The organism is Fictibacillus sp. KU28468, assembly GCF_026153615.1.
GTDB lineage: Bacteria > Bacillota > Bacilli > Bacillales > Fictibacillaceae > Fictibacillus_C > Fictibacillus_C marinisediminis.
In genome coordinates this window covers 1,835,790-1,891,477 of sequence record NZ_CP110666.1, presented here as the reverse complement: position 1 = coordinate 1,891,477, position 55,688 = coordinate 1,835,790, and the positions used below count along the sequence as shown (strand labels likewise).

66 protein-coding genes, 1 tRNA gene and 1 riboswitch (2 of these 68 cut by a window edge) are annotated in these 55,688 nt (G+C 44.2%); of the genes, 12 read left to right on the top strand and 55 right to left on the bottom strand.

Annotation, left to right across the window (positions count from 1 at the left end; translation table 11 throughout):
* From OKX00_RS09790 to OKX00_RS09700, 19 genes are all read right to left on the bottom strand, one after another.
* Nucleotides 1–776: the 5' portion of a polyprenyl synthetase family protein gene (locus OKX00_RS09790; protein WP_265410244.1), read on the bottom strand. Its footprint begins 103 nt before the window's first position; the window shows 776 of its 879 coding nt (coding positions 1–776); its start codon is at nt 774–776; its stop codon lies off the left edge, out of view.
* Nucleotide 777: 1 nt separating this feature from the next.
* Nucleotides 778–1,014, bottom strand: a complete 237-nt coding sequence (locus OKX00_RS09785) for an exodeoxyribonuclease VII small subunit (RefSeq protein ID WP_053357932.1) — start codon at nt 1,012–1,014, stop codon at nt 778–780.
* Nucleotides 1,007–2,356 carry an exodeoxyribonuclease VII large subunit gene (gene xseA / locus OKX00_RS09780; protein ID WP_265410243.1) on the bottom strand — a complete coding sequence of 450 codons (1,350 nt, stop codon included), beginning with the start codon at nt 2,354–2,356 and terminating at the stop codon, nt 1,007–1,009. The genes OKX00_RS09785 and xseA overlap by 8 nt, the downstream gene beginning before the upstream one ends.
* Before the next feature lie 48 nt (nt 2,357–2,404).
* Nucleotides 2,405–2,800: a transcription antitermination factor NusB gene (gene nusB / locus OKX00_RS09775; RefSeq protein WP_062235088.1), complete on the bottom strand. Its 396-nt coding sequence runs from the start codon at nt 2,798–2,800 to the stop codon at nt 2,405–2,407.
* Nucleotides 2,801–2,907: 107 nt separating this feature from the next.
* Nucleotides 2,908–3,312, bottom strand: a complete 405-nt coding sequence (locus OKX00_RS09770) for an Asp23/Gls24 family envelope stress response protein (RefSeq protein ID WP_053358532.1) — start codon at nt 3,310–3,312, stop codon at nt 2,908–2,910.
* Between the two features lie 20 nt (nt 3,313–3,332).
* Nucleotides 3,333–4,694, bottom strand: coding sequence for an acetyl-CoA carboxylase biotin carboxylase subunit (accC, locus tag OKX00_RS09765; protein ID WP_265410242.1), 1,362 nt, complete (start codon nt 4,692–4,694; stop codon nt 3,333–3,335).
* 14 nt (nt 4,695–4,708) lie between these two features.
* On the bottom strand, nt 4,709–5,197 hold the full coding sequence (gene accB / locus OKX00_RS09760; protein ID WP_265410241.1) for an acetyl-CoA carboxylase biotin carboxyl carrier protein: 489 nt from the start codon (nt 5,195–5,197) through the stop codon (nt 4,709–4,711).
* Nucleotides 5,198–5,465: 268 nt separating this feature from the next.
* Nucleotides 5,466–6,014: a SpoIIIAH-like family protein gene (locus tag OKX00_RS09755; protein ID WP_062235081.1), complete on the bottom strand. Its 549-nt coding sequence runs from the start codon at nt 6,012–6,014 to the stop codon at nt 5,466–5,468.
* A gap of 3 nt (nt 6,015–6,017) precedes the next feature.
* Nucleotides 6,018–6,671, bottom strand: a complete 654-nt coding sequence (gene spoIIIAG / locus OKX00_RS09750; protein WP_265410240.1) for a stage III sporulation protein AG — start codon at nt 6,669–6,671, stop codon at nt 6,018–6,020.
* On the bottom strand, nt 6,661–7,299 hold the full coding sequence (gene spoIIIAF, locus OKX00_RS09745) for a stage III sporulation protein AF (RefSeq protein ID WP_265410239.1): 639 nt from the start codon (nt 7,297–7,299) through the stop codon (nt 6,661–6,663). Before spoIIIAF ends, spoIIIAG begins: the two co-directional genes overlap by 11 nt.
* A gap of 12 nt (nt 7,300–7,311) precedes the next feature.
* Complete coding sequence (gene spoIIIAE, locus OKX00_RS09740; protein WP_265410238.1) at nt 7,312–8,514, bottom strand: stage III sporulation protein AE; 1,203 nt, start codon at nt 8,512–8,514, stop codon at nt 7,312–7,314.
* Nucleotides 8,515–8,520: 6 nt separating this feature from the next.
* Nucleotides 8,521–8,910, bottom strand: coding sequence for a stage III sporulation protein AD (spoIIIAD, locus tag OKX00_RS09735; protein WP_082683440.1), 390 nt, complete (start codon nt 8,908–8,910; stop codon nt 8,521–8,523).
* Nucleotides 8,911–8,928: 18 nt separating this feature from the next.
* Nucleotides 8,929–9,132, bottom strand: coding sequence for a stage III sporulation protein AC (gene spoIIIAC / locus OKX00_RS09730; RefSeq protein WP_053357922.1), 204 nt, complete (start codon nt 9,130–9,132; stop codon nt 8,929–8,931).
* A 17-nt stretch (nt 9,133–9,149) separates the two neighbouring features.
* Nucleotides 9,150–9,662 carry a stage III sporulation protein SpoIIIAB gene (spoIIIAB, locus tag OKX00_RS09725; RefSeq protein WP_265410237.1) on the bottom strand — a complete coding sequence of 171 codons (513 nt, stop codon included), beginning with the start codon at nt 9,660–9,662 and terminating at the stop codon, nt 9,150–9,152.
* Entirely contained in the window at nt 9,659–10,603 is a 945-nt protein-coding gene (gene spoIIIAA, locus OKX00_RS09720; protein WP_265410236.1) for a stage III sporulation protein AA, read from the bottom strand. The genes spoIIIAB and spoIIIAA overlap by 4 nt, the downstream gene beginning before the upstream one ends.
* 123 nt (nt 10,604–10,726) lie before the next feature.
* Nucleotides 10,727–11,284: an elongation factor P gene (gene efp / locus OKX00_RS09715; protein WP_053357919.1), complete on the bottom strand. Its 558-nt coding sequence runs from the start codon at nt 11,282–11,284 to the stop codon at nt 10,727–10,729.
* 20 nt (nt 11,285–11,304) lie between these two features.
* The gene (locus tag OKX00_RS09710; RefSeq protein WP_265410235.1) at nt 11,305–12,378 is read right to left on the bottom strand and encodes a M24 family metallopeptidase; all 1,074 of its coding nucleotides are present in this window, start codon (nt 12,376–12,378) and stop codon (nt 11,305–11,307) included.
* Nucleotides 12,379–12,404: 26 nt separating this feature from the next.
* Complete coding sequence (gene aroQ, locus OKX00_RS09705) at nt 12,405–12,839, bottom strand: type II 3-dehydroquinate dehydratase (RefSeq protein ID WP_265410234.1); 435 nt, start codon at nt 12,837–12,839, stop codon at nt 12,405–12,407.
* A gap of 67 nt (nt 12,840–12,906) precedes the next feature.
* The gene (locus OKX00_RS09700; protein WP_062235058.1) at nt 12,907–13,407 is read right to left on the bottom strand and encodes a YqhR family membrane protein; all 501 of its coding nucleotides are present in this window, start codon (nt 13,405–13,407) and stop codon (nt 12,907–12,909) included.
* A 190-nt stretch (nt 13,408–13,597) separates the two neighbouring features.
* Here OKX00_RS09700 and OKX00_RS09695 point away from each other — a divergent pair, with 190 nt between their 5' ends.
* Both OKX00_RS09695 and OKX00_RS09690 read left to right on the top strand, forming a co-directional pair.
* Nucleotides 13,598–14,548: a DUF1385 domain-containing protein gene (locus tag OKX00_RS09695; RefSeq protein WP_053357915.1), complete on the top strand. Its 951-nt coding sequence runs from the start codon at nt 13,598–13,600 to the stop codon at nt 14,546–14,548.
* 12 nt (nt 14,549–14,560) lie between these two features.
* A complete protein-coding gene (locus OKX00_RS09690) occupies nt 14,561–14,920 on the top strand; it encodes an SA1362 family protein (RefSeq protein ID WP_234293245.1) in 360 nt (119 codons plus the stop codon).
* On the opposite strand, the gene OKX00_RS09685 is transcribed toward OKX00_RS09690, so the two are convergent.
* The 4 genes from OKX00_RS09685 to OKX00_RS09670 form a co-directional block, all read right to left on the bottom strand.
* A complete protein-coding gene (locus OKX00_RS09685; RefSeq protein ID WP_322114358.1) occupies nt 14,917–15,843 on the bottom strand; it encodes a patatin-like phospholipase family protein in 927 nt (308 codons plus the stop codon). The genes OKX00_RS09690 and OKX00_RS09685 overlap by 4 nt on opposite strands.
* Nucleotides 15,844–15,920: 77 nt before the next feature.
* Nucleotides 15,921–16,349 (bottom strand): transcriptional regulator MntR, encoded by a 429-nt coding sequence (gene mntR, locus OKX00_RS09680; RefSeq protein ID WP_091004697.1) that lies wholly within the window; start codon nt 16,347–16,349, stop codon nt 15,921–15,923.
* Nucleotides 16,350–16,623: 274 nt separating this feature from the next.
* Nucleotides 16,624–19,182 (bottom strand): vitamin B12-dependent ribonucleotide reductase, encoded by a 2,559-nt coding sequence (locus tag OKX00_RS09675; RefSeq protein ID WP_053357912.1) that lies wholly within the window; start codon nt 19,180–19,182, stop codon nt 16,624–16,626.
* Nucleotides 19,183–19,518: 336 nt separating this feature from the next.
* A complete protein-coding gene (locus OKX00_RS09670; protein ID WP_062235045.1) occupies nt 19,519–20,355 on the bottom strand; it encodes a lipoate--protein ligase family protein in 837 nt (278 codons plus the stop codon).
* A 153-nt stretch (nt 20,356–20,508) separates the two neighbouring features.
* Here OKX00_RS09670 and OKX00_RS09665 point away from each other — a divergent pair, with 153 nt between their 5' ends.
* Nucleotides 20,509–20,886: a rhodanese-like domain-containing protein gene (locus tag OKX00_RS09665; protein ID WP_053357910.1), complete on the top strand. Its 378-nt coding sequence runs from the start codon at nt 20,509–20,511 to the stop codon at nt 20,884–20,886.
* A 45-nt stretch (nt 20,887–20,931) separates the two neighbouring features.
* On the opposite strand, the gene gcvPB is transcribed toward OKX00_RS09665, so the two are convergent.
* Genes gcvPB through gcvT form a run of 3 tightly spaced genes read right to left on the bottom strand, consistent with a single transcriptional unit; the run spans nt 20,932 to nt 24,852 of the window.
* Nucleotides 20,932–22,389: an aminomethyl-transferring glycine dehydrogenase subunit GcvPB gene (gene gcvPB, locus OKX00_RS09660; RefSeq protein WP_062235042.1), complete on the bottom strand. Its 1,458-nt coding sequence runs from the start codon at nt 22,387–22,389 to the stop codon at nt 20,932–20,934.
* The gene (gcvPA, locus tag OKX00_RS09655; RefSeq protein WP_265410233.1) at nt 22,389–23,729 is read right to left on the bottom strand and encodes an aminomethyl-transferring glycine dehydrogenase subunit GcvPA; all 1,341 of its coding nucleotides are present in this window, start codon (nt 23,727–23,729) and stop codon (nt 22,389–22,391) included. The genes gcvPB and gcvPA overlap by 1 nt, the downstream gene beginning before the upstream one ends.
* Before the next feature lie 25 nt (nt 23,730–23,754).
* Nucleotides 23,755–24,852, bottom strand: coding sequence for a glycine cleavage system aminomethyltransferase GcvT (gene gcvT, locus OKX00_RS09650; RefSeq protein ID WP_265410232.1), 1,098 nt, complete (start codon nt 24,850–24,852; stop codon nt 23,755–23,757).
* A gap of 214 nt (nt 24,853–25,066) precedes the next feature.
* Nucleotides 25,067–25,152, bottom strand: a riboswitch (glycine riboswitch).
* A 167-nt stretch (nt 25,153–25,319) separates the two neighbouring features.
* On the opposite strand from gcvT, the gene OKX00_RS09645 reads away from it, so the two are divergent.
* Together OKX00_RS09645 and OKX00_RS09640 are read left to right on the top strand one after the other, a co-directional pair.
* Nucleotides 25,320–27,017, top strand: a complete 1,698-nt coding sequence (locus OKX00_RS09645) for a DEAD/DEAH box helicase (protein WP_062235036.1) — start codon at nt 25,320–25,322, stop codon at nt 27,015–27,017.
* Nucleotides 26,986–27,783 carry a YqhG family protein gene (locus OKX00_RS09640; RefSeq protein WP_062235032.1) on the top strand — a complete coding sequence of 266 codons (798 nt, stop codon included), beginning with the start codon at nt 26,986–26,988 and terminating at the stop codon, nt 27,781–27,783. Before OKX00_RS09645 ends, OKX00_RS09640 begins: the two co-directional genes overlap by 32 nt.
* A gap of 36 nt (nt 27,784–27,819) precedes the next feature.
* Here OKX00_RS09640 and moaA read toward each other — a convergent pair whose 3' ends face one another.
* The 10 genes from moaA to comGA form a co-directional block, all read right to left on the bottom strand.
* Entirely contained in the window at nt 27,820–28,836 is a 1,017-nt protein-coding gene (gene moaA / locus OKX00_RS09635; protein ID WP_322114357.1) for a GTP 3',8-cyclase MoaA, read from the bottom strand.
* Between the two features lie 85 nt (nt 28,837–28,921).
* Complete coding sequence (locus OKX00_RS09630) at nt 28,922–29,098, bottom strand: YqzE family protein (RefSeq protein ID WP_082683439.1); 177 nt, start codon at nt 29,096–29,098, stop codon at nt 28,922–28,924.
* A 17-nt stretch (nt 29,099–29,115) separates the two neighbouring features.
* Nucleotides 29,116–29,643, bottom strand: coding sequence for a shikimate kinase (locus tag OKX00_RS09625; RefSeq protein WP_265410231.1), 528 nt, complete (start codon nt 29,641–29,643; stop codon nt 29,116–29,118).
* Nucleotides 29,640–30,014: a competence type IV pilus minor pilin ComGG gene (gene comGG, locus OKX00_RS09620; protein ID WP_265410230.1), complete on the bottom strand. Its 375-nt coding sequence runs from the start codon at nt 30,012–30,014 to the stop codon at nt 29,640–29,642. Before comGG ends, OKX00_RS09625 begins: the two co-directional genes overlap by 4 nt.
* Nucleotides 30,011–30,448 (bottom strand): competence type IV pilus minor pilin ComGF, encoded by a 438-nt coding sequence (gene comGF / locus OKX00_RS09615; protein WP_053357901.1) that lies wholly within the window; start codon nt 30,446–30,448, stop codon nt 30,011–30,013. The genes comGG and comGF overlap by 4 nt, the downstream gene beginning before the upstream one ends.
* Nucleotides 30,445–30,762: a hypothetical protein gene (locus OKX00_RS09610; protein ID WP_091004685.1), complete on the bottom strand. Its 318-nt coding sequence runs from the start codon at nt 30,760–30,762 to the stop codon at nt 30,445–30,447. Before OKX00_RS09610 ends, comGF begins: the two co-directional genes overlap by 4 nt.
* Complete coding sequence (gene comGD, locus OKX00_RS09605) at nt 30,746–31,192, bottom strand: competence type IV pilus minor pilin ComGD (RefSeq protein ID WP_062235018.1); 447 nt, start codon at nt 31,190–31,192, stop codon at nt 30,746–30,748. Before comGD ends, OKX00_RS09610 begins: the two co-directional genes overlap by 17 nt.
* A complete protein-coding gene (gene comGC / locus OKX00_RS09600; protein ID WP_053357898.1) occupies nt 31,176–31,481 on the bottom strand; it encodes a competence type IV pilus major pilin ComGC in 306 nt (101 codons plus the stop codon). The genes comGD and comGC overlap by 17 nt, the downstream gene beginning before the upstream one ends.
* Before the next feature lie 15 nt (nt 31,482–31,496).
* Nucleotides 31,497–32,534 carry a competence type IV pilus assembly protein ComGB gene (gene comGB / locus OKX00_RS09595; protein WP_265410229.1) on the bottom strand — a complete coding sequence of 346 codons (1,038 nt, stop codon included), beginning with the start codon at nt 32,532–32,534 and terminating at the stop codon, nt 31,497–31,499.
* Nucleotides 32,531–33,595 (bottom strand): competence type IV pilus ATPase ComGA, encoded by a 1,065-nt coding sequence (gene comGA / locus OKX00_RS09590; RefSeq protein ID WP_265410228.1) that lies wholly within the window; start codon nt 33,593–33,595, stop codon nt 32,531–32,533. Before comGA ends, comGB begins: the two co-directional genes overlap by 4 nt.
* 123 nt (nt 33,596–33,718) lie before the next feature.
* Here comGA and OKX00_RS09585 point away from each other — a divergent pair.
* Nucleotides 33,719–33,793, top strand: a tRNA-Gln gene (locus OKX00_RS09585).
* Nucleotides 33,794–33,928: 135 nt separating this feature from the next.
* Complete coding sequence (locus OKX00_RS09580) at nt 33,929–34,174, top strand: DUF2626 domain-containing protein (protein WP_062235012.1); 246 nt, start codon at nt 33,929–33,931, stop codon at nt 34,172–34,174.
* 25 nt (nt 34,175–34,199) lie between these two features.
* Here the strand turns inward: OKX00_RS09580 and OKX00_RS09575 are convergent, their stop codons facing one another.
* Complete coding sequence (locus tag OKX00_RS09575; RefSeq protein ID WP_053357894.1) at nt 34,200–35,279, bottom strand: class I SAM-dependent methyltransferase; 1,080 nt, start codon at nt 35,277–35,279, stop codon at nt 34,200–34,202.
* Nucleotide 35,280: 1 nt separating this feature from the next.
* Nucleotides 35,281–35,910, bottom strand: coding sequence for an MBL fold metallo-hydrolase (locus OKX00_RS09570; RefSeq protein ID WP_265410227.1), 630 nt, complete (start codon nt 35,908–35,910; stop codon nt 35,281–35,283).
* A gap of 72 nt (nt 35,911–35,982) precedes the next feature.
* Here OKX00_RS09570 and OKX00_RS09565 point away from each other — a divergent pair, with 72 nt between their 5' ends.
* Together OKX00_RS09565 and OKX00_RS09560 are read left to right on the top strand one after the other, a co-directional pair.
* A complete protein-coding gene (locus tag OKX00_RS09565) occupies nt 35,983–36,465 on the top strand; it encodes a hypothetical protein (protein WP_265410226.1) in 483 nt (160 codons plus the stop codon).
* Nucleotides 36,466–36,592: 127 nt separating this feature from the next.
* Nucleotides 36,593–36,775, top strand: a complete 183-nt coding sequence (locus OKX00_RS09560) for a DUF2759 domain-containing protein (RefSeq protein WP_053357891.1) — start codon at nt 36,593–36,595, stop codon at nt 36,773–36,775.
* A gap of 48 nt (nt 36,776–36,823) precedes the next feature.
* On the opposite strand, the gene OKX00_RS09555 is transcribed toward OKX00_RS09560, so the two are convergent.
* From OKX00_RS09555 to OKX00_RS09535, 5 genes are all read right to left on the bottom strand, one after another.
* Nucleotides 36,824–37,132 carry an MTH1187 family thiamine-binding protein gene (locus OKX00_RS09555; protein ID WP_053357890.1) on the bottom strand — a complete coding sequence of 103 codons (309 nt, stop codon included), beginning with the start codon at nt 37,130–37,132 and terminating at the stop codon, nt 36,824–36,826.
* 154 nt (nt 37,133–37,286) lie between these two features.
* Nucleotides 37,287–38,477, bottom strand: coding sequence for a M14 family metallopeptidase (locus OKX00_RS09550; RefSeq protein WP_265410225.1), 1,191 nt, complete (start codon nt 38,475–38,477; stop codon nt 37,287–37,289).
* A gap of 114 nt (nt 38,478–38,591) precedes the next feature.
* Complete coding sequence (locus OKX00_RS09545; RefSeq protein WP_265410224.1) at nt 38,592–39,569, bottom strand: ROK family glucokinase; 978 nt, start codon at nt 39,567–39,569, stop codon at nt 38,592–38,594.
* Between the two features lie 27 nt (nt 39,570–39,596).
* Entirely contained in the window at nt 39,597–39,788 is a 192-nt protein-coding gene (locus OKX00_RS09540) for a YqgQ family protein (protein ID WP_053357887.1), read from the bottom strand.
* Nucleotides 39,789–39,884: 96 nt separating this feature from the next.
* Nucleotides 39,885–40,925 carry a M42 family metallopeptidase gene (locus OKX00_RS09535; RefSeq protein ID WP_062234998.1) on the bottom strand — a complete coding sequence of 347 codons (1,041 nt, stop codon included), beginning with the start codon at nt 40,923–40,925 and terminating at the stop codon, nt 39,885–39,887.
* A 137-nt stretch (nt 40,926–41,062) separates the two neighbouring features.
* Between OKX00_RS09535 and OKX00_RS09530 the strand changes: the two genes are divergently transcribed.
* Nucleotides 41,063–41,929 carry a serpin family protein gene (locus OKX00_RS09530; protein ID WP_091004663.1) on the top strand — a complete coding sequence of 289 codons (867 nt, stop codon included), beginning with the start codon at nt 41,063–41,065 and terminating at the stop codon, nt 41,927–41,929.
* On the opposite strand, the gene OKX00_RS09525 is transcribed toward OKX00_RS09530, so the two are convergent.
* The 10 genes from OKX00_RS09525 to OKX00_RS09480 all read right to left on the bottom strand — a co-directional run bounded on the left by OKX00_RS09525 (nt 41,910) and on the right by OKX00_RS09480 (nt 53,247).
* A complete protein-coding gene (locus tag OKX00_RS09525; protein WP_416054317.1) occupies nt 41,910–42,653 on the bottom strand; it encodes an HAD family hydrolase in 744 nt (247 codons plus the stop codon). The two genes, OKX00_RS09530 and OKX00_RS09525, sit on opposite strands and share 20 nt — an antisense overlap.
* 28 nt (nt 42,654–42,681) lie before the next feature.
* The gene (locus OKX00_RS09520; RefSeq protein WP_156316364.1) at nt 42,682–42,858 is read right to left on the bottom strand and encodes a hypothetical protein; all 177 of its coding nucleotides are present in this window, start codon (nt 42,856–42,858) and stop codon (nt 42,682–42,684) included.
* A gap of 44 nt (nt 42,859–42,902) precedes the next feature.
* Nucleotides 42,903–43,520 (bottom strand): molybdenum cofactor guanylyltransferase, encoded by a 618-nt coding sequence (locus OKX00_RS09515; RefSeq protein ID WP_265410223.1) that lies wholly within the window; start codon nt 43,518–43,520, stop codon nt 42,903–42,905.
* The gene (locus OKX00_RS09510) at nt 43,511–44,302 is read right to left on the bottom strand and encodes a DUF92 domain-containing protein (RefSeq protein ID WP_265410222.1); all 792 of its coding nucleotides are present in this window, start codon (nt 44,300–44,302) and stop codon (nt 43,511–43,513) included. Before OKX00_RS09510 ends, OKX00_RS09515 begins: the two co-directional genes overlap by 10 nt.
* The gene (locus OKX00_RS09505; RefSeq protein ID WP_265410221.1) at nt 44,302–44,871 is read right to left on the bottom strand and encodes a 5-formyltetrahydrofolate cyclo-ligase; all 570 of its coding nucleotides are present in this window, start codon (nt 44,869–44,871) and stop codon (nt 44,302–44,304) included. Before OKX00_RS09505 ends, OKX00_RS09510 begins: the two co-directional genes overlap by 1 nt.
* A gap of 250 nt (nt 44,872–45,121) precedes the next feature.
* On the bottom strand, nt 45,122–45,271 hold the full coding sequence (rpmG, locus tag OKX00_RS09500; protein ID WP_007202187.1) for a 50S ribosomal protein L33: 150 nt from the start codon (nt 45,269–45,271) through the stop codon (nt 45,122–45,124).
* Between the two features lie 119 nt (nt 45,272–45,390).
* Nucleotides 45,391–47,358, bottom strand: a complete 1,968-nt coding sequence (locus OKX00_RS09495; protein WP_265410220.1) for a glycoside hydrolase family 15 protein — start codon at nt 47,356–47,358, stop codon at nt 45,391–45,393.
* Nucleotides 47,359–47,364: 6 nt separating this feature from the next.
* Nucleotides 47,365–49,776, bottom strand: a complete 2,412-nt coding sequence (locus OKX00_RS09490) for a sugar phosphate nucleotidyltransferase (RefSeq protein ID WP_265410219.1) — start codon at nt 49,774–49,776, stop codon at nt 47,365–47,367.
* Between the two features lie 14 nt (nt 49,777–49,790).
* Entirely contained in the window at nt 49,791–52,568 is a 2,778-nt protein-coding gene (locus tag OKX00_RS09485) for a 1,4-alpha-glucan branching protein domain-containing protein (protein ID WP_265410218.1), read from the bottom strand.
* Nucleotides 52,569–52,581: 13 nt separating this feature from the next.
* Nucleotides 52,582–53,247 carry a DUF4912 domain-containing protein gene (locus OKX00_RS09480; protein WP_265410217.1) on the bottom strand — a complete coding sequence of 222 codons (666 nt, stop codon included), beginning with the start codon at nt 53,245–53,247 and terminating at the stop codon, nt 52,582–52,584.
* A gap of 396 nt (nt 53,248–53,643) precedes the next feature.
* On the opposite strand from OKX00_RS09480, the gene OKX00_RS09475 reads away from it, so the two are divergent.
* Together OKX00_RS09475 and OKX00_RS09470 are read left to right on the top strand one after the other, a co-directional pair.
* Complete coding sequence (locus OKX00_RS09475; RefSeq protein WP_053357876.1) at nt 53,644–53,838, top strand: hypothetical protein; 195 nt, start codon at nt 53,644–53,646, stop codon at nt 53,836–53,838.
* 22 nt (nt 53,839–53,860) lie between these two features.
* Nucleotides 53,861–54,322: a hypothetical protein gene (locus tag OKX00_RS09470; RefSeq protein ID WP_199805076.1), complete on the top strand. Its 462-nt coding sequence runs from the start codon at nt 53,861–53,863 to the stop codon at nt 54,320–54,322.
* 62 nt (nt 54,323–54,384) lie between these two features.
* Here OKX00_RS09470 and phoU read toward each other — a convergent pair whose 3' ends face one another.
* Both phoU and pstB read right to left on the bottom strand, forming a co-directional pair.
* Nucleotides 54,385–55,044, bottom strand: a complete 660-nt coding sequence (gene phoU / locus OKX00_RS09465) for a phosphate signaling complex protein PhoU (RefSeq protein ID WP_062234963.1) — start codon at nt 55,042–55,044, stop codon at nt 54,385–54,387.
* A 21-nt stretch (nt 55,045–55,065) separates the two neighbouring features.
* A protein-coding gene (gene pstB / locus OKX00_RS09460; protein ID WP_062234960.1) for a phosphate ABC transporter ATP-binding protein PstB crosses the window boundary here: on the bottom strand, nt 55,066–55,688 show its 3' portion. Its footprint extends 157 nt past the window's final position; the window shows 623 of its 780 coding nt (coding positions 158–780); its start codon lies beyond the right edge, outside the window; the stop codon is at nt 55,066–55,068.

Below are 55,688 nucleotides of genomic sequence, written 5' to 3'. Positions count from 1 at the left end.
AGCTGTTCCTTGGCTCCCTCAAGAGTCAGAAGTTTTGGATAGGTGCTTTTATAGTTATGTTCATCGCTTCCGGCTTGTTTGCCCATGAGCTGGGAATCGCCGGTCACATCAAGAATATCATCCTGTATCTGGAAAGCGATTCCCAGATGCCGGCTGAACACTCCGAGGTGCTCGAATTCTTCAGCATCCGCATCTGCCAGTACAGCGCCAAAAAGAACAGATGCTTCAAGCAATCGCCCAGTTTTCCTTTCATGGATCGATTGCAGTTCCTCAATCGTCAGTTCCTGATTTTCTGATTCCATATCCACAGCTTGTCCGGCCACCATTCCCTCTGCCCCGGATGCTTCGGACAGAATGGTAAGAAGGGCCACTTTCTGTTCGGGGGTATACGTGCTGCTGCCAGCAATCATCTGAAAACTGAACGTTAACAGTGCATCCCCTGCCAGTATGGCTGTCGCTTCTCCGAAAGTTTTATGGTTAGTCGGCTTGCCTCTCCTGTAATCATCATCATCCATACATGGAAGATCATCATGGATCAATGAATATGTATGCACCATCTCAAGTGCACAGGCGGCTTCAATACCAGCTTCCGAATTCTTTCCGAACGCATCAAGAACAGCCAATGTCAAGATGGGTCTCAGCCGTTTTCCTCCTGCTTGAAGCGAATAGAGCATGGAATCTTTTAATAGGCTAGGAATGGATTTTTCAGCTAAAAAGGAAGGGAGATGATCATTGATGAGCTGCCTTTTGCCTTGCAGGTAATGTTGGATATCCATATTATTGATCTTCTTCCTGAATGATAAACGGTGCAGCATCTCCATTATCTTTCATGATGGTATCCATTTTCTTTTCAATGTTCTGCAGTTTAGAATGGCATACTTTCGAAAGAGCCATTCCCTGCTGAAACAGATCTATGCTCTCTTCTAGAGGAACATCCCCTTCTTCCAAACGCTCAACGATTTGTTCAAGCTGTTCCATTGCTTCCTCAAAGGTAATATTATTTTTTTCAGCCATTGTTCTTCTCCTCCAATCCCCAAACCTGGCAATCCAGTTTTCCATCCTGCAGGCGAACCTTAATGGTATCTCCAGGCTGCACCTGGCTCACTTTTTTTACGAGCTGCTCGTCTTCCGTATAAACAAGACTGTAGCCCCTTTCCATAACCGCCAGCGGACTCAAGGCATTCAAGCGTGAAAGTTTGCTTTGAAAGCCTGACTGACCGCCCTTTACTTGCTGTTCCATGTATCGAATCAATGATTTCCTAAGCTTCAGCTGCTTCTCTTTCAAATTAAGGATCTGTTCCCCAGGGGAGAAATAGGACAGCTGTTTTTGATTCTGGCTGATCCTGTTTTTCTGGCGCTCGATATTCCGCTGCACCTCTCTCGTCATCGCTTCAAGCACCCTGTCGAGCTCAACCTCTTTTTGCTTGATCAGCTGATCAGGATAGCGAAAGGCATATGACTTTTGCAGCCTTGACAGCTGCTGGCGATTTTGTGAGATTTGGTCACCCATCGCACGGGTCAACCTCAATTTGCGCTGACCGAGCCTGTCTTCGAGCTCAGCGATATGAGGAACAGCCAATTCAGCAGCTGCAGTCGGGGTAGGCGCTCTCAAGTCAGCTACAAAATCGGCGATGGTAAAATCAGTCTCATGTCCGACAGCAGAAATAACGGGTATCGAGGATTGATAGATCGCCCTAGCTACCAGTTCTTCATTAAAAGCCCAAAGTTCTTCGATGGATCCGCCGCCCCGTCCAACAATCAAGACATTGGCAGAGCCCCTGTTGGCCTTTTCAATCGCATTTGCGATAGAAGCAGCCGCTCCGGCCCCTTGAACTAGCACAGGATAAACGGTTACTTTTGAAATGGGAAAGCGGCGTTTAATCGTTGTCAAAATATCCCTTACCGCTGCTCCGGTCGGTGAGGTGATGACCCCGATTTCATCCGGAAACGAAGGAATTTTCTTTTTCCGGGAAGATTCGAACAGACCCTCCATTTCGAGCTTTTTTTTCAGCTCTTCATAAGCCAGAAACAAGTTTCCTACTCCGTCTTTTTTCATGGTCCGGGCATACAGCTGGTATTGGCCCTGCGGTTCATATACCGAGATTTCGCCCTGAATCAGTACCTTCATCCCATCTTCGGGCTGAAAAGAAAGAAAGCGGTTATTGCCGGCAAACATCACGGCATTGACTCTGCTTTGTTCATCTTTTAGTGTGAAATACAAATGACCGCGGCTATGTCGTTTGACATTGGATAGTTCTCCGCGGACCCAGACGTTATTGAGGTTGTCATCTTTTTCGAATACCCGCTTAATGTAACGGGTAACTGAACTTATCGTTACATAACGGTCATTTTGCATGAAACGTCTCCTTTTGATTTTGAGCCTACCGCATCTCCTGCAGGTACCCTATTTTGAAAAATGCTGGACAATCTTTACGAGAACACCGTTGACAAAACGGCCTGACTCTTCTCCTCCGAAGATCTTTGCAAGTTCAATCGCTTCATTCATGGATACATTAACGGGAATATCCCCATGAAACTGCATTTCGTAAACTGCGAGGCGCAGTACTGCCTTTTCAACGTTCGCTAAACGGGAGAAGCTCCAGTTTTCCAAATGATTGGCGATGATTTCATCTATCTCCTGTTTGTTTTGAACTGTTCCGAACACGAGGGAATGAAGAAATTCGTCCTCTTTTTCTCCTTCTTCCAAAACATGTGCGATTGCAGCTTCCGGTTCAATATCACTGACCTCGATTTGGAATAAAGACTGAAATGCCTTTTCTCTTGCAAGTCTACGTTTCATTTTTTACTTCCTTTCTCGTTCGTACCTTAATATAAGTGAAATCATATCATATGTCCTTAAGAGTTAACAATCGCAAAAAAATAAAGGGGATATGAGAATCCCCTTTATCAATATGCTTCAGGCGCTTCCAGCGGCTTTTCTTTTGTCTCAAACTGGACACCGACAACAAAAATGTTAATCTCACTTGCCTCAAGGGCTGTCATATTCTTGAGTCCTTGCCGGATATGGTCCTGGATACTCTGTGCCACTTCAGGTATAGAAACACCATAATTCATGATCACATATACACTGATGGCAATACCTTCTTCTCCCAGCTCAACTTTTACGCCCTTGCTATGAGACTTTTTCCCGAAGCGCTCAGCTACACCTGTCGCAAAGTTGCCTCGCATTGAAGCGACACCTTCAACATCAGATGCAGCGATGCTGGCAATCACTTCAATCACTTCGGGAGATATTTCCACTCTTCCAAGTTCAGATTGATGCTCTTCCATCTCAAATGTAAGCTCACTCATCATTGATTACACCTCCGTGCCTAATTTACAGACTTTGACGTCAAGTCGTGAATTTCTAAAAACTTAGTATTAAAGTCGCCGTTTACAAAAGTGGCATGATTTAAAAGGCGCAGATGGAAAGGAATGGTGGTATGCACGCCTTCAATGACAAACTCATTCAATGCCCTTTTCATTCGGTCGATTGCTTCTTGTCTCGTATTGCCATATGTGATCACCTTTGCAATCATGGAATCATAATACGGAGGAATCGTGTAGCCCGGATATGCGGCTGAATCCACTCGGACTCCCAACCCGCCCGGAGGCAGGTACATTTCAATCTTGCCTGCAGACGGCATAAAATTCTTTTCAGGATTCTCTGCGTTAATCCGGCACTCGATGGACCAGCCCTGGAATTCAATGTCTTCCTGCGAAACACTTAAATGTTCACCAGAAGCGACACGAATCTGCTGTTTGATCAAATCAATGCCAGTTACCATCTCTGTTACCGGATGTTCAACCTGGATTCGGGTGTTCATTTCCATGAAGTAAAAATCACCGCTGTTATGATCGAAGATAAACTCAACCGTTCCGGCCCCTGAATAGTTTACCGCTTCTGCGGCCTTCACAGCGGCACTTCCCATCTCCTCACGCTTTTCCGGTGAGATGGCCGGTGATGGTGTTTCTTCTAATAGCTTCTGCATCCGTCTCTGAATACTGCAGTCTCTTTCGCCAAGGTGAATGACATTTCCGTATTTATCAGCAAGAACCTGAATTTCAACATGACGGAAATCTTCAATGAACTTTTCAATGTAAACTCCCGGGTTTCCAAATGCTGTTGCGGCTTCCTGCTGAGTAATGGAGATGCCTTTAATCAGTTCCGCCTCCGTCTTTGCGATACGGATACCCTTTCCTCCGCCCCCGGCAGTGGCTTTAATAATAACAGGATACCCAATTTCTTCCGCAAGTTCAATTGCTTCTTCTTTACCCGAAATAATTCCGTTTGAACCAGGTACGATCGGCACACCTGCTTCTTTCATCGTTGCACGGGCAACGTCTTTTATGCCCATTTTATTAATGGCTTCAGCGCTCGGCCCGACAAACGTAACATTGCATTCTGCACAAATCTCAGCAAAATCAGCATTCTCCGCTAAAAATCCGTAGCCTGGATGAATGGCATCACTGCCTGTCAGCATCGCCGTACTCATGATGTTGGTGAAGTTTAAATAGCTGTCTTTAGAAGACTTAGGCCCAATGCAATACGCTTCATCCGCTAAACGCACATGCAGCGCATCCTTGTCCGCTTCTGAGTAGACAGCGACCGTTTCTATGTTTAATTCTTTACATGCTCTGATGATCCGGACCGCAATTTCTCCCCGGTTGGCAACTAACAGCTTTTTAATCATAGTAGAAGACACCTCTATTCCGCTTTAACTAAAAAGAGGGGCTGTCCATACTCAACGAGCTGCCCGTTTTCAACGAGGATTTCTACGATTTCCCCGTTTACTTCTGCTTCAATTTCATTAAACAGCTTCATCGCCTCAATAATACATACGATGGAGTCTTTGCTGACTTTATCTCCTGTTTTTACATAAGCAGGGTTTTCTGGTGATGATGATGCGTAAAACGTACCAACCATTGGAGATTCAATCTTATGTAAGTTGGCATCTTCCTTTTTCTCACTAACAGGAGCTTGAGGAGCTTCTGCCGGAACTGAAGCTTCAGGAGCAGCCTGAGCAGGCGCCGCCTGAATGGCTGCCGGTGCATCAGCTGGTTCATATCCTTGCTGTACACTCGTTTCATTTTTCTTTAGGACGATTTTTTCACCGTCATTTTCAAATTGGAATTCATCAATACTGGATTTGTCAATTAGTTTAATCAATTCTCGGATTTCTTGTATTTTCAACACGCAAATTCCACTCCTTTTTCGATCTATACACGGTGTTGTCTGCCGTAGTTTAGCACCTTCTATTGTTACCTGGTACTAGCAAAGCATATCATAATTTAGGTATAAAGAATAGATTAAATCGCTTTACATGTACATACTACATGAATTCTTTCTGCATTGTAAGCGGTTGCTCTATTTTTTCTTCAGTATCATCTTGACCAATGTTACCAATTGCCATACTACCTGGAATAAATGGAAAAAAATAAAAAACCGGGGCATAATCCCCGGCTTACTTTGCAGGTTTTTGAAACTCAACAGCCACTTGTTTGTTCCCCAGCTGTTCTTCAGCCTTTTTCATAATCTTAACTGCTTCTTTAGAAGAATGTTTTCCTTTTACAATGATTCTGACTTCATCATCCATCGTATTTACGAGAGCATCATCGTAGCCCATTGTTTTAATCAAGGTTTCCAATGTAGATTCTTTCATGGTCAGGGACTGCAGTTCTGAAATTTTAGCAAGCGCTTCCGTTTGAACCTCGGCTGAAGCATTTGGTGAAGCGATAGCCGCTGTATACTTGCTGCTTAGTTCGTCGCGTGATTCGTCTCTCTTCATGCGGAGAGCGGTAAATAGATCATCTCCTGCAGCACTTGTAACGGCTGCTTCAGATCCTTTCTTGTTCTTTGCTGCCTGCTCCTGCTTAGATGACGCTGTATTTTTTCCCTTTTCTAAATAAGCAAGGTCATCTCCCGATCCTGGAGCGGTGATATAGTATACGGACAGGACGATGATCAAGCTAAGCATTGTTAATAGCCAAACAGTTTGTTTCTTTAATAGCATTTCTTATTCCCCCTCAAATTTTTTCGGTATCACTGATACTCTGTCGCTTCCAATATCAAATACTTTTGTAACCGCATCTATGATCATTTCCTTTATGCGCAGGTTTTCCGCACCCTCTGCAGCCACGATTACACCACGGACTTTAGGCTTCTCCGTCGTTATGATGATGGGCCTTTCTTCATCACCGCTTTTAATCGTAACCACTTCTTCATCGGTTTTGATGTCATTGATCGTTCGCTCTCCGCCGTTCTTATCCGTTTCTTTGGTCGTCTGATTTTGCCTTCTCTCGTTCTTCTCAATCTCCTTGATCTCCGTAGTATCAAGAGTAACCATCACCCTGACCTTCTTAACACCGGAGATCTGCTCTAAAATGTCTTTCAATTGTGTTTCATAGTTATCTTCGTACGCTCTGAACTTCTTTGAAGTAGAGGTCCCGGAGGATTTAAATACGGTTTTTGCTTCTTCCGGCGCCTTTATGGAAGCCGTTGGCAAGCTACCGTTCTCCGAAGATGGCGGGGTGAAAATTTTACTTGCGATCATAATGGCAAAACCAAGCAGCAGAAGAAGCCAGATATAAGGAGGCGGCCCTTTTTTGCCGTTGCCGCCGGGAAGCAGGTCCAATATTTTTTGAAGCGATCCCTTACTCCTACCCGCCATTTTCCTCTCCTCCTTCCGTAGAGATCATTACGTTCTCTTTTTTCATCTGCCATTTCTTTGCTAGGAACGATTGAACAGGATTAGCTTTAATTTGCGTTTCTTTTTCTTTCTGGACAGGTTGATCTGCGTTTATTTCCACGTTCTTAACAGCCGGTACCATTATGTCTTTCTTATCTCCGCCCTGCCCGATGATGACATGGACTGAATCTATGTCATTTGCTTTCAGCTTACCTTGAGCAGGTCCATTTTTAGGGATCAATTGCAGACTTAGTATCGTTACACCATAGTTTGCCTTCAACTCCTCTTTTACTAGGTTTTCCATGTGGACACGCGTTTGTTCTAAAATATATGCAGACTGGGAGTCTTGTATTTCTCTTTTATTCTTTTCTATCGAATTTTTTATATCATTCTCATTGAACTTATGCTCAACACCGATCGCCTCGAATACTTTGTCCACATTGGATCCGGCAATTTTTAGTATTGGGTTGAGGATCGCCAGGATCAGAAGCAGTCCGACCACCATTTTGATATATTTTTGAAAACTGCTATTGGGTATGAGCAAATCCACGATGACAGCAAGGAGAATGATCAGTACGATATTTGAAATCCAGTCTGTCAAAAAATTCATCTTGGCCTCCTGCTAACGGATCATTAATGATAGATTTCCTGCTGCTACAATAACCGTTACCGCAAGAAAGAACATGATGGAGACCGTTGCCAGGGCTGCAAAAATATACAACACGCTTTTTCCGATAATACCCAGGCATTCGATGATCGGTCCGCCTCCCAGCGGCTGAAGGACTGCAGCTGCAAAACTGTAGATAAACCCCAGAGCAAGTACTTTGATGGCTGGAAAAACAGCCAGGAGAAACAAGATGGCAACGCCTGCAATACCAACTGTATTTTTCAATAGTACTGAGGCACTCATGACTGTATCCGTCGCATCCGTAAACATCCGGCCCACGACAGGGATGAAGTTGCCGGTGATAAATTTGGCGGTTTTTACCGTAATTCCGTCAGCTACCGCTGTCGTCGCTCCCTGTACACTGATCACACTTAGAAAAACCGTAAAAAAAACAGCCAGCGCCCCCATACCAATAGATCTCAGCAGCTTTGCCAGCTGGGTGACCTTATGATGCTCAGACAGTGTGCTCACAATGCTCAGCAACGCCGACAGGAATAATAAGGGGAGAACAAAATTGTTGATTAAAAGACCGCTCGAATTGACCAGAAACACGATGACCGGGTGAAAAAATGCAACCGATGTCACGCTTCCTACTGTGGCCATCAGAGCGAGCAGGAGAGGCACGAGAGCCATCATAAAGTTCATCATCGTACTGATCGATTCCTGGGCATATTGCATGGCGATGTGGAAGCTGTTTAAGGCAAGGATGATCAATACCATATAGATGATAGAATATGCGACCTTGCTGATAGTATGTTGCTCAAATGCATTTTGGATCGTCTGCAGCAGCATACTGAAAACAGTCAGTAAAATGAGCGTGCCAAGCAGCTTCCCTTGAATAAGAACTTCATAGAATAAATATTTTAAGATGCCTAATGCCCATGCTTTTATACTAAAATCTTTTTCTCCTTTTATGAATTCCATCAGAGACCCTTTTTGCGTTTCCGGCAAAAAGCCTCCGTAGTCTGTCATAATGGTTGTCCAATATTCTTTAATATCCTCTACCCCAAGCTTGGACAGCTGATCATCCATGATGTTTTGGGTGATGGAAGAGGCTCTGGCCGGCTGCACTCCATTGTTCCATGTATAGAGTCCATATAACAAAAGAAATAAAAAGATTAATTTCTTGGATAATAATTCCTGTTGTGCCGTCTTCATCACCTCCTACTTCGGAATCAAGTTAATGACTGTCTCAATAATGATAGACAAGATCGGGATCGCCATGACAAGAATGAGAATTTTGCCCGCAAGTTCTATCTTGGCAGCGATTGCACCCTGCCCGGCGTCCCTCGTAATCTGTGAACCGAACTCGGCAATATATGCAATACCGATGATCTTCATGATCGTTTCAACGTACATAAGATTGATATGTGCTTCTTCAGCCAGGTGCTCCAGCATCCTTAACACTAGAGCAATCTGATCGATCAAGAATAGAAAGATCGTAATTCCTACAACGAGGGTAAGCAAAAAGGCAAAGGACGTTTTTTGTTCTTTCAGAATGAGAGCAAGAAACGTACCTATTAAACCTAATCCTACAATTTGAAGAATCTCAATGTTGGAAACCCCCTTCAGTTACTGAAAAAGAAAGACGCCTTTCACTTTTTGAAACAGGTCGCTTAAAAGTGAAATAACGATAAATAACGCTACTATGAACCCAAGCAGTGTCACCCAATTTGCATAATCTTCTTTTCCAACCATCTTCAGAACACTGTGCAGCATCGCCACAATGATTCCAAGACCAGCAATTTGAAAGACAACGTTCACTTCAAAACCCATCTGATTTCCTCCCATGACTAGAACAATAAGATGATGAGAAGCAGCCCCGCAAGAATACCGAGACTCTTGTACATTCTTTCATATTTCAACTGTGCTTCGTTCGCTTCAGAAAGTTCTCTCTCCAGATGTGCGAGTGTTAACTTGATTTGTCTTTGCTGGTTTTCCCGGTCGTGTCTCCCAAGGGTTGCGCCGAACTGCCTGAGGATCTCGATCTCCTCTTTTTTAAAGGCAGAGGCGTCGGACAGACCGGCTAAACCAGTCTCCCAAGCATCCAGTACAGAAGAAGCCGATTCCTCCAGCCGATTCGATACATCGAGAAAAAATTCGGCAACCGGCCCTTTCAGCTGGGTACTGAGATGGAGGAAGGCTTCATCAAGCGGAATGAGGCCGTACATGATTTCTGCCTCCAGCGATTGGAGGCCTACTTTCAGCTGTCTAAGCTGTTTCGGCCTTTCTCTTACTTTTTTAGCCAGCTCAAAGCCGATCCATGTAGTCGACAGTAGAATAAGTACCGCTCCAAACCAGTTCATGGCCTGCTCTTCATTTCTGCAGAGATACGCTTCCTGTTCTCATCATAGATCCCTCGGACGGTGCCAGGTTTGCCTGCCCTTGTCAGTTCAATGTACCTGTCAAAAAGCTTCATATCAGCAAGAGGGGAAATGGCAGGACGCCGGAGCGCTTCTTCAAGGGAGTGTCCGTGAACGGTCATCATCATTCCTACCCCTGCGTTCATCGCTTCCAGAATGGCATCCACATCTTCTTTTCTTCCAATCTCATCAACAATCAGCACTTCCGGGCTCATCGACCGGATCATCATCATCATGCCTTCCGCTTTGGGACAGGCATCGAGCACGTCCACTCTTTGTCCCAATACAAACTGCGGCACCCCCTTCACACTCCCTGCAATCTCTGAGCGTTCATCAACAATGCCTACTTTGCTGGATGGTATATTGTTTTCCGGCCATCCCGCACTGACCGCTCTTGCAAGATCCCGCAGCAGCGTTGTTTTTCCTGTCTGAGGCGCTCCCACGATCAAAGTGTTAAGCCACCGGCGGTTATGGTAGAGAACCGAAAGGAAAGGATCAGCGCTTCCGATTTTTTGTCTGGCGATGCGGATGTTATAAGAACCGATATCTCTAATCGCTTTTACTTCACCTTTTTCCGTGATTACTTTACCCGCGAGACCCACCCGGTGTCCGCCTTTGATGGTGATATAGCCTCTCTTCAGTTCTTCTTCCAGAGCGTAAAGGGAATACCGGCTTAGCTTATTGATCAGCTGAACGCCATCTTCCGGACGAACGATATAATATCCGCTTCCGGTGGAAGGGTATTCAGGTTTGCCATTAATGATCAGCTCAAGCGGTTTTTGCAATCGAAAACGGATTTCCTCAAGTTGTTCTAACCGCTCCTTCGGGTACTTGATAATCAATTTACAGACAGCTTCCGGCAACACGGCCATTACATTTTCCAAGCGCACCACCCCAAAAAGAAATAGGTATTATACCTTATGCTTGTCAGCACGCTTTATGACCTGAGGAAATACAAAAAAGCTCCATCCCTCCGATGAGGAATGAAGCTTTTTGCATGTGTAAATTTATGCTCTGGAAACGTAGTCACCTGAACGTGTATCAATGATTAATTTGTCGCCTTGGTTAATAAAGAAAGGAACTTGTACAATCAAGCCAGTCTCAAGAGTAGCTGGTTTTGATCCGCCTGAAGCTGTATCGCCTTTAATTCCAGGTTCTGTTTCTGTAACTTCCAATTCTACCGTGTTCGGGAGCTCAACCCCGATGGTTTCGCCTTGATAGGTCATGATCTGAACGACCATGTTCTCAAGGAGGAATTTTAATTCATGCTCAAGCTGAGCGGATGTGAGTTCGGTTTGCTCATACGATTCATTATCCATGAACGTATGTGTATCACCTGAAGCATATAAATATTGCATTTTTCTATTCTCGATGTGAGCTTTAGCTACTTTTTCACCGCCGCGGAACGTTTTTTCCTGAATGCCCCCTGTACGGAGATTGCGGAGCTTAGAACGAACGAAGGCAGCTCCTTTTCCTGGTTTTACGTGCTGGAACTCCATTACCTGCCAAATCCCGCCGTCTACCTCAATGGTCAATCCTGTTCTAAAATCATTAACTGAAATCATCGCTTTTCCTCCTGATTATACTAACCTAAAATAAGCATTTCTTTTGAAGAATGAGTAAGAGATTCATTCCCCTGTTCCGTAATAAGGGCATCATCTTCAATCCTTACTCCGCCTAAACCGGAAACATAGATTCCCGGTTCTACCGTGACGATCATACCCGCCTCAAGAACGATGTCTGAATGTACAGCAAGACTAGGTCCTTCATGAACCTCGAGGCCTATGCCATGACCCGTCGAATGCCCGAAATTTTCACCGTATCCCTGTTCGGTAATATAGTCCCTCGTCAAGGCATCTGCCTGCCTTCCAGTCATTCCGGGTTTTATTCCCTGCATTCCCCTTGCCTGTGCTTCATAAACCGTTTCATAAATCTTCCGAAGCTCCGAAGAAATTTCGCCAACAGCAACCGTCCGTGTAATATCCGAGCAATAGCCTTTATAGTATGCTCCAAAATCAAGGGTGACGAGTTCCCCCTCGCTTATTTTCTTCTGAGAAGCTACTCCATGCGGAAGTGCGGAGCGATAGCCTGATGCCACAATAATATCGAAAGAAGAAGACGATGCCCCATTCTTCCTCATGAAAAATTCAAGCTCATTCGAGACCTCAAGCTCAGTTAGGCCAGGCCGTATGTAAGAAGTTATATGAGAGAATGCTGCATCCGCAATTTGTGCGGCTTCCTTTAATATCTTAATCTCTGAATTATCCTTAATCAAGCGTAATTTTTCAATCAGACCGGAAATCGGCACAAGCACCGTGTCCTGGCTGCAGATGTACTTCTCATACGTGCGGTATTGCGCAAAGGTGAGATGATCCTGCTCGAACCCGGCTTTCTTTATTCCCATTTCGGCCGCGGCTTGAACAGCTTTTTCCTGAATAGCAGAAGTGTGCTTAATAACCTCAAAGTCTCTCGCTTGTTCTGCTGCCTGATCCATATACCTGAAATCGGTAATGAGTTTCGCTTCTTTTTCAGAGATGACAAGCACACCAGAACTTCCTGTAAATCCGCTGAGATATCTTCGATTTTTCCCGGATGTTACAATGAGCCCGTCAATATCATGGTTTTGAAATTCCGCTCTCAATTTCTCTAATCTTGACATGCCTTTTCCTCCCCTAATGCCCTATTTTAGCTGAACGAATCAAGCAGTGCTAAAATCGCAAGCTCATAGCCCTTGAACCCAAGACCTGCGATCTGTCCGGCCACAACAGGTGCGATGACCGAATGGTGGCGAAATTCCTCTCTTGCATGAATGTTTGAAATATGTACTTCAACAACCGGGATGTTCACACTAGCAATGGCATCCCGAATTGCATAACTATAATGTGTAAAGGCCCCTGCATTTAAGACGATCCCGCCAAATTTACTCTCTGCTTCTTGAATCCAGTCCAGTAAGATCCCTTCATGATTGGATTGCCTGCACTCTACCTTCACGTTTTTTATCTCTCCGAAATGAATGAGCCGCTGTTCAAGAGAAGCCAGTGTGTCATCACCGTATATGGAGGGCTCCCTTGTACCGAGCCGGTTCAGATTCGGGCCGTTAATGACCAGTATTCGTTCCATGATTGGCCCCCTTAAAAAAATAGAATGTTCCATGAACATTCTATCATACAGGTATTTTTTTGAATAGTTAGGTACTTTCCCCGCTTTTTGAAGGTTGCCGTTCCTGATATTCGAAAGATATGGAGTACCCTACGAAAATGCCATACAGAATATACAGGCACAGTGTAGTGGCAATCGTATTTCTTCCTATTTTACCCATCGGTTCCAAGCCTGGAAATATGGGGTGCAGCAAGTAAAAAACGATGACCCAGAGGACAATACCGAAAAAGAGGCCGCCAGCCATACTTTTTACTTTTGCTAGAAGATATCGGTAACAAATAGCAACGAGAATGGAAAGAAGAGAAATGGCAATGACACCGATGAGCTGGCCAAGCCATAGCGACTTCCATTTTCCAAGCGCCCATGGTGCAAGGATGAGCCCTGGTCCAATCTTGGACAAATTAAGGTAGTATGCAAAATAACCGACAAGCCCCCAGAAAAGCCCCCCAAAGAATCCAACACTGACCACCCTGGCCATAAAGGACATCGGTTCTTCTCGCTTATTCTTGTCCTGTTTAAAATCATCCATTGGAAAAAACACCTCCATCTTACAGTATGTCCCGTTTTCTTTCATTGCTTTCAATAAGTTGTGTTCTATTAATATTCCGTGTTAAAAATGTATAAAATGGGAAAAATAAAGATAACGAACGATTGCCTAGAGGTTTATAGCTTTTTCCTGTAGAATTAAGCTAATAAACATAAAGGGTAGAGGTGTAGAAATGACAGAAAACAAAAAACCGGCATACGGCGGCCAGGCAGTCGTCGAAGGGGTGATGTTTGCCGGCAAGCACACATATGTTACCGCCATCCGCAGGAATGATGACAGTATTGAGTATTTCGAAGTGATTAAGCGCTACAGCCCATGGCTGAACAAGATTAAAAAGGTTCCTTTTCTTCGGGGGATCGCGGCTATTCTGGAGGCCAGTTCAAACGGAACCAAACATTTGAACTACTCTACTGAAAGATATAACGTCCCGCCAGGTGAGGAATTAAAAAAGGAAGAGTCCTCCCCATCCAAAGCGATGTTCGTTTTCAGTCTGGCCATTATTGGCATCGTCTCTTTTCTGTTTGCAAAATTTGTTTTTACCCTAGTTCCTGTTTTTCTCGCAGAAGCATTCAGGCCTTGGGTGCAAAGCCATATCGGCCAAAACCTGCTGGAGGGATTCTTTAAATTTCTTTTTCTCCTATCGTACATTTACTTTGTGTCTTTAACGCCAACAATAAAAAGAGTCTTTCAATACCACGGAGCGGAACACAAAGTAATTAATGCCTATGAGAACGGTTTTGAACTTACCGTTGATAATGTAAAGAAGCAAACCAGGCTTCATTACCGCTGCGGAAGCAGTTTCATACTGTTTACGGTAGTGGTCGGAGTCTTTATCTATCTGTTCGTTCCGTCTGATCCTTTATGGCAGCGGGTTGTTTACAGACTAGTGCTGATTCCGGTAGTCCTCGGTGTTTCTTTTGAAGTTTTGCAGATTACGAACAAACTAAGGAATGTCCCTGTTCTCAAATATCTCGGATTTCCTGGCTTATGGCTACAGCTTCTCACCACGAAAGAACCTGACCGTGAACAGACCGAAGTGGCCATCCTGTCATTTACCGAAATGCTCCGCCGGGATGCCGAACATGAAAAAAGAAAACTCGAAAACAGTACAAAAATCGTTTAATTCTTCAAGGAGGTGAACCTGTTGCATCGAAAATCATTTCATCCAGTCATTTGGGTTATTATCGTGTTGGCAGTAATTGGACTTGGGTCACAATTATTCTTTTCACCTCAAAAGTTAATCACGAATTTGCTCATGATCGGCTTGGTTGTTGCTCTTGTTTATTTTATCTTTCAGCGGTTTCGTCCCGGTGAAAACGGAAAATACAAAAAAGCGGTAAAGCAGTCCAAACGAAAATATAATCAATCTGCCCCACCGATTAAGAAGAGTTCAGCTGCAAACAAACCCGCTCCATTCAAAAAACGTAAAAAAGAACACAACCTCACAGTAATTGAAGGAAAAAAGAATAAGAAAAAAAATCGAGCTTCTTTTTAGGCTCGATTTTTATATGGGGTCCATATTTTTTTTCCTGCCACCCACCGGTTTAAAAACTCAGTTCCCTGCAGATACCCAAAATCCATTAAAGCATTTTTCGTTTCCTCTGCCAGTTCGAAATCAACGACCGAAATTTCCTTTACAGGGATAAAAATAATATCACTCGCATCATACTTGGAAATATGGCGGTTATCATGGGCTTCCATCATCGTCTGAAACAGAGCCTTAAACAAGTTAAAGGCATTGTTCACTTTATGCTCCGGAATATTTCCGTACGATGAACTTAACTGAAACCCAAGGACCGGCCGTTCTGACGTTCTGTCTTTTCGCTGAAACAGCCAAATCGGAAAATTGCTTAAAACACCCCCATCTACAATAAAGCTTTTTTGGCCCAGGCGGTTATAAAGGGTGATCGGATAAAAAAAGTAAGGAATGCTGCAGCTCATCCGTACCGCTCTGGCTACCGGAAACTTTTCTTTCAGCAAACCGTATTCCTGCAGGTCATCAGGCAGAACGACCAGCCTTCCACGGGTAATATCTGAAGCTATAATTTTCAGCGATCCGTCCTGAATATCCGCAAAAGTCTCAATGCCTTTTGCCTTTAAAAGCTCCTTAACCCATCTTTCAAGGGCATCCCCTTTATAAAGACCTAATTTCCAATACACCTTCAGCCAATTCATAAACGGTATGGGCACCCATGATTTCTTTTCATCAAGAAACTGTTTCAAATCGACATTGTGAATAAGATCTTTCAGTTCAGCAGAAGTATATCCAGCTGCTACGAGGGAAGCCACGAGCGCCCCGGCACTCGTTCCGGCTACACGTTTGAATTGAAGGCCCCTCTCTTCTGCTGCCTGAATGGCACCTATCAATGATATCCCCTTAATGCCACCGCCTGAGAATACTCCATCCACCATCATCATGAATTCCCCCCTTTATTATCCTAATCACGAGGGGAAGTACAATATTCAACAAAAATCAGGAACAATCACAACGCCTGTTATGATTGTTCCTGATTTTTTTGCTGTATCTCTTTTAATGCTTCAACTCTTTGCGGATCTTCCTCAAAATATTGCAAAAGATCCCCGATCCTGTCGATGGCATTCCAGCTTAAATGATGCTCGATTCCTTCTACGTCGTCAAAGATTTTTTCCTGGTCAACACCGATAACTTTTAAAAAGCCTTCCAGTAATTCATGCCGGTAAACGAGGCGTTTGCCGAGTTTTTTTCCGTTTGGCGTTAATACGAATCCGCGATACTTTTCATAGACGAGGTACTTTCCTTTATCCAGCTTTTGTATCATTTTTGTAACTGAGGAGGGATGTACTTCCAGACTTTCAGCAAGATCAGAAACCCTGGCATATCCTTTTTCTTCAATTAACGCATAGATTCGTTCAATATAATCTTCCATGCTGGGTGTTGGGGGCATGCTGTTCCCTCCGATTTATTCTTTCTCTGCTCTGTCTAAAATTTTACTATACAAAAGAAAGGGTGACAAGGCTGTTTGATTTTATATGTAACAGGGTGCACTCTGGGCTCTGCGCTTTCGTGATGAATTTACTGCTTTCGGGCGGCTGAGAAGGTTTTTTCGGGCGCCTTAAGAAAATATTCGGGCGGCAGTGGGATTTTGCCTTTCCAGTACTTCCGTCCGTAAAAAAAGAGGCCGACCCGCAGGTCATGCCTCTTTTATAAAAGAACTGTTCTTACAATCCACATTTTAGCTGAGTGTTGCAGTTCGTGCACGTGTTGCAGCCGCCGATTTCTTTTACTTTTCCTTTGCGGCAGACTGGGCATGTATTGCCAACCTCGTTTCCGACTGTAACATCTGTTGAGCGAAGATCTGTAATCGTATCTACAAGTACTACTTTACTTTTTTCTTCTTCCCCAAGGTTCATTTCTGTTTGTTCAAATGACTCCTCAGCCTTCAGCGTTAAGACTTGGGCATCACGGCTTCCGTCCACATACACGGTCCCGCCTTTTGCTCCGCCTTTGTATAAACGCTCATACACTTTTTTCACCTGATCGACAGAATAGCCTTTCGGCGCGTTCACCGTTTTACTTATGGAGCTGTCTACCCAGTTTTGGATCACACATTGCGTATCCGCATGCGCTTCAGGAGACAATTCCATAGCTGAAACAAAGAATTCAGGGAGGTTGTTTTCGTCCGCTTCCGGATTCCGATCCAAATATTCTTTGACGATATCCGCTTTCACTTCAATAAATTTACCCAGTCTTCCGCTTCTGAAGTACGAGAAGGAGAAGTAAGGTTCAAGCCCTGTCGAGACACCAACCATGGTCCCGGTGCTTCCTGTAGGAGCCACAGTTAATAAATGCGAGTTTCTGATCCCGTATTTCAAGATGCCTTGATGGATATCTTCCGGCAGTTTTTTCATATAGCCGGTTTTAATAAAGTTCTCACGAAGCTGTTTCGTTTCTGCTTCTGTCTTTCCCACCAGGAACGGGAAGCTTCCTTTTTCTTTGGCAAGCTCGATGGATGTACGGTATGCGGTAGTGGCGATGGTTTCAAAGATTTTATCCACCATCTTGTTTCCTTCTTCTGAACCGTACATTGTTTCGCAATAGATGAGTAGATCATGAAGACCCATGACACCAAGGCCGACACGGCGCTCACCGAGTGCCTGGATGCGGTTTGGTTCAAGGAAGTAAGGTGTCGCGTCAATTACATTGTCTTGCATTCTAACGCCAACTTCTACTGTGCGCTCCAATTTCTCAAAATCTATCGTTTTGTACTCTTTGTCCGCCATGGTGCCGAGGTTAACAGCAGCAAGGTTACAGACTGAATATGGTGCAAGAGGCTGTTCTCCACATGGATTTGTCGCTACAACCTTCTGCCCATAGGCAACAGCATTGGTCATGTCGTTAGCATTATCGATAAAGAAGATGCCTGGTTCAGCTGAGTAGGTTGCACAAATGTTAATGAGGTTCCAAAGCTCTCTTGCTTTGATCCTTTTATAAACACGGATGCTGTAGCCCTTTTCTTCCCAGACTCTTACATCACCAGCTTCATGCCATTCTTTGTTGTAAGCTCTCATTTCTTCCGGTGTGTAATTTTCAACGTTCGGGAAGCGAAGAGCGTACTCTTCATCATTTTCTACAGCTTCCATAAATTCTTTCGTGATCGTTACTGAGATATTCGCCCCTGTCAGGAATTCGGAATTGTGAACACTGTATGTTCCCCCATCACGCAGCATACGCTCTGCCTCACGGTGAACATCTGCATCAAATCCACCTGTTCCCGGAATCTCTTTGTAACGTAGAATTCCTTCATACATCGCTTTTTCCGTAGGTGTCAGCGGAGTAAATTTAAGCTTGTCCTGAGCGACCTGCTTAATTTTTTCGTCCTCTGTATTTTCGATCAGGTAACGAAGGATTCTTGGGTTTTGCATTTTTGAAATAATAAAATCGATAATGTCAGGGTGCCAATCCGCGAGCATGATCATCTGAGCGCCGCGGCGACTCCCGCCCTGCTCAACCAGATGGGTAAGCTTCGCAATATCATCCAGCCATGATACCGATCCGGATGATTTCCCGTTTACTCCGCGCGCCAGAGCGTTTCTCGGCCTTAAGGTCGAACCGTTTGTTCCTACCCCACCGCCGCGGCTCATGATCTCCATTACTTGTTTACGATGATCAGAGATTCCTTCTCTTGAATCCTTTACATAAGGCATCACGTAGCAGTTGAAATACGTAACGTCTGTTTCTGCACCGGCACCATATAGAACACGTCCTGCCGGAATAAAATTCATCTCGGAAAGTTCTTTGTAAAACTTCTCGAAAGATTCCTGACGTTTTTCTTCAGTGGTTTCCACACTTGCTAGCCCTGTCGCATTTCTCTTTGCGATCTGCTCATAAAACACTTCAAGCGGCTTGTCCATCACGTCCAAAGAACGGTTGATAATTCCTGATTCCGCTTCCTCCGGCTTATCAAGGGCAGACTTGAACTCATCTTCTACCCTGACACGCGCAGTTTTCGCTTCCCAATCGATACTGACGATGTATCCAAGTCCTCTCGCAGGGAATTTCGGGTCTTCTTTGACCGTTAATACAACGAAATCTCCTTCCTTTAATGTTTTCCTCTCTGTATCTTTAAAACTGTACCTGTCCAGCATTACAAGACGGGAAACACCTTTATGCGCTGTTTTCATGTCACCTGTTATGGGGTGTACTTGGGGAAATTGTTCAATATCCTTATTCAGCATTTCAATGTTAATTCCTGAAGGGTCATGTACCGCTACTCCCATCATTCTCCTCCTTATGAAAAAATCCAATCTTTTTTCTATATGTTGTATGTAGTTAAGTTACCACTATACTATATATAGGTAAACCTGTTGTCAAAATATTTATCTTGTCAAACTAGAAAATCCAAGCTTTTTTAAGAAAAACATAGAATTTGATGTTTTTCCCGCTTCAAATCCCCTCAATTCTACACATTTAAAGATTGAAAAAAATACCAACGAAAGGAACCTTGTAACATCGGGCTTTATTGAACATCCTTGTGGACGGCCCAAAAATTTTTTCTGGCTTGACAAGTGCAAAAAATAAAAACCGAGACAGCCATCGTTGTCCCGATTTCCACTTTATCTTCTAAACGTCCATTCTTTACTTCTATATCTTGATTCAGCGATCTGTTCAACTTCTTTCTGCTGCTCTTCATTCAAAGTGTACGGCTGCAGATCGAGCTGCAATCCTTCTTCAAACCCGGCATGGAAAGCTTTCTTCGCTTCTTCTTGTGTGACCGGTGTTTCCCTGAGCTGGTTCATGGCTACCGCCTTATTCTTAAAAGCCTTCTGCATCCGCTCACGGACACGTTCACTGGAGTACACAAAAAGATCAAACAGTTTGTCTTCATCCAGATCCAGCAGGATGGAACCATGCTGCAGAATTACCCCTTTTTGGCGGGTTTGAGCACTGCCGGCTACTTTTCTCCCCTCTACCACGAGTTCGTACCAGGAAGGAGCATCAAAACAGACAGCCGAGCGAGGATTTTTCAATCCCGCCTTCTCTTCCTCTGTACGCGGGATGGCAAAATAGGCGTCCAAACCAAGGTTGCGGAAACCTTGCAGAATGCCCTCGGATATAACCCGGTAGGCTTCCGTCACTGTTTTAGGCATGTTAGGATGCTCTTCGGTAACAATCACACTATATGTAAGCTCCTGATCATGGAGAACTCCGCGGCCTCCCGTCGGACGGCGCACAAAGCCAAGGCCGTATTTTTCAACCGCCTCAAGGTTAATCTCCTTTTCGGCCTTTTGAAAGTAGCCGATGGACAGCGTTGCTGGATTCCAGCCATAGAACCGGATGACCGGTGGAATTTTGCCTTCGCTGTGCCACGTCAGTAATGCTTCATCCAATGCCATGTTATAGGCAGGATCACAGTTTCCTGAATCAATGAATAACCACTTTTCTCTCTCCATATAACTATCTCCTTTTTAGTACCCTACTAGTTTATCAAAACTATGACTCCTGTCAAAACATCAAGTACTGCCAATTTTTTTATATTATTCTTTTGATTCTGGCGGGCTGTGAGGATATAATTGAAGGAGATAGAAAAAAGGAGTGCAAATGAAATGGAATGGATTATCGTTCTTGCTATTTTGGCAGCGGTTCTCGTCTACCTCGTAGTGACCGCGCTGTATCAAAAGAAATATTTAACAACGCTAAGCGAAGAGGAATTCAGAGCTGGATACCGTAAAGCACAGCTGGTTGATGTCCGTGAACCGGAGGAATTTAAAAAAGGGCATATACTTGGTGCGCGAAACATTCCTCTGACACAAATGAAACAGCGTAAAATTGAAATTCGCCAGGACAAGCCTGTCTATCTATACTGCGAGAGCGGTATGCGCAGTGCCAGAGCCGCACAATTCCTGCGTAAAAATAAATATACTGACCTTTCTCATTTGAGAGGCGGATTTAAAAAATGGACTGGCAAAGTTAAATCATCATGATAAAAGGTTCGGGAGTAATCTCCCGAACCTTTTTTTATTAGTATTCTACTTTACATAACGTAATACTGGTTTACGGGCAGCCATCGCCTCATCCAGTCTTTTGACAACTGTTGAGTGCGGCGCCTCCTGAACGACTTCTGGAGACTTTTCGGCTTCCTTAGCAATTTGGATCATCGCATCGATGAATTCATCCAGCGTCTCTTTTGACTCGGTTTCTGTCGGTTCGATCATAATCGCCTCTTCTACGCTAAGAGGGAAATAGATGGTCGGCGGATGATAACCGAAATCAAGCAGGCGCTTTGCCATGTCCAGTGTACGTACTCCGAGCTTCTTCTGTCTTCTGCCGGACAGTACAAACTCATGTTTGCAATGCTGTGTGAACGGAAGATCAAAATGCGGCTCAAGCCTTCTCATCAAATAGTTGGCGTTTAGCACCGCATACTCTGATACATTCTTAAGTCCCTTTGGACCCATCGTACGGATATAGGTGTAGGCGCGAACATTTATGCCGAAGTTTCCGTAGTATGGTTTTACTCGGCCGATGGATTGTGGACGATCGTATTCAAATGTGAATCCTTCTTCTTTTTTCACAAGAACAGGTTTTGGCAGGAACGGGATCAAGTCTTTCTTCACTCCAACCGGACCAGATCCAGGTCCGCCGCCGCCGTGAGGGCCTGTGAACGTTTTATGAAGGTTTAAATGCACGACATCAAAACCCATGTCTCCCGGGCGTGTGTAGCCCATAATGGCATTCATATTGGCACCATCGTAGTAAAGTTTTCCTCCGGCTTCATGGACGATAGCCGCCATTTCAAGGATGTGCTCCTCAAAAAGACCGAGTGTATTCGGGTTCGTCAGCATAAGAGCGGCCGTATCTTCCCCTACAACACGGCGAAGGTCGTCAAGGTCAACAAGTCCGCGCTCATCGGATTTAACGGTAATAGAATCAAAACCCGCAACGGTTGCTGATGCAGGATTCGTTCCGTGAGCCGAGTCAGGAACGATGACTTTTGTACGGTGGCTGTCACCATTTGCTTCATGGTAAGCACGGATCATCATTAATCCTGTCCACTCTCCATGGGCACCGGCTGCCGGCTGAAGGGTTACTTCGTCCATCCCCGTAATTTCAGCAAGAGAGGTCTGAAGGTTATAAAGCATCTCCATCGCACCCTGAACAGTTTCTTCGTCCTGAAGAGGGTGGATCTGTGCAAATCCAGGGTATCGTGCCACATCTTCATTAATTTTAGGATTGTACTTCATCGTGCAGGAACCAAGCGGATAGAATCCGGAGTCTACACCGTGGTTGCGTTTAGAAAGAGCCGTATAATGGCGCATAATCTGAAGCTCGGAAACTTCAGGAAGCTCAGCTGGCTCTTCACGGACATAATCAGAAGGAATAAGACTATCCAGGCTTACTTCCGGAACATCAAGATCGGGAAGACTGTAACCGACTCTGCCCTCTTTGGACAATTCAAAAATAAGTGCTGTATCATGATTGTTCATTATAGCCCCTCCAATACCGTTGCCAGTTTATCAATCTCAAGCTTAGTACGCAGTTCAGTAACTGCAATGAGCATGTGATTTTCAAGATCAGGATAATCCCGGCCCAAATCATATCCGCCGATCATTCCGTTTTCAATCAATTCTTTATTGATGGCTTTTACAGGTTTGTTCAGTTTTACGACAAATTCGTTAAAGAAAGGTGCACTAAATGGAACGGAAAGACCTTTTTCTTCAAGAACATTCTTTGCGTAATGCGCTTTCTGGATATTCTGTCCTGCAATATCTCTGATGCCCTGCTTTCCAAGAGCGGTCATGGCAACAGAAGCAGCCAGGGCATTCAATGCCTGATTCGAACAGATGTTAGAGGTCGCTTTGTCGCGGCGGATATGCTGCTCACGCGCCTGCAGTGTCAATACAAAACCTCTTTTGCCGTTCTCATCGACCGTCTGTCCGACGAGACGTCCCGGAACCTTTCTCATCAGCTTTTGTGTTACGGCAAAATAGCCGCAATGAGGTCCGCCAAACCCTTGAGGAATTCCGAAAACCTGTGCATCTCCCACGACAATGTCTGCACCAAACTTGCCAGGAGGAGTAAGTACTCCCAATGACAGCGGATTACTCGAAACAACGAACATGGCTTTTTCGCTGTGAACAATTTCCTCAATCTCTTTCAATGCTTCCACTTGGCCAAAGAAGTTAGGATATTGTACGAGCACACAGGCGGTCTCTCCATCCACCGCTTCTTTAAGCTGATCCAGATCCGTCAGTCCATCCTTTGTTCCCACCTCAACAACTTCGAGAAACTGTCCGTTAGCGTAGGTTTGAAGAACAGCTCGGGATTCCGGGTGAACACTTTTGGATACGATAATCTTTTTGCGTTTTGTTTGTCCTGCAGATAACAATGCCGCTTCTGCAAGGGCTGTTCCCCCATCGTACATGGATGAATTCGCTACATCCATGCCTGTAAGCTCACAGATCATCGTCTGGAATTCGAAGATTGCCTGAAGTTCTCCCTGAGAGATTTCGGGCTGGTACGGTGTATACGCTGTATAGAATTCAGAGCGGAGTGTTACATGGTTTACGATTGATGGTGTGTAATGGTCATAGACACCCGCACCTAAAAAGCTTGGATAGTCTTTCGTATTTTTGTTTTTTTGCGCAAGTCCTGACATGTATTTTACAAGCTCTGGCTCAGAAAGGGCCTTTTCAATCTGAAGTTCTCCTTTAAAGCGGACCTTTTCTGGAATATCTTTGAACAATTCTTCTGTCGATGCTATACCGACAGCTTTCATCATTTCCTTTTTATCTTGCTCTGTCATCGGCAAATAACGAAACGTCATGTGAATATCCTCCCCAGTGGCTAATTTAGCTGCGTTTATAGAACGGCGACTTAACGATAACCGCCTTTAATCGTTTTTGTCTTACTTGTACTTCCACTTCTGTTCCTAATTCAGTAAACTCGCTTTTTATCAGAGCCAGACCCAGATTCTTTTTCAGAGTCGGTGATTGAGTGCCTGTGGTGACTTCTCCGATGCGTTCTCCATCCTTGAAAACTTCATAATGAGACCGTGGAATACCCTTGTCGATCATCTCAATACCCACCAACTTACGAGGTGCGCCTTCTTCTTTCTGTTGTTTGAGGACTTCCTTGCCGATAAAATCTGCTTTTTTATCCGTTTTTACTGCGAAACCGATTCCCGCTTCGATCGGAGTGATGTCTTTTGTCAGCTCCTGGCCGTAAAGCGCAAGTTTCGCTTCAAATCGCAGCGTATCCCTTGCACCTAAACCACATGGAAGAATTCCCTCTTCTGCACCTGCTTTGAGGATAAGATCCCAAAGCTTGACTGCAGCCTCAGGACGGCAGTAGATTTCAAATCCGTCTTCACCTGTATAGCCCGTGCGTGATACAAGCGCTCTGTTGCTTTGCAGGTCTACATCATTTTTAAATTTAAAAAAGCCAATGGAGGACAGCTCTGTATCAGTCAGCTTCTGAAGAATCTTCTCTGCAGCGGGCCCCTGCAAAGCGAGCTGAGCTGTAGAATCAGAGATATTGGTCAGCTCAACGCCTTCTGTTACATGTGACTCAAGCCAGTTAAAATCCTTTTCGATGTTGGATGCATTCACCACGAGAAGATAATGCTGATCACTGTGCTTATAGACAAGCAGGTCGTCAACAGTGCCCCCGTTTTCAAAGCACATTATGGTATATTGTGCGCTTCCGTCTTTCAGCTTGGAGATGTCATTGGTGAGCATGTACTGCAAGAAGTTCGTTGCTCCTTCACCTTTCACTTCAAATTCACCCATGTGAGATACATCAAAGAGCCCGGCTTTTGTACGGACTGCCTCATGCTCTTCCCCTATACGGGAAAACTGGACAGGAAGCTCCCATCCGCCAAAGTCGATGACTTTGCCGCCATGGCCCTTGTAAACTTCAAAAAGTGGTGTACGCTTTAATTCCCCCATTACTCTTCCTCCTTTTAATCCATCATTGGTAATATTCAAAAAATTCCAAGTAAAAATCACACAAGTTGATCCGTTGAACAGGATATCACGAAAAAAGGACAGAGAAATACCTTTGCCAGGTATCCCTCTGTCCTTTAACCAGTAAGTTTCTCAGGGGCTTGCCCCTTCGTTTCTTCGTTGGTGGCCGCGTGACCGCGGACGCTCTCCAGAGACGCGTCAAACAAGAGTCTTTTTGCCTGAGAGTTTCGCTCCCGCTTGCTCCTTCGGCGCTACCGAAATAGTCTCTCCTCTTGCTTTCATTCGCAAGTATGTAATTATATTCCATCGTCCATACTAAATATATGTTTTTACCTTGGAAACACATTATTATCCTATCATTATTTCAGTTTAAAAAGCAACGCCATTTTGGGAATCTGTATACCATTACCTATAGGTGCGCTATCCGTACAGAGAAAGGAAAGCAGTAGATGAATCTCAACATTAACTTTAACCGGGACTGGCATGAAGACTTTGTGAAAAGAATGGAAGATGACGGACCCTGGACAAAATGGGAGTTATATAATCTTGCGCTTGAAGCGGAGAAGAACCTGTCAATCCCTGATTTTCTCGGCCTTCAGGCACCGGATCATCTTCCGCAGCTGACATTTCTCCCCCATCAGCTTGAGGTCGCAAAAACGGTCATTGAAAAAATGAACGGAAAAGCCATTCTTGCAGATGAAGTTGGTCTGGGAAAGACCATTGAAGCAGGCTTGATTATTAAAGAATATATGATCCGGGGACTCGCTAAAAAGGTGCTCATTCTCGTACCGGCATCTCTTGTTCTTCAATGGACAGGAGAACTGAATCAAAAATTCTTCATCCCTGCAATTGCGCAGAAAAAATCCTATGTGTGGGAGCAGTGTGATGTTGTCGTCTCATCGATTGATACGGCAAAAAGGCAGCCCCACCGGGATATTGTACTCAATCAGGATTACGACATCATTGTCATTGATGAAGCACATAAACTTAAAAACAAAAATACGAAAAACTATGAATTCGTACAGCATCTGAAGAAAAAATTCTGTCTGCTGCTTACCGCCACACCTGTACAGAATCGGGTGGAAGAGATTTTTAACTTAGTGACTTTATTGAAACCCGGACATCTTGGCAATCAGGAGAATTTTGATAAAGACTTCCGCAACGATAAACATTCACTGAAAAATGAAGAGAAGCTAAAACAGCTCGTCAATAAAGTTATGGTCCGGAACCGCAGAGAAGAGACCGGCTTAAAATGGCCGAAACGGCTGGTCAAAACGATTCCAATCACACTCTCTGAGAGTGAGAGAGACTTGTACAATAGCATCTCGGATCTTAAAGAGCAGCCAAACTTTAATAGAAGCAAGTTCTCGATCCTGACATTGCAGCGAGAGGTATGCAGTTCAAGAGAAGCCTGCTTTCTCACTTTAAAGAACATGCTACAAAAAGATGCCGGAAACTTCGCTACTGAACAGACCATTCTCCCATTGATGAAAAAGATTGAGAACGTTTCACAGAATTCAAAAGCACTGCAAACACTGGAACTGATTCAGTCCATTAAAAATAAAGTTATAATTTTTACGGAATATAGAGCGACACAGCTATATTTGCAATGGTTTCTTCAGCAGCATGGCATCTCCTCCGTCCCTTTTCGGGGAGGCTTTAAGCGAAGCAAAAAAGACTACATGACCCACTTGTTTAAAAACCATGCACAGGTTCTTATTGCCACTGAAGCAGGTGGCGAAGGTATCAACCTCCAATTTTGCCAGCACATCATTAACTATGATCTTCCCTGGAATCCTATGCGCATTGAACAGCGGATCGGGCGTATACACCGCATTGGACAAAAAGGAGACGTTCATATTTATAATTTCGCGACACAGGACACCATTGAAGAACGAATCTTAAACCTTTTGTATAATAAGATCAATTTGTTTGAAAGTGTAATAGGTGAGCTTGATGAGATCCTTGCAAAATTCGAACTGAAAAACATCGAAACTTATATCTCGGATATCATGCTGAACTCGGAAAGCGAAGGAGAAATAAAAGTAAAAATGGACAATCTTGCCGCTCTTATTAATCTGGACGGAGGCATTAAAAAGAAAGGATGGGAAGAGCATGCAGCAGCACGAGATTCATCATTTTCTTGAACGTTATTTTGAATCGAACGACTGTATCGTAGAGGAAAAAAATCATAGTTACATGAAGATCCAGCTCACCGTTGAGCTGGATAAACTGCTGATGAACCGGCCCTTTTACTGGCACTATCTAGAGAAAACAGGCGGAACACCGAACCCGATGGCTCTTACTCTCATCACAGGCCAGCAGCATCCCCCCGACGCAAATGGGGAGTTTATTCACTTCGGTTCACCGAGGCTGCATCAGATTTTTGCCTCCACCAAGAAACTCGGTTCGTTCATCCGCATGTACGAAGCGATCCGCCAGGACTCCGGGCAGAACATCCCCTTAAATCCATGGCTCTGTGTGAATTTAAAAACCTCCTATCAATGTGACCGTAAAAAAGATATGATCTCTTCTTACGGCATTCATTTGATTACCGGGAAAATAGAAAGCAACTTTCATGAACAGCTTCGTTCACTTCCTCTTACCCGGAAAATCCCGGATTTCTGCTATACACTGTCTCCCTTCATCCGTCCGGTGAGCGGATTAAAACGAATCGAAGCAATCGTTGAGCAGCAAATACATGAAGATGATCACAGCTGGGCGGAGGATGCCGAAAACAGGTGGCGGGAGGATGAAGAACTATTGGATCGGTTTTATGAGGATGAAATCGAAAAGCCGGAATATTATCAGGTAGAAAAAGAGGCACTCCGTACGCAATACGAACCGAAAATTACCGTGGACATCATAAATGGCGGGCTCTTTTATTTGTCTGATACCTTTCTGTCATCATGAACACCAAAAGAATAGTGCAAAAAAAAGGGGCTATCTTTAGCCCCCGATATATGACATTTCAATTTTTTCCTTCTTGCCTGCTCCATCTCTTCTCTCATCAGAATAGCGGTCGCTCCGGTTTTCCCAAAGATTTGTGATCATGTTATCAAGGTCATCTTTTGTTGCGCCTTCACGAAGTGGTGTCTTAAAATCCATTCCCTTCGAAGCAAAGAGACAAGTGAACACCTTTCCATCTGCAGAAAGCCTTGCCCGTGTACAGGATGAACAGAAAGAATCACTTATTGAAGAGATGATGCCAATCTCATTTTCCCCATCAGCATATTGATAGCGGGAAGCTACCTCCCCGTAATAATTTTCAACTGCCGGGAGAAGAGGAAGTTCAGTTTGAATGGCTTTAAGAATTTCTTCCTTTGTAACTACTTCCTTCATGTTCCAGCCGTTCGTTGTGCCGACATCCATAAATTCAATGAACCGCAGGATGTAGGGGGTTTGTTTAAAATAGGCTGCCATCGGCAAAATTTCCTGATCGTTAACACCTTTGCGGACCATCATGTTGACTTTGACTTTAAGTCCGGCTTCGTGGGCTGCCTTCATCCCTTCTAAAACAGGATCGATACCCAGCCCTCTTCCATTAATTCTGCCAAATAGTTCGGAATCCAGAGAATCAAGGCTTACAGTAACCCGGTCCATTCCTGCCTTCTTTAAGTCATGAGCGACACGGGGCAGAAGCACGCCATTGGTCGTCAGAGCAATGTCCTTCAGACCGTGCAGCTTATTCAACCGGCCGATCAGTTCAGGGAGGTTCTTCCTCATAAGAGGCTCACCACCCGTTATTCTCAGCTTCGTTACCCCCAAGGAGATGAAGCGCTCGGCAATCGTTACGATCTCATCGAAGCTCAGCAGCTCTGTTTTTTCTAAGAATGGATAGTCCCCGTCAAAGATTTCTTTCGGCATACAATAGGTGCAGCGAAAATTGCATTGATCAGTGACTGAGATCCGCAAATCTTTAAGCGGTCTTTTCAGCCGATCATAAATCCCGTTTTCTATAGCCATCTATACCACACTTCTTCGTTTAAATGATAGTTCAACATTATCATACTTCCAGTAGATTGAAAAATGATAAGAACAAAAGGGAACTTCACTTCCGGCGCTTCTTGAACATCAATCCCAGAGAAAAAGGGACCATGCCAAAAAGCGAAACGAGCACAGGCTGTTTTCGTTCCGCTTTTTGCTGTTTTAACATTTGTTTTTCCTCTGGAGACCTGCTCATTCTCTTAACGATTGCTTCAATGACAAACTTAAAATAGGTATTCATAAGATGACATCACCTTTTTATTGTTTGTCACCAGTTTGCCCGAAATCGGAACGACCTAACCTCGCTGTAATTTCTTCGACCGTTTCTTCTGGCTTATATCCCCCGGTCTCGAGTACCCAATGGCAATCACGGTAAAGAGGAAGCCTCCTATCGTACAGCTTCTCCATCTCTATCTTTTTTTCATGATTGAACAATGGCCGGCTTCTGTCTTCTTTCAGTCTCTCAAAAATGGTATCGAGCGGGCAGCTTAGAAAAATAACAAACCCGTTTTCCAGCATGTATTTCCGGTTTTCCGCTGAAACGGCCATTCCTCCGCCCGTCGTAATGATCGCATCCTGCTGAGGAAGTTCAGGAAGGATAGAAGCTTCATAGCCCCTGAACACTACTTCTCCATGAACCGCAAAGATTTCTGCCACTTTTTGATTGTATTTTTCTTCAATGTAGTGATCAGTATCAACGACCGGCAAGTCTAATCTCTTGCCGAGCAGCGAACCGATCGTGGTTTTGCCGGATCCCATGAATCCTGTTAAAAAAATCGGTTTCAACTTGCACCCTCCACCCACTTCGTAATGCTTTTAGTCTCGCTATTATAATATATAACCACGCTTTTTGTCTGATGGTTTCGCAAACTTGCCGATATTTTTATTTCCATTGCAGGAGGCTGCCCTGTGGACACCACGCAATTCACCACTCCATGGTCGAACGCAAACCGGCCGGCTGGATTCTTATTTTTCTTTATGCTGTTAATCGCATCCCGGCTGGACTTCTCGATCATTGCATCCAGCTGCATCCGTTCCCTCTGTGCGTCAATGAACTGTTTCTCACCGATAAAAATGAGAAGCTGATGTGCTGCCAGCATCGAGAAGATAAGACAAAAAACGAGTACCGTGGGGAAAATATATCCTCGGCTATTCAAGAATTCACCAGAACAATTTCTGCCTGTCTGGCAAACACGCGTTTATAGACATGGGAGGCTGTGTCAGTGATGGATACTGTTACCAGCTGGCCAGTTACAGAAGGGCGAAAACGCTTTACAGAAAACAGCCAGATTTCATATCCTTGTCCATTGATCTGCTTTCGTATCCGGTTTTGATAGAAGGAATAGGTGACGGACTGTCCAGAAGAAGTGGTTAAGGTCAGTTTCTCTTCGCTTGCTTCCGCATTAACCGCTTCCCTTATGGCCTGACCGATCGCTGAATAAAAAGATTCCAATTCTTCCATTGAGACACCGCTTTGCACCGGAGGCGAAAGTACTTTTATGAGCAGCGGTGCAAAGCCCGCCAGCACGATAAAGATGGACAGCGCCACCATTGCTTCAACGAGCGTAAACCCTTTTTGGCTAACCTTCATTGTTTAACAACATCACATTCACGATAGGCTCTTCCATTCTTCCCCGTAAATTCAATGCAGATCCTCCCTTCTTTCTTCTTCCATTGAAAATCTGCCGTACGTCCACGGATTATGGACGTCCCCCCTTCATCATCATTTCCGAATTCAATCAGCTTGTTAGATAAAAGCTCTAAAGCCTCCCTGTCTTGCTTAAGAGTGAAGCGTTCTGTATAAAGGGTGTGCAAGACCGGGCTAACTCCGCTAATTACGATTGACAAGACACTTAAGGCGAGAAGTGCTTCAAGCAAATAGTAACCTTTAGAATCTTTCAGCATAGAACCTGCCTTTTCCCAACAGAAATACCACCTTGTATCTGCCAGCATCTGTTTTGATAATCATCGTTCCTGAAGTACTGATGTTTCCTATTTTATTGTACGTAATCTTCAAGGACATCGTTGCAGATTCAAATTGAATCTGCTTTGGGAATTTAACATTCTTATACACTTCGTTCATGCCGGTGGTAATAATATACCGATTCTCACCCGGGAAAATATGCAAATGAACTAGCTTTTGCTCGTTTATCGCTGTTCGCTGTGTAAAATACAAGTCGCGCTTGAATTGCTCCAGAAAAAAATGCACTTCCCTTCCTTTGTAGTATTTCTGAAGTGAGGCGCAGGCAACACTCAACAGGATACTCCCGATCGAAAGAACGATGATCAGCTCCAGCAAGGTATAGCCGTTGATCCGTTTAATCTGCCGTTTCAACGACCGTTCCGCCTTTTAATTCCAGCGCGTTTCCGTTCGGACATTTGACCGTATCCACATACCCTTCCGTCACCAACGTATCTAAATCCGTCAATTTTTCTTCTTTATCGGCTTCATAAGCACCTACCTGGCCCTGAACCAGATCCAGTGTTGCCTTGCATCCGAGATTTTTAGCGACGCCAAGGTTTTTTGCCATGCTCGGCAGCGCTATTAAAAGCAATACAGAAATGATGAGGAGAACTATCATCATTTCGATCAGCGTGAAACCCTTTTCGTTCATATCTTTCATCCTAACTCTCCTTAATTATTGAATGGAATCCATCATTTTAAACATAGGCAAAAGCATCGAAACAAACATGACAAGTATCATGACCCCTATGAATAGAAACAGTACCGGCTGAACCACAACGATGTACTTTGCCATTTTTTCTTCTGCATAAGCGAGCAGTATTTCACTGTAAGCAATCAATTCTTTATCGAGCATTCCGCAGGATTGTCCATGAGCAATAATCATAGACAGCTCAGGAACAAAGTAGCGCTTTTGAGCAACGATATCTTCAAATCTTAGCCCGTTCACGAGCTCTTGTTTCATCAAGGCAGCCTCTGTTCGAAAAAATCGCATGTATTGATTTTGTTCGAGGATCTTTAACGCCTCATTGATCGCCAATCCTCCTTTTAGCAGGCTGCCCAGCTGAATAGAAAATTGATGGGTGATCAGGACAGGAAGTGTTCTTTTTACAATGGGGATTCTTAAGAGCAGCGAGATGCGTTTGGAAGGAGAAATTTTTTTCATTACAGCGATATACGCTGCAGCAGCCGTGACAGTAAACGCAGCAAACAGAAAAAAGAGGAAAGGAACTTTCTTTATTATGGAAATCATTACGATTGTAAAATAAGGGAAATTGATGTCTAAAGAGGAGTACAAAGATAAAAAGTGGGGGATCAGCAAGTGAAACATGATGAAACATATCGACAAAACGACAGCAAATAAGAATATTGGGTACCTTGTCGCTTTAATGAATCGTTCTTTGATTTCTTCCTTCTTCTGCAGCATTTTGGCACCTTCCATGACACTGAAGCGCAAATCACCATGTTTTTCGGACAACTCAAGAAAACCGAGCACATCGCTTGAAAATCTCTCTCGTGCCAATGCTTCATGAAGGGAGTATCCTCTTTTCAGGCAATCATACACCCGGTGAAGACCGTCTTGCATCCAGCGGTTCTGATGCAGCTTAAGTATTGGAATTGCTTTTGGGAGTGTGTAGCCCTGTTCCAGCAGCCTGCCAAGGCGCATCAAAAAAGCTCCCTGCTGTTTGTTCGACCAGTTCCTTCCCTTTTTCACAGCCTGTCCACCCCCCATCTCTCAAGGCTATGGGCAGGCAGAAATCCTAGAGCAATGCCTTGTTTTATAAAATGATTCAATGTTCTCTCACCATCCGGCCGATTCGAGTTGCCCCGAATCCACTCTATACCTTTTTCCAGCCCGGATCCTGACAGCAGTTCAAATAAACCCATTCTTTTATTTTTTCTTCTCATAAAACAATTAGTGTCGCACACTTCACCGCAATAGGGGCAGCGCAGCGAAATCAACCGCTGAGCAACAATGCCGAGCAGTGTTTGTTCAAGTTCTTGAATGGTCAAACCAAATTCGATCAACCGGAATAAACAGCCTAATGTGTCTTCTGCATGGACTGTCGAAAGCACTAAATGCCCCGTCATTCCGGCCCGGACCACGAGCCTGGCTGTAGCTTCATCCCTGATCTCACCGATCATGATAACATCGGGATCATGGCGAAGGAGTGATTTAAAGCCTTCCCCATACGTAATTCCTGCTTTTTCATTCACTTCCATCTGCAAAAACAGATCAACTTTCTTTTCCACGGGATCTTCGAGTGTTAAGATATGGCGGGTATACAAGGATTGGATATGCTGAAGAAGAGAATACATGATGGTCGTTTTTCCTGAACCGGTCGGTCCTGAGAAGAGAATAAGGCCGCTAGCACGCCGCAATAGGGGGGAAAGTCCTTCGAGTGAGTGCGGAAACAGGGCTAAGGATTGAAATTCTGAAGGATGGGTCTGGGGAAGCAAGCGGATGACAAGGCTTTCATGAAAGGCAGTAGGCAGTGTGGAAAGCCTGAGATGAAGGAGATGGTCTTTGATGGTAACATCCATCGAACCGTCCTGAGGCCTGCGGCGTTCACCGATGTCCATACCAGCCTTAAATTTGAAATGGGAAACAAGTCTTTCAAAAAATACATAGGCTAATTCTTCTACCTGATGAAGCTGGCCATCGATCCTGAACTGGATCAGGCCTTTTTCCCTCTTGGGGACAAAATGAATATCTGAGGCATTGGTTCTTGCTGCGAGTTGAAGCAGTTCATCACTTTTCTTTTCAATGGGCAACGCGTTATCACCTTCTTTCTTATCTTAAAGGTAACTTTACGACATAATCTGCTAAATCCCTTCAAATAATTTACACTTTATTGCATAAAATTTTCGACACAACCCATACTAAAATTATTCCGATGGGCTATAGCCAAGTGGTAAGGCAACGGACTTTGACTCCGTCATTCGTTGGTTCGAATCCAGCTAGCCCAGCCATCTTTTACGAAGAACACCTGCCATGTGTTCTTTTTTTGTTTTTCCAAATCCAGTTAGAATGGCATTTACAATCCAGTAAAAATTCATATATAATACAGAGGGAATGAGTTCTTCGGTGAAAAGGGAGGGATACATATGGCAAGAATGTACAAGGTCTTGGGCTTTTGGACTGGGATTATCGCAGTAATGGCCTATCTTGGGGACTTAACCAACATGTCACTGTTGTTTTTGGGCCAAACTATTTTATTTGTTTCACTAAGCTACTTAAATTTATCTGAGCGTATGTATATTTACATTTTTGGAGCTTATCTAACAGTCTTTTTTGTAGGTTTTACATACTGGACAACGTTCATGATGACTCCCGGAGCGGGTGGCCATTAATCATTAAAAAGAAAACGGTTGCCGTTTAACGGCAGCCGTCTTTTTTTTGGATTAGAACTTGAAAATAAGAGCTGATGGAGTTCTCCATGATCAGGGAACGGATCGCTCTGTTCTTCTTATGCACAGGTGAGAACGGATCTTGGCTGCCAGTATCTCGCAGATGATCTAGAATCCCGTTCTCCAGAAGAAAATCTGTCTGCTTTTGAAAATCATCCGCCCGGAATCCTGCTATTTTACCGATCGTTTTTACACTGTCCCAATGAACATGAGACGTTAGGTCCATCTCCCCGGGGAATTTCAGCGGATCGTTGATTTGCTGATGACGAAAATAACCGCGCAGACTCCCGTTTAAAAGATGGGGCATGTCCCACTCTTCCCTCGTATATCCGTAATCGACGAGCACTACTGCTCCGTTTTCAACCCATCCATAAAGATCGTTAAGCCAGTGTGTCATAGCCAGCGGAACCTCGATGGTCTGCCCGATGGAAAGCCCTCCGAGGTGTTCTGCGATCCACATGCCGAGTTCTGCATTAACCAATGGTTGTTCCTGCTCTACCAGGTTTCCCGTCTCATCTATGGATACCATGATTTCAGTCATACCTGTTTTTTCCTGTTTAACAACATGAACAGGCATCGCATCAAGAAGTTCATTGGCAAATAGAATCCCTTGAAAAAATGGGTATTCAGCCTTCATGTCTTCAAGAGAAAAATAATGGATGAAACGGTCCTCAGAAAGCTTGTCCTTTATTTTTCGTGCATGATAAGGACTCGACTCAACCACGATATATTCCAGATGTGGATAACCATTGGCCTCCCATTCATGGAGGACGCTTTTGGCAAACCTGCCGTCCCCTGCTCCGATCTCACAAAGAATAAAAGGTAGCTGCTGTTCCTGGAACATTCGATAAAACGCGTTTGCCCAAACGGCTCCAAAAGCATCGGCAGCTGCACTGCTCGTATAAAAATCCCCGTTCCTTCCAATCTTCACCCGCTCGTTTTGATAATAGCCCATTTGAGGAGCATACAGAGCCAGTCTCATATATTCCTCATAGGATATGACCTGGTTTGGCGAGTTTTTTATCTTCTCCCTGATCAAAGAGAGCATTTTAAAAACCGCTTAAGAAAGGATTGGAATCCATTTCGGCGCCAATTGCTGTCTCCGGTCCGTGGCCCGAAAGAACCATCGTTTCTTCAGGAAGGTTCAAGAGCTTGTCATGAATGCTCTTCAAGAGCAGCTCCTGATTCCCGCCATATAAATCTGTCCTTCCGATACTTCCTGCGAAAAGAGCGTCTCCTGAGAAGACCGTTTCCATGCTTGAAACATAATAAGATACACTGCCAGGAGAATGTCCTGGAGTTTCCAGCACCTGCAGGGAAATGCTGCCGATCTGCAGCTCTCCTTCCTCAGTGATCAGATGGTCTGCTTTTTTTGCTGTTATATCCTGCATGAAATGAACGGAACCGTTCTTGTTCGGGTCTTCCAGCCAGTCCTTTTCCTTTTTATGGACATAAACAGGAATCTGCCATTTTTCCCTTACATCGTCTACAGCACCGATATGATCAAAATGGGCATGTGTCAGCAACACAGCAAGCGGCTTTACCCCTCGTTTTTCAACCAAGGAGATAATCTTTTTGCTCTCGCCGCCCGGGTCAAAAATGATCCCTTCCTTTTTTTCATTCCATAAAACATATGTATTCTCCTGAACTGGTCCGACAGTCAGCCGTTCCCATTTCATATGAATCCCTCCATTGCAATCTATTTCCCCCTATTTTACACTAAAATTAAAAAAGATGCGGAGGAGATGGCTTTGTCGCTTTGTTATGGAATTGAGATAAAACCGGTTTCTAAAAAACACCCTGCTGCTGCAGCCCAAGTTGTCAGAAAGACAGCCGAACTGGCCAATGTGTTCGACCGGAGCGGAGAGATCATTATTGTAAAAACGATGGAAGAAGCTCTTGCACTAAAAGCCTATTATGAAACGCAGAACTATTTCGAAGAGTTGCATCCCCTTTACTCTCCAGAATCCTTCCAGCCTACAGACCGCTTTTGGGACTATGGATTCCGATCAGCTTCTCAACACTTTTACCTCTTTGAAGACACTATTCTATCCTTCACGATAAACGGAGGTACCAGCCAGGAGATCAGCATGGCCCTGTTTCAGCTCGACGAACATTTAATTGGGACAGAACAACGGGACTACAGCTCAAAGTACTTCGTTGACAAAGAAGAAAAAGAACTGATCGAAAAATATGCAAGTGCTTACAATATTGCCATTACAGTCCAATCTTAATAAAATGGAGACTGTACAAAAGTTAACAAAACAAGTAAAATAGTACAAGGCAGTACCCGGATTTTTTGCTATACATAGGGAATTCAGTATTTAAGTAGATTACTCCAGAGTAAGGGGGGCATAGGATATGGCTTTAGCCATTATTTTCGCAATTGTTACAATTTTTGCTGCTCTAGGTTTACTGCGGTCATTAAAAATTAAGAATATGTTAGGTTCTGGTTTTGCGTTTCTTACATTTGCAGTATTTGGCTGGTTTACCATCATGACCTTTATCGATTTGTTCACAGGCGGAGGCTCTACAGGCCACTAAACCGAACAGCAAAAAACCATCCGCGAAGTATCGCGGATGGTTTTTTATTTACCCTTGCATTTTGTTCCGTACGCTTTCCAGTTTGGATTTCATCGTAGATTTCTTGTCTCTTCGATCATCAATGCGGATATTTGTAGCCACCCGCTGTATGCCCTCCTGAAAGGGCGCTTCATGCATTTCTTTGATGACGTTTAATAAAACATCCAGCTCCCCTTCTACAATGGTGTTCATCGGAGTCAGTTCGTAGTTAATCTGATCATTATATTTTTCAAGAACACGCTGTATTCCTGCAACATATGTACTGACACTCGGGGATTCTGTCCCGATCGGGATAACCGTAATGTCTATAATAGCCATAATAACCTCCTGAGTTAATAGAATCGAGAATACTAACAGTGTACCATGATTTAACCCATAAGAAAAAACCAGCACCTAGTGAAGTGCCCCCAATTGTTAGTTTGGACTCACAATTGGGGGCACTTCTTTTATGGCTGCTGGTTTCTCCGCTTCTTTACATGTACAGACTGGCCAGAAATATACCAAGCGTATCTTTATAAATTTCCTGGAATTGCGAAAGAGGAAGCGGATTTACACCGATCCCCAGTTCGATAGTAAAACCCGGTTTGCGAAACTCCTGTATGAACCAGTCTTTGTATCCCGCGTAACTGTCTACGTAGCGGACTGCTTTATAGCCGCTTACACGTTCGAATTCTTCGGCGATCTTTTCGGCTTCATCCGGTTCTTCCTTCTCAAAACCCCAATAAAATTCTTTCCCTTGGGTGTGAAGAGCGATAACACGGTCAAAATTTTCGTCGACCGTCAGATTGGCTATCGCCTTCGCTTCGGGCTCGGAAAGCGGATAATCTCCCGGATAATCTCTTGGAGCCGGTTCTGCCGGCTTTCTAGCTTTTTCGATCTCCCACCGTGCCGGAAGTTGGTTGTTTAAATCCACTCCCCGGATGTTGGCCTTCCAGTCTTTAAAATTGGGATGCTGCTTGTTTAAGGTTTTGACCAGGCTGCGGTACGGCTCTATATCGGGCGGACCCTTCAGGACAAGATCGACACCATCAGGATCGACCATTGGGACGGCTGACAGCGTCGCTGATTCGTACAAAGGCAGCATATTGATTCCCCGGATGGGTGTATTATTTGTCAGCGCCAACAAGTAATCGTTTAAAAAAACCATCAAGATGCCGGTCGTTATCCATTCATTTGCATGAAAAGAGGCATTCACGTGCACCTTCTTTCGCCCTCTTCCGCATTTCAGCTGAACAAGGTCTTTTTTTAATACCGATTGTCCAAAACAGTCAGAGCGAATGAAGGGGTAAAGAGAGCATAAACGCTGAAGATCGTATTTCAGAACACTATAATCATACGGCACACCGACTGAAACGACACGGTGTACCGCTCGCTCCGGAACATTCACGACCATTCCCTCTTTGAGAAGCTGTGCATTATTTTCCTGATTCAATATAAACAAGCCATCTAAAGAGACATTGTATCTCCTAGAGAGGGAATGGAATGTGTCTCCTTTTTTTACCGTATGCTCATGATGAAAATAGCCGGGAATGAGCAGCGAAGATCCGGGCAGCAAATATTCGGGATCCGTTTGCAAGTTGGAATCCAGCAGCAGCTGTAAGGGGAGTCCAAATAATTGGCTGTAATAAGAAAACGTATCTCCCTTTCTTACCGTTATTTTCATAAGCTCCTCCTCATCATGTAACTTCTACCTTTCAGTGTATTCATACAGAAGTTAAGTCATGAATGAAAAGAAAAAACCATGCTGGGCATGGTCTTTAAAAAAACTATGGATCGTTTATAAAATAGTTTCCTCATGCAATTTTTTCGCCATCCAGGCTCCCCCGTATACACCTGCATCGTTTCCTAGTGAAGCAATAGCAAATTCCGCTCCTTCTTTTACACGCGGAAGTGCAAACTTATCAAAGTTTTGTTTGACAGGCTGAAGGATTTTATCTCCAGCTTTTGATACTCCGCCGCCAAAAACAATTTTCCCTGGATTGATCGCATTCCCAAGGTTCGCGATCATAAAACCGAGGTGATATCCCACGAGCTCCAAGACATACAGCGCCAGCTCATCCTTCTTATCAGCAGCGTCAAAAACATCCTTAGACGTGATCCCATCCTCTTTTTCCTGTTCTTTATGAAGGATGGAATCCGGATATTTTTCCAAACCTTCACGAGCAAGGCGGCATATGCCTGTAGCAGATGCTATGGTTTCAATACACCCGGTTTTGCCGCAGTTGCATGGTGCACCACCTTCAGGAATGGCTGTAATGTGCCCGATTTCTCCTGCCATTCCGTTGGTTCCATGAAGAATTTTCCCATTGGCGACGATTCCGCCTCCAACACCCGTACCAAGTGTTACACAAAGGAGGTCTTTGGCTCCATCGCCGGCCCCCCTCCACATTTCTCCGACAGCTGCAAGATTGGCATCATTATCTACGACTACAGGCAGCCCTGTCTCCATTTCCAGACGTTCTTTCAGCGGGAAGTTTACCCAGCCGATATTGACCGCATGGTAGATAAATCCGCGGGACAGATCTATAAATCCAGGAGCTCCCATGCCGATTCCATTGAGCCTGGATTTCTTTTCGCCAAGCTCCTCCAGAACAGAGTCGATGCTTTTCGCAATATCTGTTGTGATATTTTTTCCTTTTTCAGAGATATCCGTTGGGATCTCCCACTTCTTGATCAGATCACCATAGTCGCTGATAAATGCCATTTTAATTGTTGTTCCGCCAAGATCTACGCCTACATACCATTTCTCATTCATAGCTGTCACCCTTTTATATCAATTTTATTAGCTGAATTTTTGATAGTTAGCTTTAATAATCAGCAGTGCCATCTTAAATTCCTGTTGATCGATCAAACCTGAATCGTACAGGGTTCTTAGTTCATCCTGCATCAGCTCAAGATCAGCCATCCGGTGTCCGGTATAAATAAAGATTCCAAATCTCTTTAAGAGCTGCTGCACATCATATAGCGTTTTCATTTTATCACCCTGATTATTATAGCAGAGACAGAAGAAAAAAACCGCTGAAAAGACAGCGGTTTCTTTCTGTTTCTTATGAAAAAATCTTCAAACTCATCAGACGAGTTCAGACTGCATGTAATGAAGCAACAAAGTCGCCGTATGCCGCAAGGACTGTACGTGAGTGCGTTCATAGGCATGGGAAGCATCGATCCCTGCTCCTACCAATCCGTGCTTAATGTCATAGCCTGCTTTAATGGCCGCCGATGCATCAGAGCCATAAAAAGGATAGATATCCACACGGTAGTCGACACTATGCTCTTCAGCCAGTTTGACTAAATGTTTGCGCAGTCCGTAATGATAAGGACCGCTGGAATCTTTCGCACAGATCGACACAGTGTACTCATCGGTCGCCTGCCCATCACCGATCGCTCCCATGTCGACTGCGATATATTCAACCGTCTCTTCTGAAATATTGGAATTTCCGCCGTACCCGATCTCTTCATTGTTTGAGATAAGGAAATTCACAGTATAAGGCAGTTCAATCCTTTGATCTTTAATCACTTTAATAAGATGCATCAATATACCGACGCTTGCTTTATCATCGAGATGCCTCGATTTAATAAATCCGCTCTCTGTAATTTCCACCCTTGGTTCAAAGGATACGAAATCCCCTACCGAGATACCGAGTTTTTCTGTCTCCTCTTTTGTTTTCACCTGCTGGTCGATCCGAACTTCAATATTCACTTCGTCCCTTTTTGCGTCACCCGCATCTTTATAAACATGGACAGACGTCTGATGCATTAGGATGGTCCCTGTATAAATTTTTCCGTCAGTTGTATGTATCTTGCAATATTCTCCTTCGACTGCGTTCCAGCGGAATCCTCCGATCATGGTGAGCTTCAGGCGTCCGCTGCCCTTTATCTCTTTCACCATTGCACCCAGCGTATCCACATGCGCCGTCAGCAAACGATGCTTCGAATCGTCCTTTCCTTTAATTGTCGCGATCAGTCCCCCTTTATGGTTAATGTAATACGGAACGTTTTCCTTTTTCAGGAAATCGCTCACATAGGAAATCGCGTGATCTGTATAGCCTGCTGGGCTTGGAATACTGACTAAGTCACTAATATTCTGAAGTATTTCTTGTTCATTGATCATGATGTGCCTCTCTCCTATAATCGTCTAGTTTTTCACTATAAGAATTTCTTTCCTTCTCATTAAATTCCTTCTTCTTTCTTTAGCCGGCTATGCATAAACATGGAACAACAGTCTGTCCAGCGGGGTGGTTAATTCCTATGAAAATGAGAAATTGGCTTGGTGTCGTTCTGCCTGTTTTTTTCGCAATACTCTTTTTTATGTATTATTTTGGCAGGGAACCTGTCAAAGAAAGTATCATCTTCTTTCCCATAGACACCCAAGTAACCTTCACAAAAGCAACGACGAATGTCACTTTGGGCGGCTCAACTGCTGAAAATTATACACTCAATTGGGATGTATCATCTGAAACGAACAAGCCTGCCTATCTTCGGCAAGATATTTCCATGCTGTATGCGAACGGTGTATTAACAAGCACGATGAACAAATGGGAACAAGACACCAGAACACTTAATCAGTCTAAAAAAGTGCCTGGAGGGAACGATCAATTGTCTCAGAGTGTCAGCTATCACTATGCTGAAATTCATAGAAATGAAGACACCTATCGCAGCGCCCAGGCGATGAGCAAAAAAAATCTTTATGTCTATCACAAAGGCAGCTCCTTCTCTTCTTTCCAAAACCCAAAGAACAGCAGTGAGCGATCTGTAAAAACCAAATTGGATGTTAAGACCTATCCATTTCTTCAGCAGACCTGGAGCGGGGCCAAACAGTTCTACAATGTGAACGGCGCGAATTACAATGCTGTGGCACTAAACGATCTGCCCCAGTACCAAAACAGTCCGCTCCCTGGTTTCACACAAGACCAGACGAATAAAATTATCGGCAACCTGTGGGAAGGACTGTATAAAAATTATTTTCTCGGTGTCAAGAAAAGCAATGGATCCAAAGTGAGCCCCATCGGCAGCAGCATGCCGCTTATCCTGTTCAGCAAGGATAAGACCCATTTGATGGTTCTGTTTAAACTCAAGGACGGAGAGTATATCCAGCTCATTCAATATACGAGATAAGAAGCTGATTCAGTTCAGAGACCGAAGCAGCTCTTCTGTATTCCAAATGACTGCCTTGTGTTTTCGGCTCACTCCTTCTTGTAGTGAGCCAGACCGCTTTCCATCCGGACACGGTGGCAGGAAAAATATCCTGGTCCCAAGAATCACCGACATAAAGAGGATTGCTGCAATCCGTTTTCTCTTGAATCTTTTCAAATATGGCGGGATTGGGTTTTTGTACATTCATCTCGTCAGATATAAAGACATGTTGAGGCTTTATCCAGTTCGTAAGGTTTAAGGCCGCTATTTTATTTCTCTGAACCGTTTTCTCTCCATTGGTAATGATGCCCATCAACATTTTACGATCACAAAGTTCCTGTAAGATTTGTGAGACCCCTGCAAACAGCTTACAATACGATGGGATGTACGTTCTGAGACGTTCTTCAAAAACAGCTGCAGCCCTATGGGATCCTGCTTGCAGTCCGCATGCCTGCAAAGAAGTTATAAATCTTTTGTTCTGATACGCGGTACGGGAAAGATCACCGCACTCATAGCCAGCCCAAAAATGGTCGCAGTATGTTTTGAAAATTTTAAACCAATCCAGTTCAATATTCACTTTGGTGCACCCTACTATCATCCGTTCCCTATACATTTCTGAGAAGCTTTGCATAGCGGCAAGCCCAAAAGCACGGTCATAATCAAAAAGGGTATTATCAAGATCAAAAAAGATTCCGTTTGCTTTCATACCAAAAAGAAGAGGCGCGAACAGCGCCTCAGAACATTTCCTTCATAAATTTATCACGCAAACCCGGAAACGACATCATTCGGCCAACCGCGAATCTTCGGAGCAAAGGCACTCCCAGTATGACATTGAGCAGCCGATATCTGTACTGATAACCTATCAGGATCAAGGCAACAACAAGGGCAAGCTTGAATATAAATCTAGTCACAGAGCATTCCTCCTTGCTCTTACTTTTTGCCATGATTGTGCAAATTATTCCCTTAGCCCTTTTTCAATATAAAGGGAGTAATCTTCCTGTGTATTAATATTTATAAAATCATGTGGATTCCAATCACCGCAGAGTTCATTGATGTACTTCGTATTTACAGATTGCAGCAAACCATGCATGCTCCTCTTCCCTTCAGTAAGAAGCTGGGATATGACCGGTTTGCAGCTCTTATGGTAAAGTGCGGCAAGCGGCTGCTGGCGTTCTTTCACGACAGGCACAACGGCCTGAATTCCCGGAATACTCAAGGCAGCGGTTAAAAGGATCTCATATATTTCAGTTTTCATGAGAGGCATATCACACGTGATGACCGCGTACCAGTCAGCTTCCTCTCTGATGTTCATCGCCGTAAGAATTCCCGCCAGCGGCCCTTGTCCTTGCAGGTATGGAAGGTCCTGGATCACCATTGCAGATGAAGCTGACAGTTTATGGGCGATGGATGGATGCGCAACGAGATAAACAGAGGATACAACAGGTTTCAAACAAGAGACAGCCCGTTCATAAAAATATTCACCATCATAATGAGCAAATGATTTATGAATGGGAAAACGGGATGATTCTCCTCCGGCAAGTACTACACCCGTACAATTCATTTTCATAACCATAGGATAAGCACCCCTGCTGCCAGCCCTGCAGCTGCACTGGAAACAAAATTCACGGCATTGTTTGTGACGGCAGGCGAGCCTTTTAGTTTGCTGCATTTTACACCGCAGTGATCCGACTCTTCCACTTCAATTCCACATACCTTACATCGGTAGGAAAGCTGAATTGTCCCGCCAATCAGAGTATCGAGAACATTGCCAAAAAATCCGGCAATGCCCACAGCCAAGAAGACGATAAAGGCCCGGGGGCCATGAAAAAACAGCATTGCCCCTGCCACACTGATCACAAAAGAACCCAGTGCGGCTGCCGTGAGCCCAAGGGGAGACACCGCGCCCGATATTCCTCTTTCCACCCGTTGTCTCCGGAGGATATGATATGGTTTTGCTCTAGAGAGGACTCCCACTTCAGAAGCCCAAGTATCAGCTGCGGCTTCTGCCAAACTGCCGAGCAAGAGAAGCAGCCAAAAAGGATGCGGAAACATTAAATAGCCTGCTCCTGCAAAAAACGCGCCGCCTCCATTCGCAAAGACCTGTCCCGCATCTCTCCCTTTTGATTCTTTTACGATCGTTCTCATCTGCTGCTTTTTCACTTTTCCCCATTTACTTAAAAGCGAGGAGCTGATAAAGAAAAGAAGGAGCACGCTCAGCCCGTTGAAACCAAAAGCCCCATAAACAACCATACCCATTCCCCAGCTGGCAAATGCTCCGCTCAGTGTGAGCATTTTAAGTTTAAAGGACGCAAAAACAAAGCAGCCCAGGATGATGCCAAAGACGATCCATCCCATCAAAATTCCGCCTTATGAACACCTAGATCTGTTACAATCCATTGGACAGGAATATCGAACGGTTCAACAGGTATCGAATGTGAGAGCTGAAAGTCGAAAGCCAAAGAAACCGTATTTCCGTCATAGGATGCCAGGTACCTGTCATAAAATCCGCCCCCAAAACCGATGCGGTAACCTTCTGGACTAAAGATCAAGCCAGGTACGATCATCAACTCGATATTATCGGCAGAAGATAGCTGAGTATTGGAACGAATCGGTTCATAAAGGTCCATGTATACATTTTCCAGGTCCTCAAAAGAGGTGATCTTATAAAAATCCATCGCCCTCTCCCCATCAGTGTTGCACTTTGGAACACTTACTTCTTTTCCTTCAACCCATGCTTTTTTTATAATCTCCCGGGTATCTACTTCAAATCCCCTTGAAATCGTAATCCCGATATGCTCCGCGTTCGACCATAACGGCATGTTGAATAACTGCCTGGCAATATCTTTACTTTTCGTTTTATGTAACGTTGAGTCCAGAGTCAGCAGTTTGTTTTTCATTTCTTTTCTTAAGTTCTTCTTCTCCATACCGCATCTCCTCTTATAAATCATTCTCATTCTTATTTTACCAGTTACTTATCTAACAGCAACTGTATACTGACTGTTATTCCCTGCATCAAAACTTCCTCCATACAGCAAGGACTGCCGTTATCACTCCCTTTAAAGCTATGTGCCCATTATCAAAGGAAGTAATGGAGAAGTGATGAAGAGAAAAAAGGGAAATAAAAAAGCCACCTAATCCCTTGTCTACCAAGGATTTAGGTGGCTTTTCCTTACATTACTTCGTTTCACGGTGCAATGTATATTTTTTTAGTCTTGGGCTGTACTTTTTAAGCTCTAAGCGCTCTGGGTTATTACGTTTGTTTTTCTTCGTAATATAGTTGCGATCACCAGTTTCAGTGCAAGCAAGAGTGATGTTTACACGCATGTATTTTCCCTCCAAACCTTAACCATTACAAAAATGGCGTACTGCTTTGATTGATTTGTTTCCAAATTAATTCATACTTTAATATAATACCAGACACACTTAATTTCAGCAAGTGCATTTTATTCAAGACGTTCATAAGCTTGAATATAATCGACAACGACATCCACGAAGGTCGCGTGGGACCATGTTAATGGTGCGACGGACAGCGGTTCACCAGAGAATGGATGCAGCTGCTCAGGCAGAACTCCGCTTGAAAATGCGTGGGAGACCACCCAGTTCAAGTATTCCCTGCATTGTTTGAGGCCGTTCCGGTCAACGGCTGCAGCAATTTTCCATTTCGCAAGCCACAGTGTACAGATTAGCCAAGGATTGCCTGGCACCTTCTCCACTTCATGGGTCTGCTGAAAATAATAATCGTTAAAATACCTTGCGACTCCGCCAATCGGTGTTTTGATATACAGTTCCCGCTCAATCGCCTCCATCGTAGACTGCACTCTTTCATCATTGGCGGAAAAAACACCGAATGCAAACAAACCGTACATGCTGCTTTCTATCGTATAATCTTTCGTTATTTCCCGATTTTCCTCGTTCAAGTAAATTCCCCGGAGGAACCGGCCGGCTTCTTGATCGTAAAGATGGTTCTCCATTCCTTTTTTTACGCGCTCTGCTCCCGCTTTGTACCTTGCAGCCCTGTCATCTTCCCCAAATAAAAGAGCAAAAGAGTGAGCTGCCATCAAACCGCCGTAAACAGCTGAGCACGTAAACGAAAAGACTCCTCTTCTTTCTTCCCACAAGTCATAGGACGGATTGGGCAGATCAAGCTCCTCATCCATGAACTGAAGAAGAAAACGGGCACCCGGCCTTATAAGCGATCGGTAAAGAGATTGGGCAAATTCGATATCCCCGGTCTCTTTATAGTGCTCCCAAAACGCCCATAATACGAGTGCCGTTTCATCCTCTTGTATCGGCAGCTGTTCTTTCCCGTCTTTTCCGACAGTCGGATGCCAGCTTGAACCGATCGAGCCGTCTGGATTGTATTTATGGTGCAGAAAACCTTCTTTTGTCAGCACGTCTGCACACCTTCTATAGAAATTTTTCACCATCCCCTGATAGCCGGCTTTGGCGATTGCCGCTGCCACAAGTGCACCGTCCCTCGGCCACATATAGCTGTAATGATCCCGGTTATATTGCTGGATGTCAGAATCATTGGCAGCCATGATATAGCCATTTTCATTAGTCTGAGTACGGACAATGAGAAGGCTCCGTTTATACAGAGCTAAAATCTCTTCCTCCAGATCTGTATCTGGCAGCGGTGATTTATTCGCCCATCTCCTCCAGTAGATCATGATCTTATCAATAGTCAATGATGGTCCGATTTCTTTGATGTATTCGTTCAGTGCAAGGATCTCTTCCCTGTTCCTCCCAATGGTCATCCAATAAAAGGCTTCAACGGTTTCTTCTCCTCGAACTTCATGTTCCACAGAAAAGGTGCTGTCTACAGATCCCTGGGCGATCGGATTAATGTGCAGCGATCCATCCTCGGCATCCTTCCATGTTCCTTCAGCGCTTTGGAACCGTTTGATTCCTGTCGTATACTGTGATATGCCATTATCTCCAAAAAGAGCATTAAACAAAAAATAGCGATTCTTTTTGTAATGGATAATAGACCTTGAATCCGGGGCGTAAAAAGCAGTATCTCCAACCTCTGTCTCATAAATATTTAAATCCTGATGAAAAAAGAGCCGGATTTTCTTTTCCTTCTTCGAGGTGTTCGTCACTTTTATTCGGCGCAAAAACATATTTTCACGCTGATGAACACCGTCTTCAAATACAAGGCGAATGCCCATCTGTTTGTTTTCAGCCGTACAGCAGGTTACAAGAGAATCTTTATGATAGTCCGTATGGACGCTCCAGTGTTCCGAAGACAGCCAGGAGAAATGGCCATCTGACCATATCCCCACTCTGTTTGCATGTCCCTGAACGTGATTTTGCTGTCCGACATAAGGATAATAAATGTCTCTAATCTGAAGGTGCTGATCAATGTTTACGAGAATTTTTCCGTTTCCGGCTACAAGCTGCCTCGGCATGATCCATTAAACCTTCTGATACAGCCGGATTTTATCGATGAACTCAGCTGCAGCTTCTTTCGCCTGATCCATGTTCGATCCCTGTGAATACACAGTGAAGACCGGCTGTTCTACATCCGGAAGAATCAGTGTCCAGCCGCCTTCAGGATGAAAGACTTTGATGCCGTCGACGAGTTCCACTTTATTATCACGGATATCCTCCATAAGCTTTCTCATGACTTTTCCCTTTTTATCCCATGGACAAGGAACATACTCTCTCAGCATATTCACATTTGGCAGCAACCCTACTAGTTCTGACAGTGTGATCTTCTGGGTAGCCATCATCTCCAGGATGTGAATGAGTGCATACTGGGCGTCGTACTGAAAATTCATCACCCCGGTGCCGACTTCCATAATGGATCGAGGATTGGCTTTCGTGCGGATGAGCCTTCCGTTCAAACGGCCGGCCAGGCTGTCAAGGTCAGAAGAACCATAGACCGGGATAGCCATTTCGTGTTGTTTTCCTTCGTAAAACGTCACGAGAACATATAGAGAAAGCATCGTTTCCTCATCGAGCAGTTTTCCAGACTCCGTGATCAGGCTGAGCGTTTCTCCGGCCTCACCGACAAGAATCCCAAGATTGGCATTCGTCACTCTGACAAAGGAAGCCATTTCCTCAGGTCCCGTCTCAGATGGAACGGTCAAGAACTCACAATCCAATTTATGAAAAAGGATAGGAATAAAGCTGAGATACGGCTGGTGATTATAGTTTACAACGATTCGAAACTTTGAATTTCTGATTCTTTTTTTATTGACGGTCTGTAAAAGGGCTTCAATATATTCTTCGTTTTTATAATTGTTGTAGGTACTTTTGCCGATCATGTCAAAAGCGGCACGTCGGTAATCTTCTTGCCAATAAGCATTCTCGATCTTCCGTTCCTGATCAGGATGGATCGGCAGGCCTTTGTGGTCATAGAACTCGATTAACACTTGCTTTTCTCCGCCTCTGTTTGAAAAACGGATGTAGACACCGCCTTGAAGATTATCCATCTCAATCGCAAAACGGACGACAGGAGCTACCGTAGGGCTCGTATCAAGAGTATTTACCCCAGATGACAACAATCCCTGGATGAAGGCCTGTTTAATCATTCCGGAGAAAGAATGAGAATCACTTGCGATCGCGATGTTGGAACCGTAAGGCAGCACAGCTCCATACGCAGAAGCAAGTCTTGCGATATAATCAGGTGTGATCTCTACATTGGCGATCCCTGAGACCCCGCGGCTGCCGAACAATGACTTGGTCGCTTTTCTTCCCCAGATCAATGAAGTATGCACAAGTGCTTCATCGTAGATCTCTTTTTCCGGCCAGATTTTCACTTCCGGCTTTAAAGTGGAGCGTTTTCCGATCTTGCAATGATTGCCGACAACAGCATGCTCGTAGATCGTTGCTCCCTGCTCGACCATCGTTCCATTTGCAATGGTTGCACCTCTCAGCTCGCTTTCGGATCCCACATAAACATCATGCCAAAGAATGCTTTTCTTTAATGACGCTTGAGAAGAAATGACATTATTCCGGCCAATGACAGAATAGCTTTTTATATCCGCTCCTGCCCTGACGACTGTTCCATCCGCAATATGTACCGGCCGTTCCAGTTTTGCGCCGTCTTCAATGACAACATTGTTCCCGACCCAGATTCCCTGGTCGATCTCATGCCCTGAGAACGGCAGGTTGACAAGGCCATCCAGCATGTCGCGGTGTGATTGCCGGTACTGATGCAGGCTTCCGATATCCGACCAGTAGCCTTCTGCCGGGTAGCCATACAATGGCCGCTCTTCTTTCATCAGGAGAGGGAACAAGTCTTTGCTGAAATCCGTCTGAAAATCCTTCTCCATATATTGAAAAATTTCCGGTTCGAGGACATAAATGCCCGTGTTGACTGTATCGCTGAATACTTCATTCCAGCTTGGTTTTTCAAGGAAACGGATGATCTCTCCGTTCTGATTGGTCATGATCACACCGTATTCAAGCGGAGATTCGACCTGTTTCATAAAGATCGTAACGAGGGCGTCCTTTTCCTGATGGTATTGGATTCCCTTTAGTAGATCAAAATCCGTCAAGGCATCACCGCTGATCACGATGAAGCGCTCATCCAAGAAATCTTCTGCGTTTTTAATGCTCCCTGCTGTCCCTAGCGGCGTCGTTTCCTCAAAATAATGAAGGTTAACGCCAAAGTCACTGCCATCTCCAAAATAATTTTTGATGGCCTCTGGCATATAATGCAGCGTTACTGCGATATCCGTGATGCCATATTTTTTCAGCAGCTCAATGCTGTACTCCATTACGGGTTTATGCAGCAGCGGCACCATTGGTTTAGGCAGATTGCAAGTCAGTGGACGAAGACGGGTTCCTTTTCCCCCAGCCATTATTACACCTTTCATTTATACACAGCCCCTTATACCGGATTTTTTTCCAAACATTGTTCATACAATGCGCTTGTTTGTTGAGCAATTTCTTTCCAGTTAAATACGGTTTCCGCTTCTCTCTTGCCGTTGATGGCGAGAGTGCGCCGTAAATGTTCATCTTGAGCAAGCGTCAGGACTGCCCATGCCAGGCTTTCCGGATTGCCGGGATAGATTTTCAGCCCGGTCTCTTCATGGCGGATAATGTCTCTCAGTCCACCCGTATCTGAAACAACGGTTGCTTTTCCTGCCACCATCCCTTCCAGGGCAACAATGCCGAATGGTTCATACAGGCTCGGAAATAACGCAATATCGCATTCCGACAGGATCCGGTTTCTGTCATCATCTGATACAAAACCGGTAAAAGTAACGTAATCTTCAAGTCCCTCCCTATGAATTCGATCGCGGTATTCATCCAGCATCGGACCTTTGCCGGCAATCATAAACTTGATGTTGTCCATCCTCTGTTTGACCAGATGTGCGGCTTCGATGATGGTCTGGAATCCTTTTTCTTTTACTACACGCCCTACTGAGAAAACAAGGATTTCATGGTGCTCTTTAAAACGGAAACCATCCAAAACCTCTTCTGTCTGAATCAGTTCAGGATCAACCCCGTTTGGAAGGATATGAATCTTTTCTTCAGGTAACCTGAACACCGCGGCAACTTCTTTTTTCATATATGGGCTGCACACGATGACTTGGCTCGCTTCATAGCAAAGTTCCCACTCTTTTTGATTGATCTCATATTGAAGGGCGTTATGAATTCCATTGTTGCGGCCATGTTCGGTCGCATGGATCGTTGCGATCAGCGGGATATTCAGTTCCTGTTTTAATCCTTTAGCGGCCACACTGACAAGCCAGTCATGGGCATGAATGCAATCAAAATCAATTTTTTTGGAAAGTTCTCTCCCTTGATCGGCGATCGCAAGGTTCAGGCTGCCCGTCCAGTGGAAGAACTCCTCGGTCTGAGGCTGATTGGACCTTACTCGATAAACATATATTCCCTGGTTGATCTCATAGTCAGGGTAACCGTCTACATGGCATGTGACGACATGGACCTCGTGGCCTTGTTTAACAAGCGTTTTGGCTAGATCAAATACATGACGGGCGAGCCCGCCGACTACCATTGGCGGAAACTCCCAGGATAGCATAAGGATTTTTCGTTTTTCTTGTTCAGGCTTCTGGTTGTAATGCTGCTGTATATAGAGGTCATGCGGAGTTTCAAAATAGCTTGTATCAATACTTTTTAAAAATGGGAAATCCTTTTCAAAAGCTTCGATTGATGCAGTATTATTTGGAGTTTGCTGTAATAGTTCCTTGATGGTATGGAATCGTTCAATATGGGTTTTAAAACGCTCATTGGCATACTGTGCTGATGTTTCATTATCAATGATAAATGCCCAGTCTGAGCTGGCAGCCAGCATCCATTCCCTAATCAACTGTTGAACGTAGCGTTTTGTAACAGGTGTGAGCGGAGAGTGCAGCGCAACGGCTGATATGATCTCTCTTTCACATTTATGCAGATGCCGGTACATCCACGCATTCTTCTCATTTAACCAGACTTCTCCGTATTCATTGCGTCCCCAAGTTGAAAAAGAAGCGTGTACAGTTTCAAGGTCACGATAATGGCGGCTTATAAATTCAGATGGAGTAATCCATTCTACTCTCCCGGCACTTGCCTGCTGAAACGCAGAGATCCAATCTGTACCCTCGAACCACCAGTGCCCGAACAATTCAGCATCAAAAGGTGCCGTAATAAGATGAGGAGGGAAGCATTCGTCTTCCTTTTCTCTGAGCCGGGTTTCTATCGTCTCTGTAAAGTGCTCTGCGTGCTGTCTTATTTTTCCTTCTGCCCATTCACGGACATAGATCTGTTTATCTTCGACGGGACCTGTGATCCGGTGATATTTCAGGCCGGTATCGATCCTGATTCCTTCTGGATGGATATGAGGAAGGATATAATCAAGCTCCCTGTTATAGGCGATATCCCGGTAAAATTCACGGTAGTCTACATCACCCGGATAACCGTTCACCGAACTCCATACTTTTCCGGATATTTCGCGGTTTCTTGGAAATAGTGCCACTCCATGCGGTGAGTAGACGGGGGAACCGATGCCTCGTGCAGATTTGGGGCTGCTGTTCAGGAGCGTTTGTTCATCGACAAATGTGTACAAGATCCCTTTCTGATGGAGCAGCTGATCGATGCCGGGAGTGTACGCACACTCCGGGAGCCAGAATCCTTTAGGTTTTTCACCGAAATGATGTTTAAATGTTGCGATACCCATATCGATTTGAGCATGTAAGGCTTCGCGGGTCTGAACGTAAGGTAAGAACGTATGTGTAGCCGCTGTTGTGAAGCATTCGAGTGCTCCCGCCGAATGGTAATGTTTAAAACCATTGAGCAGATTCTGGTTCCATTTAAAAAATGTGTCCCGAATGTTCTTATAACGCTCACTGTAAAATTGGATGGCTTTCGCTTCGTCTTGATCGAGAGTGCGAAGTTTTTCTTTTTTAAGTAGATTTTCCGTACTATCCAGATACTCCAAATATCTTCTTTGCAGTACAGGGTCTGCCAGCATTTCCATCACCGGCGGCGAAAAGGAAATACTCCAGGTGAAGCCTTCAGGCTGACGCTCAAGCACCCAAAGCAGCGGGATGTAGGTCTCTGTCATTGCTTCGAACACCCATCGTTCTTCGAGCCGGTTAGCCTCTCTGTGCTTTACGTAGGGAAGATGGGCATGCAGTATAAATGTGAAATAGCCACTTTTCATTGATTTAGAGCTCCTATCTGATTTTTTGATAGTATGAATAACTGCTGAAATTTTCCATCCATTCTGGTACATCAGCGTTACCATTCTTCCAGTTCATAACGCTCCCGGTACGGTGTTCATTTGACTGGTCCCTTGGTGTCTCTACAGGATTAGATCTAAGCACTGTGAAGAAGCTTCCATCAAACGTTCTTGTTCCTACATCAATGACATAGGTACGATCAGGTTCCAAGTGCTGGATAAACCAGTTGTTGGTCATCTCAGGGATCTCGATTTCAAAGTTTCGGTGTGCGTTATGACCCTGGAAGATGATATCTGTTACATCATAGATTTTCATTCGTTTAGGCAGTTCACTCCAGGGTGTTCTGAAGTGATGTTCAACCATTTTTTTCTTCATGGACGAAATACTCCAGTATACATAAATACTCGTTGGGGACTGAACCATGGCAAACAAAGTATCTTCGTCAAATTCGTATGGCATCACCCACTGGATGCTATGCTCCTGTTTTGGAGGATCTGCCAGAATCAGTTCCTCTGCATTCTCCTCTTCCCTCACTTTTCCAGCTTCTTGCCGATACTTGTTCCACCGGTATTGCACTTTGCCGAGTGAGAGGTTCATCTTTTCGGCGATCTGCTGAAGGGTAAGACCCTTTTCCTTCATTTTGACGATCTCATTAATCATTTTTTTCCCCCCGGTCGTTTAGTTAGACATTGGTCTATTACATCTTGCAGAATAGTATTTATATGCCTCCCTATTAATTTGTAGTAATCGTATCATCACAAAATTTTTTTCACAATAAACGGAAATTGTAGAAAAATGTAGATTGCTTAGCATGTATGATAGAATAAGCTTTGTAAATTTTTTGAAACCGTTTGCTTTACAAACTATTTACTGAATAGTATTAAAAATCGTCATTTTTCTACAAATTTTTGAGCAGATGCAGCAGTTTGCTAAATAAGAGGCCTAAAGGGATGTCGAAACACCGCAAAAATTTCGATAATTTGGCGAAAAATCTACTCATCACATGAATACTATGGTATAAAAATAAGTGGTATGTTTTTATAAGAGGAGGATACAATGGAAATTATCATTTTTTCCCTATTGGCATTAGGAATCATTTTACTCGTCATCTCGTTCCGCAAGGACAAAAGCAATAACCTGGAAGTACAGCTTGAAAACTTTTCGATTCAATTAATGAAAGAAATGTATCAAGTAAAGAAAAAGCTTAAAGTGCTTGAAGATGAAATGATGATCAACGAGAAAGCTAAATAAATAAATTAATTACGAGGGATTCATGATGACAAATAATACATTAAGAGGTTTCTCAGCCGGGATGATCCTGGCTACAGGATTAATTGCAGGAGTTTACTTTACACAGGCTCCTCCGGAGAAAGAAGCCGAATTAAATGACAATACAGTCAATACCTATCTACACTCCAAAAATATGACAGCTATTACCACCGAAGAACTTCAAACCCTCAAAGCAAGCCGGGCAGCTGCCGCTCCAAAAGCGAGTGAGCCTGCTACTGAGGCGAAACCTGCAGAAAAAGTAGTCTACAACACTACTTTGCACGTTTCAAGAGGAATGAGCACAGGAGAGGTTTGTGACTTCCTTGAAAAAGAGAAGATTATCAAGGACGGAAAATCGTTCCTTAAATATCTCCGCAGCCATAAGCTTGAAGGGGAAGTCCGGTTTGGAAGTTATAAGGTGAACAGCAAGATGAATTTCAAAAAGCTTGCTGACACCCTCACCTAATACACTCATTAACAAAATAAAAAAAGGGGGCCAGCTTAACTGCTGACTCCCTTTCTGTTGTGCTATTCATTTAAGCCGTAGCGTTTGCCCTTTACGAGATATAAAATGTTTTCAGCGATATTCGTCGCATGGTCTGCCGTTCTTTCAATATAGCGGCATACGAAAGACAGCTGGGTGATCTGAGCGAGAGAATCTGGATGCTGGGTCATCAGCTCTAACAGCTCCTGAATAATCTTTCCATACAGTTCATCGACGGAATCGTCGGTATCAGCAAGGTTTTTCGCCAGTACTATATCTTCGTCAACATATGCTCTGATGGAATCTGAGAGCATGCCGATCGCGATATCAGCCATCCTCGGAAGATCTACGAGTGGTTTGATCAGTGGTTTTTCACCGATTCGAATCGTTGATTTTGCGATATTGACGGCAAAATCAGCCATGCGCTCCACATCGGAAGATATCTTAATCGCGGCAATGATTCTGCGCAGATCTGAAGCCACTGGTGCCTGCTTGGCGATAAGGAGGATTGCTGCGTCATTGATCTCATCTTCGAGCTGGTTGATCCGCTGGTCATTTTCAATTACCTCAAGAGCTTTATCCACATTTTGTTCCTTTAACGCTTCCATGGATTCTTTTAATGCGTACTCTGTTAATTCACCGATTTCAACGAGCATTTCTTTAAGTTCATTCAATTGGATCTGAAAGTTTTCACGTACCACCATTTTTCGTCACTCCTCTTCTTTTTATCCAAAACGTCCGGTCACATAGTCCTCTGTCCGCTTATCTGAAGGAGCGGAAAAGATTTTGCTCGTCAGATCGTATTCAATCAGTTCACCCATCAAGAAGAATGCCGTACGGTCAGAAACCCTTGCCGCCTGCTGCATGTTATGGGTAACCATAACAATGGAATAGTTTTTCTTCAGCTCAAGAGCGAGTTCCTCGATTTTTATAGTTGAGATCGGATCGAGTGCAGATGTTGGTTCATCCATCAAAATGACATCCGGCTTGGTGGCAATGGCTCTGGCAATACATAACCGCTGCTGCTGGCCTCCTGACAAGCCTAAAGCAGATGTATTTAGCCGGTCCTTCACTTCATCCCACAAAAACACATCTCTTAATGAACGTTCTACAATCTCATCCAGTTTCCCTTTTTTCTTTACCCCATGAATTTTGGGTCCGTAGGCTACATTTTCATAGATTGACTTTGGAAAAGGATTGGCTTTCTGGAACACCATACCGACTTTTTTTCTCAAATCGACAAGGTCCACCTTTCCATTGATTAAGTTATGATGGCCGTAATTAATTTCACCGGACATCCTGACTCCCGGGATATTCTGGATCATTAGGTTCAACGTTTTGATAAACG

Coding starts and splice junctions, on each gene's coding strand:
- OKX00_RS09785 (WP_053357932.1), bottom strand. CDS start 1,014: ATGGCTGAAAAAAATAATATTACCTTTGAGGAAGCAATGGAACAGCTT.
- xseA (WP_265410243.1), bottom strand. CDS start 2,356: ATGCAAAATGACCGTTATGTAACGATAAGTTCAGTTACCCGTTACATT.
- nusB (WP_062235088.1), bottom strand. CDS start 2,800: ATGAAACGTAGACTTGCAAGAGAAAAGGCATTTCAGTCTTTATTCCAA.
- OKX00_RS09770 (WP_053358532.1), bottom strand. CDS start 3,312: ATGAGTGAGCTTACATTTGAGATGGAAGAGCATCAATCTGAACTTGGA.
- accC (WP_265410242.1), bottom strand. CDS start 4,694: ATGATTAAAAAGCTGTTAGTTGCCAACCGGGGAGAAATTGCGGTCCGG.
- OKX00_RS09755 (WP_062235081.1), bottom strand. CDS start 6,014: ATGCTATTAAAGAAACAAACTGTTTGGCTATTAACAATGCTTAGCTTG.
- spoIIIAG (WP_265410240.1), bottom strand. CDS start 6,671: ATGGCGGGTAGGAGTAAGGGATCGCTTCAAAAAATATTGGACCTGCTT.
- spoIIIAF (WP_265410239.1), bottom strand. CDS start 7,299: ATGAATTTTTTGACAGACTGGATTTCAAATATCGTACTGATCATTCTC.
- spoIIIAE (WP_265410238.1), bottom strand. CDS start 8,514: ATGAAGACGGCACAACAGGAATTATTATCCAAGAAATTAATCTTTTTA.
- spoIIIAC (WP_053357922.1), bottom strand. CDS start 9,132: ATGGGTTTTGAAGTGAACGTTGTCTTTCAAATTGCTGGTCTTGGAATC.
- spoIIIAB (WP_265410237.1), bottom strand. CDS start 9,662: ATGAACTGGTTTGGAGCGGTACTTATTCTACTGTCGACTACATGGATC.
- efp (WP_053357919.1), bottom strand. CDS start 11,284: ATGATTTCAGTTAATGATTTTAGAACAGGATTGACCATTGAGGTAGAC.
- OKX00_RS09710 (WP_265410235.1), bottom strand. CDS start 12,378: ATGTCAAGATTAGAGAAATTGAGAGCGGAATTTCAAAACCATGATATT.
- aroQ (WP_265410234.1), bottom strand. CDS start 12,839: ATGGAACGAATACTGGTCATTAACGGCCCGAATCTGAACCGGCTCGGT.
- OKX00_RS09700 (WP_062235058.1), bottom strand. CDS start 13,407: ATGGATGATTTTAAACAGGACAAGAATAAGCGAGAAGAACCGATGTCC.
- OKX00_RS09695 (WP_053357915.1), top strand. CDS start 13,598: ATGACAGAAAACAAAAAACCGGCATACGGCGGCCAGGCAGTCGTCGAA.
- OKX00_RS09685 (WP_322114358.1), bottom strand. CDS start 15,843: ATGATGATGGTGGATGGAGTATTCTCAGGCGGTGGCATTAAGGGGATA.
- mntR (WP_091004697.1), bottom strand. CDS start 16,349: ATGCCCCCAACACCCAGCATGGAAGATTATATTGAACGAATCTATGCG.
- OKX00_RS09675 (WP_053357912.1), bottom strand. CDS start 19,182: ATGGGAGTAGCGGTACATGACCCTTCAGGAATTAACATTGAAATGCTG.
- OKX00_RS09670 (WP_062235045.1), bottom strand. CDS start 20,355: ATGGAGAGAGAAAAGTGGTTATTCATTGATTCAGGAAACTGTGATCCT.
- OKX00_RS09665 (WP_053357910.1), top strand. CDS start 20,509: ATGGAATGGATTATCGTTCTTGCTATTTTGGCAGCGGTTCTCGTCTAC.
- gcvPB (WP_062235042.1), bottom strand. CDS start 22,389: ATGAACAATCATGATACAGCACTTATTTTTGAATTGTCCAAAGAGGGC.
- gcvPA (WP_265410233.1), bottom strand. CDS start 23,729: ATGACGTTTCGTTATTTGCCGATGACAGAGCAAGATAAAAAGGAAATG.
- gcvT (WP_265410232.1), bottom strand. CDS start 24,852: ATGGGGGAATTAAAGCGTACACCACTTTTTGAAGTTTACAAGGGCCAT.
- OKX00_RS09645 (WP_062235036.1), top strand. CDS start 25,320: ATGAATCTCAACATTAACTTTAACCGGGACTGGCATGAAGACTTTGTG.
- OKX00_RS09640 (WP_062235032.1), top strand. CDS start 26,986: ATGCAGCAGCACGAGATTCATCATTTTCTTGAACGTTATTTTGAATCG.
- moaA (WP_322114357.1), bottom strand. CDS start 28,836: ATGGCTATAGAAAACGGGATTTATGATCGGCTGAAAAGACCGCTTAAA.
- OKX00_RS09630 (WP_082683439.1), bottom strand. CDS start 29,098: ATGAATACCTATTTTAAGTTTGTCATTGAAGCAATCGTTAAGAGAATG.
- comGF (WP_053357901.1), bottom strand. CDS start 30,448: ATGAAGGTTAGCCAAAAAGGGTTTACGCTCGTTGAAGCAATGGTGGCG.
- OKX00_RS09610 (WP_091004685.1), bottom strand. CDS start 30,762: ATGCTGAAAGATTCTAAAGGTTACTATTTGCTTGAAGCACTTCTCGCC.
- comGC (WP_053357898.1), bottom strand. CDS start 31,481: ATGAAAGATATGAACGAAAAGGGTTTCACGCTGATCGAAATGATGATA.
- OKX00_RS09580 (WP_062235012.1), top strand. CDS start 33,929: ATGGCAAGAATGTACAAGGTCTTGGGCTTTTGGACTGGGATTATCGCA.
- OKX00_RS09575 (WP_053357894.1), bottom strand. CDS start 35,279: ATGCTCTCTTTGATCAGGGAGAAGATAAAAAACTCGCCAAACCAGGTC.
- OKX00_RS09570 (WP_265410227.1), bottom strand. CDS start 35,910: ATGAAATGGGAACGGCTGACTGTCGGACCAGTTCAGGAGAATACATAT.
- OKX00_RS09560 (WP_053357891.1), top strand. CDS start 36,593: ATGGCTTTAGCCATTATTTTCGCAATTGTTACAATTTTTGCTGCTCTA.
- OKX00_RS09555 (WP_053357890.1), bottom strand. CDS start 37,132: ATGGCTATTATAGACATTACGGTTATCCCGATCGGGACAGAATCCCCG.
- OKX00_RS09550 (WP_265410225.1), bottom strand. CDS start 38,477: ATGAAAATAACGGTAAGAAAGGGAGATACGTTTTCTTATTACAGCCAA.
- OKX00_RS09545 (WP_265410224.1), bottom strand. CDS start 39,569: ATGAATGAGAAATGGTATGTAGGCGTAGATCTTGGCGGAACAACAATT.
- OKX00_RS09540 (WP_053357887.1), bottom strand. CDS start 39,788: ATGAAAACGCTATATGATGTGCAGCAGCTCTTAAAGAGATTTGGAATC.
- OKX00_RS09535 (WP_062234998.1), bottom strand. CDS start 40,925: ATGATCAATGAACAAGAAATACTTCAGAATATTAGTGACTTAGTCAGT.
- OKX00_RS09530 (WP_091004663.1), top strand. CDS start 41,063: ATGAAAATGAGAAATTGGCTTGGTGTCGTTCTGCCTGTTTTTTTCGCA.
- OKX00_RS09525 (WP_416054317.1), bottom strand. CDS start 42,653: ATGAAAGCAAACGGAATCTTTTTTGATCTTGATAATACCCTTTTTGAT.
- OKX00_RS09515 (WP_265410223.1), bottom strand. CDS start 43,520: ATGGTTATGAAAATGAATTGTACGGGTGTAGTACTTGCCGGAGGAGAA.
- OKX00_RS09510 (WP_265410222.1), bottom strand. CDS start 44,302: ATGGGATGGATCGTCTTTGGCATCATCCTGGGCTGCTTTGTTTTTGCG.
- OKX00_RS09505 (WP_265410221.1), bottom strand. CDS start 44,871: ATGGAGAAGAAGAACTTAAGAAAAGAAATGAAAAACAAACTGCTGACT.
- rpmG (WP_007202187.1), bottom strand. CDS start 45,271: ATGCGTGTAAACATCACTCTTGCTTGCACTGAAACTGGTGATCGCAAC.
- OKX00_RS09495 (WP_265410220.1), bottom strand. CDS start 47,358: ATGCCGAGGCAGCTTGTAGCCGGAAACGGAAAAATTCTCGTAAACATT.
- OKX00_RS09490 (WP_265410219.1), bottom strand. CDS start 49,776: ATGAAAGGTGTAATAATGGCTGGGGGAAAAGGAACCCGTCTTCGTCCA.
- OKX00_RS09485 (WP_265410218.1), bottom strand. CDS start 52,568: ATGAAAAGTGGCTATTTCACATTTATACTGCATGCCCATCTTCCCTAC.
- OKX00_RS09480 (WP_265410217.1), bottom strand. CDS start 53,247: ATGATTAATGAGATCGTCAAAATGAAGGAAAAGGGTCTTACCCTTCAG.
- OKX00_RS09475 (WP_053357876.1), top strand. CDS start 53,644: ATGGAAATTATCATTTTTTCCCTATTGGCATTAGGAATCATTTTACTC.
- OKX00_RS09470 (WP_199805076.1), top strand. CDS start 53,861: ATGATGACAAATAATACATTAAGAGGTTTCTCAGCCGGGATGATCCTG.
- phoU (WP_062234963.1), bottom strand. CDS start 55,044: ATGGTGGTACGTGAAAACTTTCAGATCCAATTGAATGAACTTAAAGAA.